The organism is Conexibacter arvalis, assembly GCF_014199525.1.
In the GTDB taxonomy this organism is placed as follows: domain Bacteria; phylum Actinomycetota; class Thermoleophilia; order Solirubrobacterales; family Solirubrobacteraceae; genus Conexibacter; species Conexibacter arvalis.
This window is the reverse complement of the sequence record NZ_JACHNU010000006.1, coordinates 165,746-221,736: the sequence shown is the minus strand read 5'-3', so window position 1 is coordinate 221,736 and position 55,991 is coordinate 165,746. Positions and strand designations below refer to the sequence as shown.

Below are 55,991 nucleotides of genomic sequence, written 5' to 3'. Positions count from 1 at the left end.
CGGATCACATGGCGCTCGGCCAGCCCGCGGGCGCGCGCCGTCTCGACGTGCTCGCCGGCGAGCTGCTCGCGCATCGCCGCGCGCGTCACGCGGGCGACGAACGACGCCGCCCAGATCGTCAGCGCGACCGCCGGCAGCGTCAGGTGCCACAGCCGGTCGAGCAGCCCCGTGCCGGGGCCGTAGACGGGGAACCAGCCGAGCTCGACGGCGAAGTACGACAGCAGCAGCGTCGCGGCGACGAAGGTCGGCGTCGCGACCGCGACGCCGGTCAGGAGCGTCACGAGGCCGTCGACGCGGCCGGGGCGAAGCGCCGCCAGCGCGCCGAGGCCGACCCCGACGAGCAGGATCAGCACGAGCGCGTAGCCGGCGAGCAGCACGGTCGTCGCGGCCGCGTCGCCGATCCGCGTCGAGACCGGCTGCTGGTAGGCGATCGAGACGCCGAAGTCGCCCTGCAGCACGCCGGCGAGCCAGTTGAGGTACTGGAGCGGCACCGGGTCGTCGAGGTGGTAGCGCGCGCGCACGGCCTCGCGCACCGCGTCGGGTACCTGCTGCTGGCCGAACAGCACCGACTCGGGGCTGCCCGGCGCGAGCTGGAGGCTCAAGAAGACGACGACGCTCGAGGCGAGCAGCAGCGCCACGAGGCCCCCGAGATGGCGCGCGAGCGCGAGCGCGCGGGCACGCCCCCGCGACGGGAATCGTCCAAGGTCGACTCCCGGCGGTGACAGGTTTCTCTCCACGTTCACAGTCACTGCTGAACAAGATGACAGAAGTCGTGGATATCAGCAACGAATCCTTGACAACTGTGCGATTCAGGATTAGAACAGCTGTTCAGTACAGTCGATTGGAGACGTGAGGGAAGAGATGCTCGGGTTGTTGAGGACGCGTGGCGGAGCCGGCCGCGCGACGGCGCTCGCCGCCGCGGTGGCGGCGGCGGCGATCGCCGGATGCGGCGGCGGAGGGGAGAGCGGCGGCGGCGCGACCGCCGCGACGACCGCCGGCAACGGCGCCGCCGGCTCCGCCCAGGCGGCGGCGACGCCGCGCGGGACCCGGCCGCTCGACTCGGCGACCTGGTGGGTCTACTACCGGGCGCCGTACACGCTCGACCCGATCAAGCTCGACGACTACCCCGAGGACCAGATCATCGGCAACATGTGCGAGTCGCTGCTGCGCACGACCGCCGACTACAGACTCGAGCCGGGCCTCGCCGCCTCCTGGAGCAACCCCGACCCGCGCACCTGGGTCTACGAGCTGCGCGAGGAGGCGAGGTTCTGGAACGGTAGACCGGTCACGGCCGAGGACGTCGTCTTCAGCCTCGAGCGCAACCTCGACCCGGCGCTCGCCTCCTTCTACCGCACGCCCTACCTCAACGTCGCCTCGATCAGGGCGACCGGTCCGCGCGAGGTGACGATCCGCCTCAAGCGGCCCGACTACACCTTCCACGCGCGACTCGGCTCGCTCGGCGCGGCCGTGATCGAGAAGGCCTTCACCGAGAGAGCCGGCGACCGCTTCGGCACCCCCGACGTCGGCGTGATGTGCTCGGGCCCGTTCCAGCTCGACAGCTGGAACGGCTCGACCGACCTGACGCTGAGAGCCGACCCCGGCTACTGGGACCCCGAGCTGCGGCCGCGGCTGAAGCGGCTGAGATTCGTCTGGCCGCAGGACGCGACGACCGTCAGCCAGGGCTTCGCCGCCGGTTCCTTCGACGGCGGCTTCGGCATCACGCCGTCGCTGATCCCGAGCCTCAGAGCGGCGACCAACGGGACGCTGTCGATCGGCGACGACACGCAGACGCTGCGGACCGCGAACATCGCGGTGCTGAACATGACCGACGGCCCGCTCGCCAGCCGCGAGCGTCGCCAGGCGCTGTCGAAGGCGATCGACCGCGATGGCCTCGTCAGCGCGATCTGGCAGGGCGCGGCGACCCCGCTGTACGCGACCGCGACGCCCGGCTTCTGGGGCTACGCGCGCGACATCTGGGCCGACGCCTACGAGCAGCTGGCGACCGGCCGCGACGTCGAGGGCGCCAGAAGGCTGGCCGAGCAGGCCGGCAGGCAGGAACGCCCGATCGTGCTCGCGACGAGCACCGTCCCGGCGGCGATCGAGGAGGCGTCAGTGATCGCCGAGAGCGCGAAGGAGGCCGGCCTCGACGTCGAGGTCCGCCAGCTGCCCGCCGATCAGTACGGCGAGCTGTTCGGCAACAGGGACGCGCGCAGAGGGATCGACATGCTGATCACCAACAGTTTCGACCACGCCGCCGAGCCGCTGTTGATCTACACGGCGATGGCGACCCCGGGCGGCGTCACCAACTACGGCGGCTACGACAACCCCCAGGTGACGAGACTGCTGGCGAGAGCGCGCGCGACCGCCGACGAGGAGGAGCGGGCCCGGATCGGCGTGGAGGCGCAGCGGCTGATCGCCGAGGACCTGCCGTGGATCCCGCTAGTGACGCCGTCGCCGACGCTCTTCCAGAGCGACCGGATCACCGGCGCGCCGCGAACGCTCGCCTACCTCAACTCGCCGTGGGCGGCCCATCTCGGGGCACCGTGAGATGACGTACGCCTCCATGCGCCCCGACGACGACCGCGACCCGGCCGTGCGCTGGCCAGGCGGCGCGCGCAGCGCGGCCGCGCTGACCTTCGACTTCGACGCTGAGTCGGTCTGGGTCGCGCACGACCCGCTCAACGCCGGGCGCCCGTGCGTCTTGTCGATGGGCGCGTACGGCGCGCGGCGCGGGGTCCCGCTGCTGCTCGAGCTGCTCGCGCGGCACGAGCTGCGCGCGACCTTCTACGTCGTCGGCGAGGTCGCGCTGCACCATCGCGGGCGCGTGGAGGCGATCGCGGCCGACGGCCACGAGCTGGCGGTCCATGGCTGGACGCACGCCGCGCCGGCGAGCATGCGGCCCGACCAGCACGTCGACGACCTCGCCCGCACGCGCGAGCTGCTGGAGCGGATCGGCGGCCGGCCAGTCTCCGGCTACCGCTCGCCGTCGGCCGACTTCGGCGTCGAGCTGGTCCAGCAGCTCGACGCGCTCGGGTTCCGCCACTCCTCCAACCACAGCGACGACGTCCATCCGTACCTCCATCCGGGGACGCAGATCGTCGAGCTGCCGACGTCGTACCTGCTCGACGACGCGGCGCACTGGTGGTTCAGCGCCGCCCATTGGACGAAGAAGATGGCGACCAACGGGGAGGTGCGCGAGATCTGGGACGAGGAGCTCGCCGGCATCCACGAGCTCGGCGGCCTGCTCGTGCCGATGATGCACCCGCAGATCGTCGGGCGCCCTGGTCGGCTGCGCTTCCTCGACGGCTTCCTCGCGCACCTGCGCGCGCACGAGATCTGGATCGCGACGGCCGGCGAGGTCGCGGCGCACGCCGCGGCTGAGCTGGGGGAGGCCGGCGGTGGGGGCTGAGCGCTTCGCCTATCCGATCGTCACAGCGGTCGGCGACCCCCGCGAGCGCGGCCGCCAGTACGGCGCGGCGACGGGGACGCTGATCGAGCGCAACCTGCGCCTGTACGAGGAGCGCTTCCGCTCGCTCGCGGGGCTCGGCTGGCGAGAGGCGCTGCGGAGGGCCGAGGCGGTCGTGCCGACGATCGGCGCCTACGACCGCGACGCGCTGGAGGAGCTGCGCGGGATCGCCGAGGGCGCCGGCCAGCCGCTGGCGGCGGTCGCCGCGCTCAACTGCCGCACGGAGCTGCTCTATCCGGCACCGGCGCACGAGTGCACGACCGTCGGCGTGCTCGCGCAGCGCTCCGCCGAGGGCCACGTGCTGCTCGGCCAGAACTGGGACTGGCTCGACGAGGCGGCGTCCGTCGTGGTGCTCCTGCGCTCGGTCGACGCCGACGGCTTCGAGGTCGTCTCGCTCCACGAGGCCGGCCAGCTCGCCCGCGCAGGATGCAACTCCGCCGGCGTCGGCGCGGTCGGCAACTTCCTCGAGTCCGACCGCGATCGGCGCGCGGGCGGCGTCCCGCTGGCGGTGATCGCACGCCGGATCCTGCACGCGCGCAGCCTCGCCGACGCGGTCGCCGCGATCGCCGGCACCCCGCGCGCGGTCTCGAACAACTACCTGCTCGCCTCGGCCCAGGACGGGCCGGTCGACATCGAGGCGACCCCTCGGGAGGAACACCCGCATGCCCCCTGCAACGGCCTGCTCGTGCACGCCAACCACTTCCACGCCCCGTGCGTGGTCGACACCTACCGCTCGCTGATGCCCGACTCGTTCTACCGCGAGTCGCGGATGCAGATGCAGCTCGGCGCGACCGGTCCGGTCGCCGTCGAGGACCTGATGCGCGCGCTGCGCGACCACGTCGGCCATCCCGACTCCATCTGCAGGCACCTGCGCGACGACGGCCCGCAGCCGCGCAGCCGGACGCTCGCGTCGACGGTGATCGACCTGACCGCGCGCCAGCTGTGGATCGCGGACGGCAACCCCTGCGAGCGGCCCTACCTCGACGTCGCTCTCGACCGGCACCGCGCGGCGGTGTGCGCGCCGTGCTGAGCGGCGCGGCCGTCGCGCCGCCGCGGATCGTCGCGAACGGGGCGGCCGCGGCCGGCGGGCGCGCCCACGGCGAGGCGGCGGCGACCGGGATCGCGCGCCACGTCGAGACGGTGCTCGCACGGCTGGCGCGCGAGGGCGTCGGGCAGGGAGAGGCTGAGCGCCGCGCCCTCGCCTACCGCGACGCGGTCGCCGCGCAGCGGCCGGAGCTGGCGGAGGAGGTCGACGGCGTCGCACGGGGCGCGGGGATCGCACGCGAGCTCGCGTGGGTCCTCCAGCTGCGGGCCGAGCTGGCCGCGCCGACGCCGGAGTGCAGCTCGCTCGCGGCACGGGGCGCCGACGGCGAGCTGATCGTCGCCCAGAACCTCGACCTTCCGCCCGCCTACCGCGAGCTGATGGTGCTGCTGGAGCGGCGCGAGCCGGGACGGCCGGCGCTGCTGACGCTGACGCCGGCCGGGCAGATCGGCCAGTGCGGCATCAACGCGGCCGGCGTCGCCGTCTTCGCCAACTTCATCCACGCGCCCGGCTGGCGGGTCGGGCTGCCCCGCTATCTGTTGTCGCGGGTCGCGCTCGCCGAGCGCGACCGTGCCGGCGCGATCGACGCCGTCGCGGCGACGAGACGCGCCGCGTCGCGCAACCTGCTCGTCGCCGACCCCGGTGGAGCGACGATGGTCGAGACGACGCCGGACGGGCTCGCGCGGGTCGAGTCGGAGGGACGGTTCCTGTGGCACACCAACCACGTCGTCGCGCCCGAGCTGGCCGCGCAGGAACGGGCCGGAACGGCCTGGCTGCGCAACTCGCGGGCACGCTACGCCCGCATCGGCGAGCGGCTCGAGGCGCTGACGCCCACGGAGGTCTCGGTCGAGGCGGTCGCGGAGATCCTGCGTGACCGCACCGGCGCGCCGGACGCCGTCTGCCACCTCCGCGAGGACGACGAGATCGACTACGCGACGGTCGCGAGCGTGATCGCGATCCCGGCCCGCCGCCGGATGTGGGTGGCGTGGGGGCCGCCGTGCGACGTGCCGTACGTGGAGGTGGAGGCTCCGTGAGCGAGATTGCCGACGACGCCGCGGCGCCGCCGCGGCCGCAGGTCTACCCCGTCGAGGGCGGGCCAGGCTACTACCAGCTCGGCCACACGTCGGTCTTCGCCGCGCGTGCCGACCAGCGCATCGCGTGGTGCGCCTACGTGCCGAGCGACTACGAGAGGAGCGACCGCCGGTACGCGCTCGCGGTCGTCGTCCACGGGACCGAGCGCCGCGCGGAGGGCTATCGCGACCGCTTCGCCGAGTTCGGCGAGCGTCACGGCTGCATCGTGCTCGCGCCGCTGTTCCCGGCGGGCATCGAGGAGCCTGGCGAGGTCAACAACTACAAATGGCTCGACTACCGCGGGATCCGCTTCGACGAGCTGCTCCTGGCGCTGGTCGACGAGATCGCGGCGCTCTACCGGGTCGACGCCGACCGCTTCCTGATGCACGGCTTCTCCGGCGGCGGCCATTTCGTCCACCGCTTCCTCTACCTGCACCCCGAGCGGCTGCTCGGCGCTTCGATCGGCGCCCCGGGCGTCGTGACGCTGCTCGACCCGGAGCTCGACTGGTGGGTGGGCGTGCGCGACGTCGACGCGCAGTTCGGCAAGCGGGTCGACTTGGCGCGCATCCGCGAGGTGCCGGTGCAGACGGTGATCGGCGCCGAGGACACCGAGACGTGGGAGATCACGCTGCGCCCCGGCGACGGGCTGTGGATGCCCGGCTCCGAGCGCGCCGGCAGGACCCGCCTCGACCGCATCGCGGCGCTCGGCGCCAGCCTCGAGCGCCACGGCGTGCGGGTCCGCCGCGACGTCGTGCCGGGCGTCGGCCACGACGGCTTCGCGATCCTCGACCCCGTGCGCCGGTTCTTCGCGGACGTGCTCGCAGCGCGGCAGCGCGGAGTCGAGCGCCGGGCGCCAGGTCGCGACGACGCCGTCAGCCGGCGTCGGAGCGCGCCGCCGGCGCGAGGCGGTGGTCGAGGAAGGCCGTGAGGCGGGCGAGGAACTCCCGGCCCGCCGCGCCGTCGAGGTCGAACTGGTACTCGTGGCCGAGCGGGGGCGTGCGGTCGGCGGGGAAGAAGAGCGTCTCGACCTCCGCGCCGGCGTCGCGCAGCCGCGCGGCGAGCAGCTCGGAGTGGGGGCGCAGCGGGTCGGCGTTGCCGACCGTCAGCAGCGCCGGCGGGAACGCGGCCGTGACGTGGTCGGCGACCGACGCGGCCGCGAAGCGCCGGCTCTCGGCGTAACGGCGGTCGCCGAAGTAGGCCCACAGCACCGCGCGCACGAGCCGACGCGCGGTCGCCCCGTCGGCCAGCCCGCCGCCGCTGACGGCGTGCGCGCTCCCGCCGTCGCGGCTCGCGCCGTCGCCGCTCGCGCCGTGTCCACCACCGCCGCCGCTGGCGCTCGCGCCGCCCCCGCCGCCGGCGTCGAGCGCGGCGAGGTCGTAGGGGCCGCAGGCGAGCACGACGGCGCGCAAATCCTCGGGCGCGATCGTCGGCGCGACGCCGACCGCCTCCGCGTAGCCGGGCGTCGTCACGAGCGCGGCCGCCTGCGCGGCGATCTGGGCGCCGGCCGAGTCGCCGGCGAGCGCGAACCGGGAGGGGTCGAGGCCGAGCCGGTCGGCGTGGCGGCGCAGGTGGGCGAGCGCCTCCATCGTCTGCCGCAGCGGGGTCGGGTAGCGCGCCTCGGGGGCGAGCGAGTAGCGCGGCGCGGCGACGGCGCAGCCGCGGCTCGCCAGCAGCGCGCACCAGCCGGCCAGCTCCGCCTTGGAGCCGCCGACCCAGCCGCCGCCGTGGATCCAGACGACCGTCGGCAGCGGCCCCTCCGCGCCGGCGGGGCGGTGGAGGTCGAGCACCGCGTCGGGCCCGTCGCCGTAGCGCTCGTCGCGCACCGTCTCGACCCCGTCCGGCGCGTGCCGCGCGAGCGCCGCCGCCGTCCGCGCGCCGCCTGCGGCGAAGACGCGCCGCACGAGCAGCGCTCCCGGCCGCGGGCTGAGGAGCAGCGTCGCCCGCAGCGCCAGGTCGGCGCCGGCGACGGCGAGACGCGTCCGCAGCCGGCCGTGCTCGGGGATCAGCGGCGGCGCGTCGAGGTCGGCGGTCGGTTCCACGGCGTCGCAGCGTACCCGCGCCGCGGCGCGCCCGGCGTCCGCGACGGCGGGCGGCGCGCGGGGCGCAGGCGGCGCCCCCGCCGCGAACGAGCCGACGAGGACGGCGCGACGGCCCCGGAACGCAAACCGGCCGGGCTCTCGCGAGCCCGGCCGGTTCGATGCTGCGATCGTCCTCGGGTCGGCGGCGCTACCCGGTGACGCCTCCTGCCGGGCTGACGGCGCCGCCGATGACGCGGACGGCGCGCTTGGCCCGTCTGGTGTTCGCGTCACGGGCGGTCGCCGTGGCGCGGTTGACGCGCTTGCCGCCCGAGCCGTTGAGCGCCCGCACGGTGATGCGGTACGCCTTGCTCTGGCGCGGCTTGAGTGTCTTGGCCGTCCAGCAGTAGCGGCCCTTGCTGAGCTTCGCCTTCGGCGTCGCCTTCACGAACGCCAGCCCGGCCGGCAGGCGATCGCACGTGCGCACGTTGCGCAGCGTCGCTCTGCGGCTCGGGTTGCGGACCTTGATCGTGAAGGTCGCGCGCTGGCCGGCCCGCAACACTCTGCGGTTGACCGTCTTGGTGAGCCCGAGCGTGACTCTTCTGACGACGACTCTCGCCGCGTCTCTGTCGTTTCTCGGGTTCGGGTCTCTCGGCGGGTTGGGCTCCTCCGGCGTCGGCGGCACCTCGACGATGCCGACGTTCACCGTTCTGCCCGTTCTGACCGCGCGGACGGTGATCGTGACCGGGACCGCCTGACCCTCGGCCAGTGCGCCCAGCTCGCATCTGACCGTCGCGCGGCTGGTCGCGCACGTGCCGACCGGCGTTCTCGTCGAGACGACCGCCAGCTGCGCGGGCACTCGGTCTCGCACGACGACGTCTCTCGCCACGCCCGGGCCGTTGTTTCTCGCCGTCAGCGTGTACGTGAACGTCTGGCCGAGCTGGACCGTCGCGGCCGACGCTCTCTTCACGATCGAGAGGTCGGGCTCAGGGACTCTGACCTCCTCGGGATCCTCGTTGTCGCTCGGGTCTCTGTCACCCGGCGATCTGATCACCGCGGTGTTGACGATCGTGCCCGATCTGTGCACGACCGCGGTCACGGTGACCGTCTCGACCTGACCCGGCCGCAGCGTGCCGAGCTCGCAGCGGAGCGCGTTGCCGGCCGTCGTGCAGGTGCCCTGGCTGGTCGTCGCGCCCGTCAGCTCGAGCTGTCTGGGCAGGGTGTCGGTGACGACCACGTCGGTCGCCCACGACGGCCCGTCGTTTCTGGCTGTCAGCGTGTACGTGATCGTGTCGCCGATCTTCGCGGTCGGCGACGAGACGGCCTTTCTGATCGAGACGTTGAACCAGAAGAAGCCGAAGTCGTGCGTGTGGTCGTTGTGGCCGGCCGCGCCCGTTCTGAGCGGGTCGATCACGTAGCGGCCCGACACGACGCCGTTGGAGTCGCGCAGCGCGTCGCTGGTGTGGTCGGCGGTCGGCGTCCAGCCCTCGAGCGCCGGCTGGTCGAGCGGGATCCGCACCGTGTAGTCGGTGTGCGGCTGGATCGCGCCCGGCACGTTGGACTCGTCGAACCAGTACTGGCCGCTGGCGTCGGTTCTCGTCGTCGCGATCACGTTGCCGGCAGCGTCCAGCAGCTCGACCACGACGTCGGCGACGGGCGTCTCGTCGGGATCCTGCACGCCGTCGCGATTGGCGTCGAACCAGACGTAGTTGCCGATCTCGATCGGTGCCGCGTCGCAGAGCGCCTCGAGGTCGCCGAGGCCGTTGGACTTGCCGAAGGTCGCAGTCGCTGGGCTGGTGCCGTCCTGGGTGTAGAGGTTGTAGCCCTTGTCGCGCGAGCCGTCGCTGTTGCTGAGGTACAGCACGCCGGCGGACGAGTTCGGGCCCTCGGCCGTCGGGCAGGTGTTGGTCGCCATGCCCGCCGGGCAGACGTTCGCCGCGTCCTGTGCCGTCTGGCGCAGCGAGACCGCGCCCGGGATCTGGAGCAGGCCGCCGACGCCGGTGTAGTCGTGCGCGCCCTGCGGCGGCACGACCGGGTTGTGGTTGTAGTCCTGGTCCCAGTAGAAGAGGCCGTCGCCGGGGCCGACGTCGGCGATGCCGCGCCAGCCGCCGGCGGTCACGTCGCCGCAGACGCCGTTGCTCTCCAGCGCGAAGCCGCCGCCGCTGGCGCAGGCGCGCAGCGCGTAGCCGGACTGGACGCCGTTCTCGGCCGTGCTGCCGTCAGGCGACAGTGAGTTCGCCCCGATCTGATCGGGCCAGCGGTCGCGGAAGCCGAGCACGAGATCGTCGCCGACGATGGCGATGTCGGAGAGCATCGGCTGGGCGTAGCTCGGCGTCGCCGTGAACGTTCTCGTCCACGGATGCCAGGTCGCGCTCGCGACGCCGCACGCGGGGTCGGGGAACGGTCTCGCGGCCGAGCGCCAGGTGCAGAGCCGGTCGGCCGGCAGCGGCACGTCGAGGACCGGCGCGGAGCTGAACGTCCCGGTCGCCGGATCGAACGCGTAGACGTAGATCGACAGGTCGGCGCTCGCCGCTCTCGGCGCCGGATCGCCTCTGCTCGCCTCCGAGCAGACGCCGCCGACGTAGAGGACGTTGCCGGGCTTGTCGAAGCCGAGGCCCATCGGGCGAGCGTCGCCGGGCACCGCGCACGGGCTCGGGATCGCGAACGTTCTCGCGCCCGTCGGCGTGGAGCCGTCGGCCGGGATCGGGACCTGGATCAGCTCGCGGCTGCCGAGGCCGACCGTGAAGAGCGCCGAGCCGTCGCCGTTGGCGACGAGGTTGCCGAGGCCGGTGGTGCCGACCGCGTCGAAGGAGTCGCTGTCGCGGACCCAGCCGTTCGTCCCGCGCGTCGCGCTCCCGGCCGGTCTGCTCGGGAGGGAGTTGACGTCGAAGAAGAGCGTGGCGTTCGGGGTGCCCGCGTTGGCCTGGCCGACATCGGTGCGGTAGATCGCGCCGGCGCCGCCCGGGCCCCAGTCGGCGTGGCGCTTCGTGTACGCCGAGGAGTAGGCGAAGCCGCTGCCCTGCACGTTGGCGACGCCGAAGACCGAGCCGATCTGCGCGTAGGTCGCGCCCGCGACCTCGCCGGGCAGTCTGCCCTGCGAGCCGCCGCCGACCGGCGGTTCGTTGTCGGCGGTCGCGTCGGCGACCAGTCGCAACGCGGTGTCGCCGGCGTGATCGCCGTCGCGCGCGCCGAACTGCATGCAGGCGACCGCCAGCTGCGGATTGTCCTGGCAGAAGTTGGCCGGCTGCAGCACGCCGACGTCGATCCCGGTCGCGTCGCCGCCGGAGAGGTCGACGAACTGGACGGTCGTGCCCGATCTCGCGCCATGGCGCGCCGGCTGATAGCCGGCCGGCAGGCCGGTGAACTCGAGCCGGACGCGCGCGGCCGGATCGGGGACGTTGAGGCTGTAGCTGCCGTCGGCGGCCGTCGTGCTGCTGGCCAGCACGGCGCCGCCGGGGCCGTAGGCGGTGACGGCGATCCCGCCGACACCGGCGTCGAAGACCGGTGCGCTGTCGCGCACGCCGTTGTCGTTGAAGTCCTCGAACGCCGTGCCGCTGACCGTCGCCGCCCCGGCGACGCCCGGCAGCACCAGCACGGCCGCCGCGGCGGCCAGGGGCACGAGCGTGCGCCGCCGTGCGCGCAGCACGGCATCGGCGCCGTCGCGCATCCGCGAGCGGGCGGTCCGTCGCCTATCCGTCGATGGGCGCATGGGCCCCCTTCCGTTGCCGGCGGCCGCCATCGCAGGCGTGCCGCGTGATCGTGCCTGACTGCACCCTTGGTCTCCCTCTGGTCAGGGACTGTCGATGCGGATCAGGTATCGGCACAACGACGACGAGCGCAACGGGTCGGGACGACAATCACCCGAAGGTCGCCCCTCGGAGGTCGCAGCCGAATCCCGGTCGCACAGCATTGACCAGGGTTTCGACGGGCGATGCTGCACGGCTCGCCGCTCGGAGGGGGGCGCGGGGTACCGAACCCGCGACGTGCCCGCGAGATGACCTTCCCGCTCCTCACCCAGGCCAAGCTGCGGGTGCCGCGCCCGCACCGCCGGACGATCGCGCGGCGCCGCGTGACGAGATCGCTGGACGCCGGCGGCGGCCGGCCGTTGACGGTCGTCTGCGCGCCGGCCGGCTGCGGGAAGACGACCGCGCTCGCGCAGTGGGTCGAGTCGGCGGACCAGCCGACGGCGTGGCTGTCGCTCGACGCCGGCGACGACGACCCGCGACGGCTGCTCGCGCACCTCGCGGCGGCGCTCGGCACGGTCGAGACGGAGGCGGCGGTCGAGGCGCAGCGCGCGCTGCGCGACGACGCCGACCCGTTCGAGGAGGTGCTGCCGCGTCTGCTCGACGGGCTGGAGGCGGCCGCGTCGGCCGACGGCTTCGCGCTCGTCCTCGACGACCTGCAGCACGTGCGCGCGCCGGCCTGCCATCGCCTCCTGGAGGCGCTGATCGACGCGCTCCCGCCCGGCGCGCGCGTCGTCGTCGCGACGCGGTCGGCGCCGCCGCTGCGGCTTGCGCGGCGGCGGGCGGCGGGGACGGTGACCGAGGTCGGGCCGCGGACGCTCGCCTTCCGGCCGGCGGAGAGCGAGCGGCTGCTGAACGGCGCGCTCAGGCTCGCGCTGAGCCGCGAGCAGCTCGCGGCCGTCGAGGAGCGCGTCGGCGGCTGGCCGGCCGGCCTGGCGCTGGTCGCCGACTCGCTGCCGCCAGAGCCCGACGACGCGCGCTTCCGGCAGGCGCTCGCGCGCTCCCGCGCCGACGTCGACGCGTATCTCGGCGAGGAGCTGCTCGACCAGCTCGACCCGGAGCTGCGCACCTTCCTGCGTCGCACCTCGATCCTCGCGCGGCTCGACGCGTCGCTCTGCGCCGCCGTGCTCGACGCCCCCGCCGCGGGCGAGCTGCTCGAGCGTGCGCGCCGCTCCAACCTGGTCGCGAGCAACCCCGAGCCCGACGCCGACCACGACGGCGCCGGCGGGTCGCTCCGCTGCGACCGGCTGCTCGCGCAGCTGCTGCGGCGGGAGCTGCACGCGCGGGAGCCGCAGCTCGTCGGCGCGCTGCACCTGCGCGCGTCGCGCTGGCTGGATGCGAGCGGCCGCGTCGAGGAGGCGATCGCCCATGCCGGCGCCGCCGGCGACGGCCGTGCCGCCGCGGCCCTCGTCCACCGCCACGGCGAGACGCTCATGCGCGCGCGCCGCTACGCGACGGTGCGGCGGCTGATCGACGCGATCCCGCCGGAGCGGGGCGAGTTCGGCCCCTACTGCCGGGCGCTCGGGCTGCTCGCCGGCGGCCTCGACGGCGCCCTCTCGCCGGCGGAGCTGGACGCCGGCTTCCGCGCGCTGCGCGACCGCTCAGACGCGCCCGGCGTCGAGGCGCTGGTCGAGCGCTGCCTCACGCTGCCGTTCTTCGGCCGCGTCGCCGAGTCGGTGCAGCGCGGGCGAGCGCTGTTCGCGCGCGTCCGCGAACAGCCGCTGCCCGCGCGCGCGGCGATCGCGGCGAACCTCGGCATGGCGCTCTGGTTCGCCGGTGAGAGCGGCGCGGCGCGGTCGCTGCTGGAGGCCCATCTCGACGCGACGGCCGGCCGCCACCGGGGGTGGGCGCTGGCGACGCTCGCACTCGTCGCCGTCGACGACCGCAGGGAGGAGCGGGCGCTCGCCCACGCCGGCGCGGCGCTCGCCCACGTCCGCGGCGAGGCGCCGGCGCTCGACCACGCCTACGTCCACCAGGCGGTCGCCGCCGTCGCGCGCGCCGCGGGCCTGCGCGCCGACGCCGAGCGCGAGCTCGCACGGGCCGCGCGGCTGACGCGCCGGGTCCCCGGCTCGCTCCACGACGCCCTGACGCTGCTGCTGCGCGCCGAGCTGGAGCTCGACCGCGGGGAGCGCTGCGCCGCGCGCGAGAGCGCCGCCGCCGCCCGCGCGATCGTCGACGACCACCTCGACGCCGGCATCGTCGAGCCGCGGCTCGCGGCCGTAGAGGCGGCGCTGGCGCGCGACGGCGACGAGCTGCTCGGGACCAGCCCGACGAGAGCCGAGCGGCGGGTGCTCGCGCTGCTGCCCAGCGAGCTGAGTCGCCGCCAGATCGCCGCCGCCCTCTACCTCTCCTCCGACACGGTCGGAACGCACCTGCGGCGCATCTACCGCCGGCTCGGCGTCGGCTCGCGCGCGGAGGCGGTCGCGGTCGCGCGCGCCCGCGGCCTGCTCGACCCGGTGCGCGGCGAGATCGCCGACCGGCCCACCGCCGTCGAGGGCGCCGCGCCGGGCGCGAATTCACCCAGGTGAAAACGTGAATCGGAGTCGCTGTCCGACTGTCGTGTCCGGTACCGTCCCGCGACAGCGGGAGGGCCCTTCCGTGGCGGCGTCGGCAGGGAATCCGCATCCGTCACGGGCAGCGCGCTCGACAAGACGAAGGGACGGGACGCGCATGGCGGATGGGGGCGCGCCCGGCGGCGCCGCGGCGCGGTCGGGCGGAGGCCCGGAGGGGACGGGCAGCGGGCTGCCGCATGTCGTGCATGCGGCCGACGCCCGGCTCGAGAGCCCCTCCGGCGCGGCGGCCGCCGTCGCGCTCGACGCGGTCGCGCGGCAGCTGGGCCCCGAGGCGGCGACCTTCTTCACCACCGGCGCGGCCGGCGAGCTGCGGCGTTCGATCGTCTGGATGCCGGTCTCACCGCCGACCGCGGTGGCGGCGGTCGCCCGCTGGAAGCATGCGCTGCGCGATCTCGACCCGCTCGCCCCGGCGGCGCTGTCCGCGAGCGGCCGGGGAACCGCGACCCTCGACGACGTCGGCGGGCTCCCGCTCGCCGTCGCGCGCCGGCCCGAGCTCGCCGCCGCCTACCGGCGGATCGGGGTCGTCAACGACGCCCGTCTGCTGGTGCGCGCCGAGGGCAGGCTGGTCGGCGGCATCACGCTGTGGCGGTCGCTGCGGAGCCGCGGCTGGACGCCGCGCCAGCTGGCCGTGCTCGACGCGCTCCAGCCGCTGGTCGAGCATGCCTACGTCGAGGCGACGAGCGACGTCCTCGGCGAGAACCGGCTCGTGGCGGCGCTGACCGCCCGCGAGCGCGAGGTCGCGCGCATGATCGCCGACGGCGCGACGAACGCCGAGATCGCCCGTGCGCTGCACGTCGGGATCGAGACGGTGAAGTCGCACACCCGCAAGATCCTGCTCAAGCTCGGTGCGCGGACGCGGCGGGACGTGACGCGGCGCCTCGCGCCCGCCGCCCAGCCGCCGTGGCAGACCCCGCAGGAGGACGCCGCGACCGCCGAGCGGCTGCTCGAAGCGCTGCTGCGGTGGTCGCGCGAGCGGATCGACGGCGTCGTCGGCGGCTACGCCGCCCTCTCGGGCCGGGGCGCCGTCGTGCGCGGCGAGGTCGCGTTCGCGGACGCCTCCGCCGGCGGACCGGCCGGCGAGCGTGCGCGCATGCTCCACGCGGCGCTGTTCGCGCCGGAGTTCGTCCGCGATCTCGCGCGCCAGCCGCAGACGTGGGACGTGGCGACGGCGGAGGCCGTCCATCCCCGTGCCGACCGGATCGACGGCCTCGCCGCCGGCGCGGGGTGGTCGGCGCCGCTCGTCCTCGTCGTGCGCGTGCACGGACGGGCCGCCGGGCTCGTGTGGATCGCGCGAGCACGCCGCTCCGACTGCCTGCGGGAGCGCGCGGTCGCCGAGCTGCTCGGGCTGCAGCCGCTGGTCGAGGCGGCGGCCGAGCCGCTGCTGCTGCGCGCCCATGCCCGCCCGCCGGCGCCTCCGGCCGGCGTCCCGCGCGCAGGCCTGACGGTGCGCGAGTGGGAGGTCGCGCGCCGCTCCGCCGACGGGGCGACCAACGCGGAGATCGCCGCCGCGCTCGGGATCGCGGAGGCGACGGTCAAGGCGCACATGACGCGCGTGATGGTCAAGTGCGGCGTGCGGTCGCGCGCGCAGCTGATCGCGCTCATGCATCGGCGCGCGACGGCCGTCCGGCGTGCCGCGAGGGGCGGGCCTCCCTCGAAGGTCGCAGCCGTTTCGCGGTCCTTTGGAAGATGAGGTCCGGCCAGGTACCGTCGCGTCGGATGGCCCCGGCAGGGACGAAGGAAGGCGCGTGCGCGCGCCGCGCGTGAGTCGGCGCGAGGCGCTGGCGGGCGTCGCCGTCGGCGCGCTCGCGGGCGGCGGGGCGATCCACTTCGCCGGCGGCGCGCGGTCGGAGGCGCGGCCGCCGGCGCGACCGTTCGACGGCGCGCGGCAGGCGGGGATCGCGACGCCGCCGCAGGCCCACCTGACGCTCGCCGCCTTCGACCTCCACACGCCCGACCGCGCCGACGTCCCGCGGCTGCTGCGCGACTGGACGGCGCTGATCGTCGCGCTGTGCGGGGGCGCGCGCGACGGCGCGGCCGACGCCGGCGTCGGCGCGGCGTCGACCGGGCACGACACCGGCGAGCGGGCCGGCCTCGACGGCGCCGGCCTCACGATCACCGTCGGCTTCGGCGCCTCGCTGTTCGACGATCGCTACGGCTTCGCCCAGCGCCGCCCGGCCGGGCTCGCGACGCCGCTGCCGGGCGAGGCGGCGCTCGACCGGGCTCGCGGCGGCGGCGACCTGCTGCTGCAGGTGCGCGGGGAGGACCGCCAGGTCGTCTTCCACGCCGTCCACCAGCTGACGAACGCCGCGCTCGGGATCGCCCGGCGCCGGTGGACCCAGCACGGCTTCCTCTCGCGGCCAGCCGCCGGCGGCACGCCGCGCAACCTCTTCGGCTTCAAGGACGGGACCGTCAACCCGGCGCCCGACGACGCCGCCGCGCTTGTGCGGCACGTGTGGCTGCCGGCCGGCGGGCCGCTCGCCGGCGGCACCTACCTCGTCTACCGCCGCGTGCGGATGCGGATGCAGGCGTGGGACCGCAGCCCGCTCGACGTCCAGGAGCGGGCGATCGGCCGCCGCAAGGCGAGCGGCGGGCCGCTGACCGGAGGCGGGGAGACGACGCCGCTGGCGCTCGCCGCGGCGCCGCCGCGCTCGCACGTCCGGCTCGCCCATCCCGACGCCAACGACGGCGCGCGGATCCTGCGCCGCGCCTACAACTACGACGACGGCGCGACCGCGGACGGCGAGCAGGACGCCGGCATGGCGTTCGTCTGCTTCGCGGCCGACCCGGCCCGCCAGGTCGCGCCGATGCTCGCGCGGATGCTGCGCGACGACGAGCTGCACCGCTACCTCGTCCACACCGCCGGCGGCATCTACGCGGTCCCGCCGGCGCCCGGACGGGGCGAGCACATCGGAGAGGAGCTCCTGAGTTGACCCGAATCGGCCCGTTGATCGCGCTGATCGCCGCCCTCGTCGTCGCCGGATGCGGAAGCGGCGACGGCGACGACGCCGGCACGACCGCCGCCCCGACCGCCGCGGCGCCGCCGCCGGCGACCGAGCGCGCGACCGCGGCGAGCGGCCGCGTCCTCAACGTCCCGTCGAGCTACGCGACGATCCAGGCGGCCGTCGACGCGAGCCGGCCCGGCGACCTCGTGCTGATCGCGCCCGGCGTCTACCACGAGGCGGTCGAGGTCGACGAGGAGCATCCCGACGTGGTGATCCGCGGCGCCGACCGCAACAAGGTGATCCTCGACGGCAGACACGAGCTGGCCGACGGGATCAAGGTCTCCGCCGGCGGCGTCGCGGTCGAGAACCTGACCGTCCGCAACTACCAGGTCAACGGCGTCGTCTGGTTCACCGACGGCGCCTACGCCGCCGAGGGCCGCTACACGCAGGGGTGGCGCGGGTCGTACCTGACCGCCTACGACAACGGGCTCTACGGCGTCTACGCCTTCGGGGTCCAGCACGGGCGCTTCGACCACGTCTACGCCTCCGGCCATCCCGACAGCGGCATCTACCTCGGCCGCTGCAAGCCGTGCAACGCGCTCGTGACCGACAGCGTCACCGAGCTCAACCACGTCGGCCTGGAGTTCACCAACGCCGGCGGCGACGTCGTCGTGCGCGACAACCTCACGCGCCGCAACCGCGTCGGCATCCAGGTCAACTCGCTGACGAAGGAGCGCGCCGCGCCGCAGGTGGAGATGACGATCGAGGACAACGACGTGTTCGACAACCAGGACAAGGGCGCGCCGCGCGGCTCGCAGGGCTTCGGCGCCGGCATCGTGATCAACGGCGGGCGCGAGAACGTCGTGCGCGGCAACCGCGTCCGCGGCCATCGGGCCGTCGGGATCGTCGTGCTTGACAGCGACACGTACACCGCGGAGGGCAACCGGATCGAGGACAACCGCCTCGCCGGCAACCGCCTCGACCTGGCGCTGCAGACGAACGGGACGACCGGCGGCAACTGCTTCTCCGGCAACCGGCCGCGCACCAGCTCGCCGGCGGGCCTCGAACGGGCGACGCGCTGCGGCGAGGCGGAGGCGATCGGCGTCGGCAGGCTGCCGCGGATCGCGGTGCCGCCGCAGGTCGACTACCGCACCGTGCCGGCGCCGCCGGCGCAGCCGAACATGCCGAGAGCCCGCACCGCGCCGGCCGCGCCGGCGGTCGGGCGCCCGGAGGCCGGCAGATGAGCGTCGCGGCGCGACGTGCCCCCGCCGCGCTCGCGGCGCTCATCTGCTGCGCGCTCCTCGCCGCCGGCTGCGGCGGCTCCTCCGGCGACGGTGACGGGGCTCGCACGGGGGAGGGCGTCGCGACGACGGCCACCTTGGCGGCCTCCGGCAGACCGGTGACCGACGAGCAGGCGCTCGTGCTCGCGCGCGTGCTCCAGCAGAACTGGCAGCGGGGCGGCGCGACGATCGCCGGCTCGATCCCCGTCCACGGCGCGACCGTCGTCGTCGAGGGGCGCGTCGACTTCAGAGACGGTCGCGGCGAGATGACGCTGCGCGACCCGCAGGGCCAGGAGCGCCGCTACGCGTGGACGCGCGAATCGGTCCGCGCGCAGGCGGAGCCGGGATCCCGCAGCTACGTCGCGCAGGCGCCCGACCCCGACGGCGACCCGGTCCACGCGGCGATCCGCTTCATCAACCTGCTGTCGGCGGAGACGATCGACAACACGACCAACATCAAGGACCAGGACGCCCGGCTCCTGCGCCACGAGACGCTCGACGACAGAGCGGTCGACGTCTACCGCTACGGCGCCGACGGCAACACGACCTGGTGGGTCGACGCCGACGACGGCCTGCTCGCGCAGGTCGAGGCCGTCTTCCCCGACGACAGCGTCCTGACGATCGGCCTGACCGACCACGGCCCGGTGCGCATCAGGCTGCCGCGCGCGAGCGGATAGCGGCGCAGGGCACGCCCGGCCCCCGCGCGCCCGGGACCGCCCCGCGCGCCCGCGCCCGTGCGCCCGTATCGCGCGCCCGCGCCCGCCCGCCCCGCGCCCTGAACTCCGGCGCGCCGCACATGCCCGCTCCTGCAGGCCGATCCACGGTCCAGCGGGGATCATTCCCCCCGCGGAGGTGAGCGCGACGCGAACATGGGCGTATGCAAACTTCTGCGTTCATGAGAGACGTGCGCGACGCGGGCGCGATGGTCGCCGTCGTCGGCCGGTACTACCTGTCGATCTCGTGGCGGGTGCGCCGCCAGCTGCGCCGCTGGCATGCACGGGCCGAGCGGATCGCCGACCCCGCGTTGCGAGCGACGGCGGTCGAGAAGCTGCGCGACGAGCAGTTGCACGCGCACGCGGCGGCCGTCTTCGCGGTCACCGCGCCGCGCCGGCACGTCGCGCCGCTCGTCGAGCTGGCCGTCGCCTTCGCGGTGATGTTCGACTACCTCGACGCGGTCTCCGAGGAGCCGGCCGACGACCAGCTCGCCAACGGGCTGCAGCTGTTCCGGGCGCTGCAGGTCGCGCTCGACCCGGCGCTCGCGCCCGAGCCCTACTACGCGGCCCATCCCGTCGGCGCCGGTGAGGGCGACGGCGGCTACCTCGACGACCTCGCCGCCGCCTGTCGCGCCGCGCTCGCGCGGCTCCCCAGCGCCGACGTCGTGCGGCCGCTGGCGGTGGCGGCCGCGGCGCGCTGCGGCGGCGCCCAGTCGCGCACGCACGCGGTCGCCTCGCGCGGCCCGGGCCAGCTGCGCGAATGGGCGGCGACGCTCCTCCCCGACGACCGCGGCTACGCGTGGTGGGAGCTGACCGCCGGGGCCGCCGCCTCGCTGTCGGTCCACGCGCTGTTCGCGGCCGCCGCCGACCCGCGCGTGACGACGGCGGAGGCGCGCCGGCTCGACGCCGCCTACTTCCCGTCGATCTGCGCGCTCGCGACGCTGCTCGACAGCCTGATCGACTACGACGCCGACCGCCGCACCGGCGCGCACAGCTACGTCGGCTACTACGACTCCGCCGGCACCGCCGCCGAGCGGCTCGCGGCGATTGCGGCCGACGGCGTCGCCGCGACGGCCGGGCTCCGCCACCGCCGCCGCCATCGCGTGATCGCGATCGGCGTCGCCGGCTTCTACCTGTCCGCCGCCGGCGCGCACGGCGCCTATGCGCGACCCGCGGCCCGGCAGGTCGTCGCGGCGCTGAACCCGCTCGTGCTGCGGCCGATCCTCGCGCTCGCGGCGGCGAAGCGGCGCGTCAATTCACCGCGGTGATCGCCGGCGACCGGCGGGCTGCGAGCCGGAGCGACCGGTAACGTTTCGCGCGATGAGGTCACGGACGATCTCCCTGCTGTTGACGATCTTCGCCGTCGCCGCGGCCGCGGTCGCCGCCGCGCCGGCGGCGGCCGTCGCCGCTGCCGCGCCGCCGACGCCGCGCGAGCCGATCACGCCGCCGCTCGCGGCCGCCGCGTCGGTCGACGACGGCGAGGACACGGAGGCGGACGACGAGGGCGAGGCCGTCGATGAGGAGCCGCCGCTGCGCGTCTCGCCGCCGTCGCGGGCGCGAGGGGCGACGGTCGCGCGGATCGTCGCGCCGGCCTTCGCCCGCGCGGCGCTCGACAAGCCTCGCAAGGGCCGGCGCGTCGGCACCGCGACCGCGTGGTCGGGGCAGTCGCAGATCCTGCTCGTGCTCGACGCCGCCGTCCGCGACGGCGTCGAGTGGGTCAAGGTGCTGCTGCCGGTGCGGCCCAACGGCACGACCGGCTGGATACCGCGCGACCACGTGACGATCGGCTACTCGCCCTACTGGGTCGAGATCGGTGTCCGCTCCCGCACCGTCACGGTCTTCCGCAACGGCCGGCGGGTGCTGCGCACGCGCGCCGTCGTCGGGAGACAGCGGACGCCGACGCCGCTGGGCCTCGCGGCGATCTACGAGCGCAACCGCCAGCCGAACCCGCGCGCCTTCCTCGGCCCATGGGCGCTGTCGCTGACGAGCCTCTCCAACGTGCTGTTCAGCTACGGCGGCGGGCCGGGACGGGTCGCGATCCACGGCCGCGCCGGCGACAGCTTCAAGGACCCGCTCGGCAGCGCCCGCTCGCACGGCTGCATCCGCATCGACAACCGTCCGGTCAACTGGATGGCGCGCAACGTCCCGCCCGGCACGCCGGTCATGACGACCAAGCGCTGAGCGGAGCCGCCGCCGTCACGTCCCCGTCTCGAGCCCGACCTGGGGCGGCGTGCGGGAGACGAGCCAGCCCGGGACCGAGGTCAGCGCGAGCGCGACCAGCAGCACCAGCAGGCAGGTCGCGACCGTCTGCGGCAGCGCGAGCGCGAACGGCGCCGGGTAGCCGGTCGTGTCCTGCAGGAAGCGGTTGGCGAGCAGGTGGCCGTAGGCGCCCAGCAGCGCGCCGGCGAGGCAGCCGGTGCCAAGGATCAGGGTCGCCTCGTAGAGCAGGATCCGGCGCAGCTTCGCCGGCCGGTAGCCCTGGATCCGGCGGCGGCTGAAGGTGACGCGGCGCTGGAAGATCCCCGCGCCCATCGCGGCGGCCATCGCGAGCGCGGCGGCGATCAGCGCGAGCGTCGAGATGTCGGTCAGCCGCTCCAGCCCCTGCCGCGCCAGCGCCTGGAACTGCGCCTCGCGCTCGGCCGTCGTCTGGACCCGCAGCGCCGGCTGCGCCAGCGCCCGCTCCAGCGCCCCTCTCGTCGTCGCGACGTCGGCGCCGGTTCTCAGGTCGACCTCGAACGCGGTCGGGTCGTCGCTGCGCCAGGCGCGGCGGTAGTCGGCGGCGCGCATCACGATCGCGCCCGGCCCCCAGCCAAGGTTCGTCACGATCGCCGCGACGCGGAACCGTCTCGGCCCCGACGGCGTCGGCAGCGCCACGGCGTCGCCGAGGCCGGCGCCAAGGCTGTCCGCGATCGCCTTCGACAGCGCGACCGCGCCGCCGGCGCGCAGCTGCCCGTTCGCGCGCTCGAGGTCGCCCTCCAGCAGCTGGCTGCGCGGGATCAGCGAGCGGTCCTCGGCGGGGCGGCCGATCACCCACGCGCGGCGGTCGTCGAGGTCGAGCATCCCGCCGTGGTAGGGGCGCACGGCGGCGACGCCCGGCACCGCCCGCGCCCGCCGCAGCGCGGCGCCGCCGTCGAACGCCTGCGTCGTGAGGCTGTTCTCGTCGCCGCCGGTCGTGACCCACAGGTCGGCGCCGTCGAGGTAGTCGGCGAAGTTGCGGTCGAGGCCGGTGACGAGGTTGCTGTGGGCGCCTTCGATCGCGACGCTGCCGAAGATCGCGACGGCACCGGTCGCCGCCAGCGCGAGCGAGCGGATCGTGGTCGCGCGCAGCTCGCGGACGGCGACCAGCAGCATGTTCCCGCGCCCGCCCGGTCCGTCGCGCTGCATGCGGCGGGCGGCGACGTCGCCGAGCCGCAGCGCGAGCGCGAGCGCGGCCGGCACCGCGAGCACGGTCGCGGCCGCGAGCGCCCCGGCGCCGATGAGCGTCAGCCCGGGAACGAGCAGCGCGAGCAGCGTCCCGACCGCGACGAGCGCGGCGGCGACGAACGCGAGCGTGCGCTGCGCGCGCGGGCCGAGCGCCTGCCCCTGCTCGCCGCGCTCGGAGGCGGCGACGTCGATCGGCCGGCCGCGGCGCAGGTCGGCGAGCGGCTGCGCGGCCGCGAGGCAGGTGGCGACGACGCCGCCGGCGAAGGCGGCGGCGACGACGCCGGCCGGCACGATCGTGCGGATGCCGATCGGGAAGGCGAAGGTCAGGTAGCTGGGCGTGTCGCTCAGCACCGTGCGAGCGAGCAGATAGCCGCCGGCGAGCCCGGCGAGCGAGGCGACGGCGCCGAGCGCGACCGCCTGGAAGCCAAGGATCTGGACGATCCGCGCACGGCGGTAGCCGAGCTTGCGCAGGGTGGCGACGAAGCGGCGCCGCTCCGGCACGGTCAGCAGCATCGCGTTGAAGGCGAACAGCAGCCCGACGAAGGCGCCGATCGCGGCGAACAGGCCGGTCGCCTGGTCGATCGGCCCCGTCGCCTGCTCGAGCAGCCGCGTCTCGTCGTCGACGCCGCCGACGTAGAGGCGGCCGTCGGCGACCGCCTCCAGGCCGGCGCGGACCTGCTGCTCGCGGCCCGGCAGCGGCTCGACCAGCACGCGCGTGACGCGGCCCTCCAGCCCCGTCAGGCGCTGGGCGTAGGGGAGGGAGGCGACGACGAGGATCGAGTCGGCGAGCGGGCCGATCATCGCCGGCCCGACGACCGCCGTCGCGATCGTCGCCGTCCGCCGGCCGCGCACGTCGACCGCGATCCGCGGCAGCGGCGTCCCGTCGGCCGCGGCCGGGATCGCCAGCTCGTCGGCGATCCGCCGCGGCAGGATCAGGCCCGGCTGCAGGACGAGCCCGCCGAGCTGGTAGTTGCGGGCGGCGACGCCGCCGAAGCGGGGGAGGCGGTCGTCGACGCCGATCAGCTGGACCGCCGCGCGCCGGCCGCCGTGCGCGACGGTCGCGCGCTGCTCCAGCAGCGGCGCCGCCTCTCTGACGCCGGGCAGCGCGCGGACCCGCTCGACCGTCGCTTGGTCGAAGCCGCTGCCGCCGCGGGCGGCGAGCTGGATGCTGGCGTTGCCGGTGATCCCCTCGACGACCTCGCGCGCCGAGCCGGTGATGCTGCTGTTGGAGACGAGCACCGCGAAGACGAGCGCGACGCCGATCGCGATGCCGGCGCCCGCGAGCAGCTCCTGCGGCCACTGGCGGCGCAGCCGGCGGAGGTAGAACTGGACGAGGCGGCCGGCGCCGCGGGGGAGCGTGCCGAGGCGCATCAGGAGGCGGCGTCGAGCGCCCGCCGGGCGGGGAGGGGCGGTTCCGGGGCCTCGGACAGCAGCATGCCGTCGCGGAGCGTGTGGACGCGGTCGGCGATCTCGGCCGCCTGCGGGTCGTGGGTGACCAGCAGGACGGCCGCGCCGCGCTCGCGGGCGATCGCGCGCAGCAGCTCGAGCACGTCGCGACCGCGTCTGCTGTCGAGGCTGCCGGTCGGCTCGTCGGCGAGGATCAGCCGCGGCTCGTTCGCCAGCGCGGTCGCGATCGCGACCCGCTGCCGCTCGCCGCCGGAGAGGTGCTCGGGGACCTCGTCGAGCTTGTGGCCGAGGCCGACCCGCTCGAGCCAGCGGGCCGCCTGCTTGCGCGCCTGCTTCCACGGCACCGGGTCGGCGACGAGCTTCAGCGCGGCGTTCTCCTGCGCGGAGACGCCTCGCCACAGCTCGATCTCCTGGAAGACGAAGCCGACGTCGAGGCGGCGGTAGTCGTCGGCCTCGTCGCCGCCGAAGGCGCCGACGTCGCGGCCGTCGAAGCGGACGCTGCCGGCGTCGGGCGTAAGCAGCGCCGCGGCGAGCTGCAGCAGCGTCGTCTTGCCCGAGCCGCTCGGCCCGTAGAGCGCGACCATCTCGCCGCCGGCGACCGTCAGCGTCACGTCGTCGACGGCGCGCACGACCTCGCCGCCGGAGCGGTAGTGCTTGACGACGCGGTCGAGCTCGAGCATCAGCGCGCCTCCCGCGCACGCAGCGGCACGACGCGGCCGTCGGCCGGCTCCGGCGCGCCCGCGGACGGGTCGCCGGCCGGACCGTCGGCGGCGCCGCGCAGGAGGCCGCCGCTGAGCGACAGCGCGCGGTCGACGCCGGCGAGCGCAGCGGCGTCGTCGGCGGTCATCAGCACCGCGACGCCCTCCTCGCGCGCGAGCGCATGGAGCACGCTCAGCAGCGGCCGCTCCTGCGTCGCGCGCACGCCGGTCGTCGGCTCGTCGACGACCAGCAGCCGCGGCCGCGTGACGATCGCCCGCGCGATCGCGACGCGCGTCGTCTCGGCGGCGTCCAGCTCGTCGGGCTCGAGCTCGGCGAGACCGGCGGCGCCGACGCGCTCGAGCCGGTCGATCGCGGTGCGCTCCGCGGCGCGGTTGGAGACGTCGCCGCTCAGCAGCGGCGCCGCGACGTGCTCGACGACGGTCGCCGCCATCACCGGGTCGAACGCCCTGTCGCACCAGCCGATCCCGCCGCGGAGGCCGAGCATCGGCCGCCGCGCGAGGTCGACGCCGTCGAAGCGGACGGCGCCCTCGCTCGGCCGCACGATCCCGGCGGCGAGGAGCGTCAGCGTCGAGCGGCCGGAGTGGCGCGTCCCCCAGACGCCGACGAGCTCGCCGGCGCCGAGCGCGAGCGAGAGGTCGCGCAGCGCGACCCGCTCGTGCCGGCCGCGGGCGCCGCGCGGGTACCGCTGCGTGACGCCGTCGAGCTCGAGCAGCGCGGCCATCAGCCGTCGCCGAGCTTGTCGCGGGTCCGCGCGATCCAGCGCAGCTCGGCCTGCGCGAAGTCGGTCCGCTCGTCGGCGACCAGCTCGTCCATCACGTTCCCGACCTCGAGCGGCGTCCCCTGCATCAGGCGCAGGATCACCTGCTCGTAGCGGTCGATCAGCGCGAGCGCCGTCGCGCGGTCGTTCGGTTGCGTCGAGGCGAGCCGGATCAGCGTCTCCTGGCGCGACAGCTTCGAGGGCTCGATCGGCTCGGTCAGCCAGCCGCGGTAGGCGCGCGCCCCGGCCGCCGTCGCGCGGTAGCCGTCGGTGATCGCGCCGCGCGCGTCCTCGTCGGCGAGCTCGTCGAACAGCTCGCGCGGGACGCGCTCGAGCAGCCCGTCCCTGACGAGCCGCATCAACGCGTCGTAGATGTGCTGGCGGCCGGATCCGAGCAGCCCGCGGTAGCGCGCCTCGAAGCGGCGGCAGACGCTCGCGCCGACGCTCGGCCGCTCGATCACGAGGCTCAGCACCGCGCCGCTCACATTCGACCTCACCGACCTCCCACCCCCATTGGCGCGCTCCCGGATCCCTCCTGCCCAGCGGCAGCGACCGCCCCAGAAACGGTCGCGTTCCGTTCACACTATTGCGAACGTCATCCCCGCTGCAAGGGGGATGGTCCGGGACGGACTACCGCACGGTCTACCATTATCGGGAAGATTGCGCCAGCATGCCCGCGGTGAGCGATGAAGAGACGTACGAGATCGGCGCGACCGCGCGGTGGGTGGAGGTCGCCGAGCGGCTCCGCGGCACCGAGGTCGCGCTGCTGCACGCGCTGGCGCTGGTGCGCGGCGTCGACCCCGAGCTGAGCGCGACCTCGGCGCTGGTGCTGTCGGAGGAGCAGGTCGCCGAGCTGCTGGAGGCGGTCGAGGAGCTCGGCGACCGCGTCGAGCAGCTGCGCACCCGCGCCGAGGGGCTGCCGCGCGGCGAGGTCGAGCTGCGCCTGCGGACGCTGCAGCTGGAGGCCGAGGCGGCGCTGTCGGCCGGTGTCGCCGACGTCGAGCTGGCCGAGCTCTACGCGCGCTGCCTGCCGGTCGCTGCCGGCTTCCCGGCGCTCGCCGCGGCGCTGCGCTGCACCGACTGCCACGAGGCGTGGGGCGCGACGCCGGTCGGCCGCGTGATCGGCAGCTTCCGCGACGCCGACGGCCAGCTCGTCCGCCACGTCACCGAGCAGGCGACCCTGTCGCCGCAGGCGCGCTGGGACTGCTGCGATCGCGAGCGGATCGGACGGCTCGCGGTCGCGCTCGAGCGCCACGTCGCGCCCGAGCGCTGCAGGTAGCGGGCGCGCGGCGCCGGCACCGGCCGGCCGCGCCGCCCGCCCGCCCGCCGCGTCGCGCTCAGCCGATCTCGCCGTCGAAGTAGCGCTGGAGCGTCGGCCCGACGAGCGCGACGACGCGCTCCGGCGGGGCGGAGGCGAGCGGCTCGACTCTCAGCACGTAGCGCGACAGCAGCAGCCCGAGCACCTGCGAGGCGACGGCGGTCGCGCGCAGCTCCGCGTCGGGGTCGTCGAGCGCGCGCGCGAGCCGGGCGACGATCTGCTGCTGGAGGAAGCCGCGCAGCAGCTCGAACTGCGGCGCGGCCGAGCGCAGGACGTCGGCGAGCGGGCCGCCGCTCGCCGGCTCGTCCCAGACGGCGATCAGCCGCGTGACGAGCCGCTCGCCGAGCCCGTCCGTGCCGTCGGCGAGCAGCCCGTCGATCACGTCGGCGGGGTTGACGGGCAGCTGCAGCGAGGCGACGAACAGGTCGGCCTTCGAGCCGAAGTAGTACGAGACGAGCGCCACGTCGACGCCGGCCGCAGCCGCGATCGCCCGCATCGTCGCCCCGTCGAGGCCCCGCGCCGCGAACTGCTCCCGTGCCGCCGCCAGGATCGCCTCCCGCGCCCCGTCCCCGCGCGGCCCCCGCCGCCGCGCCCCCGCACGCGCCGCGCCGGCGCCGGTTGGCGCCGGTCTGCTCGTCCGCGTCGGTCTGCTCGCCGGCGCCGGTCTGCTCGTCCGCGTTGGTCTGCTCGCCGGCGTCTGCGTGCCCGTCCGCGTCGGTCTGCTCGCCGGCGCCGGTCTGCTCTCCGACCGTCTTTTCATCGCCCGTTGAAATCTACACCACGACCTGCCACCGTGAGATTTCAACACCCGTTGAAACTCAAGCGTCCCGCCACCCCGAGCCGGACCTCTGTCATCCACCTGTCGCTCAGCGACAGCTCGATGACAGAGGTCCCGAGTCGAGGGGGTCGAGGCGGTGGAAGGAGCGCAGCGATGGCTGGTCAGCGCCGTTCGATCCTCGTGATGATGTGCTTCGCGCTCGCGACCGTCGTGAGCGCCGTCTCCTCGCTCAACGTCGCGCTGCCCGACATGGCGCGCGACACGGGCGCGACGCCGACGCAGCTGCAATGGGTCGTCGACGCCTACGCGCTCGTCTTCGCCGGGCTGCTGCTGCCGGCCGGCGCGATCGGCGACCGCTTCGGCCGCCGCCGGACGCTGCTCGCCGGCCTCGCGATCTTCGGCGCCGGCGCCGCCGTCGCGACGACGTTGTCGGATCCCGGCGCGCTGATCGCGGTCCGCGCCGCGATGGGCCTCGGCGCGGCGCTGATCATGCCGGCGACGCTGTCGATCGTCACCGCGACCTTCCCGGCCGGCGAGCGCGACCGCGCCGTCGGCGCGTGGGCCGGTGTCGCCGGCGGCAGCGCGCTGCTCGGGCTGCTCGTCTCCGGCGCGCTGCTGGAGGTCGCCGCCTGGTCGTCGGTCTTCGCGCTGTCGGTCGTGCTCGCGGCGGTCGCGATCGTCGGCACGGTGCGAGTCGTGCCGGCGCGGGAACGGCACGAGCGCAAGCCGCTCGACCCGCTCGGCGGCGCGCTCTCGGCGCTCGCGCTGACCGCGCTCGTGTGGGCGTTCATCGAGGGTCCGCAGCGCGGCTGGGGCGACGGGCTCGTCGTCGGCGGCTTCGCCGCGGCGCTGGCGCTCGGCGCCGCCTTCGTCGTCTGGGAGCTGCGCCGGGCGCAGCCGATGCTCGACCCGCGGCTGTTCCTGCTGCGCGGCTTCGGCGCCGGTTCGCTGTCGGTCTTCGTGCAGTTCTTCGCCGCGTTCGGCCTGATCTTCGTGCTGCTGCAGTTCCTCCAGCTCGTGCTCGGCTGGTCGCCGCTGGAGGCCGGCGCGGCGCTCGCGCCGATGGCGCTCGTGATGGTCGCCGTCGCGCCGCGCGTGCCGCGGCTGGTCGAGCGGGTCGGCGTGCGGCCGGTCGGGCCGGTCGGCCTCGCCCTGATGGCGGTCGGCCTCGTCGTGCTGTCGACGATGGACGCCGGCTCCTCGTACTGGCACCTGCTCGCGGGCGGGCTGACGCTCGGGCTCGGGATGGCGCTCGCGACGACCCCGGCGACGACCGCGATCGTCTCGTCGCTGCCCGACGCCGAGCAGGGGGTCGCCTCGGCCGTCAACGACGCTGCGCGCGAGGTCGGCGGCGCGCTCGGCATCGCCGTGCTCGGCAGCGTCCTCGCCGATCGCGTCGGCGAGATCGGGCCCGGCATGGACGCGACCGCCTTCGTCGACGGCTTCGGCGCCGCGCTGCTGGTCGGTGCCGCCGTGCTCGCCGTCGGCGCCGTGGTCGTCGCGCTCCGCGCGCCGAGCGCTGCCGCCGTCCGGGCCCCGGCCGTCGCGCGCCGGGGAGGGGCGACCGGCGGCGCCTGACCGCGCGCCTCGGCGCCTCGCGTCGGCGCGCCGGGTTGCTCGGAGGCGAGCCGGTCTTCGCCCGAGCAGCCCGCGCCCGCCCGTCGCGGGCGCCCGGCGAGCGTCAGCACTCTGACGGTCGCACTTCAATCGAGAGCGTCAACTCTGGTCAGCTATTGGCGACTGCGATCCGGAAGGAGATCACGGTGAGCAGGAGTGCAAACGGCAGAGGGGTGAGCCGTTGGCGGGAAGAGGTCGCGGCGATGCTGGGCCGGCCGACGGTGATCGCGCTCGACGGGGCATTCGACCGCCCCGCCCGCGACGCGCTGCGCGACTGGCTGGCCGAGCGGCCGGCCGGCGATCGCTGCGGCGTCGTGCTCGACCTGCGCGGCGCGGGGCGGCTCGACGCGCCGCAGCGCCGGCTGCTGCTGTCGACGCTCGTCTGGCCGTACACGGTCGCGCCGGTCGTCGTGATGGTCCGGGAGCCCAAGGAGCTGCGCGGCGCGATCCGCGCCGACGAGCGCCTGCGGCACGTCGAGGCGGTCGACTCCTACGTCGACGCGTCGATCGCGCTGCGCGCCTGGCGCGGCGGCGAGCCCGAGGGCGAGCGGGTCGACGCCGGCGCCCGTCACCGGCAGGTGATCGAGCGCTCGCTGCTCGCTGCCGAGCGCGCCGCCGTCGCCGGCGACCTCGACGACGCGCTCGGCTGGCTGGAGCTGGCGCGGGCGCTCGACGGCGGACTGCCGGCGACGTGGGAGCTGCGGCGCCGCCAGTGGGCCGGCGAGATCGGCCCGGCCGCCGCCCCCGCGTCGCGGCCGCCCCAGCCGATCGCGTGAGGCGGGCGGCGCGCGGCGCGCCGCCCGCCTCGCACCACGCCCGCCGCGCCGCGCGCGTGCTGCCGCGCGAGCCGCCCTTGCTCGCACTCGCGCCGTCCGCTCGTCCGCTCGTCGCTCGTCCGCTCGTCGCTCGTCCGCTCGTCGCTCGTCCGCTCTCCGCTCGTCCGCTCGTCCGCTCGTCCGCTCGTCGCTCGCCCGCTCGTCGCTCGCCCGCTCTCCGCTCGCCCGCTCGCCGCCGCGGCTCCCGGGCCCGCCGGTGGGCGTGGCGTGTGCAAGACTCGCCGCCCCGTGAGCGATCCGCTGCCTTTCGACCCGATCGAGGAAGCCGGCCGGCAGTGGCGCGAGCATTGGGGCGGCGGGCCGGCGACGCCGATGATGGCCGTCACCTCGCTGATGCGCGTCCAGCAGCTGCTGCTCGGGCGGCTGAACGAGCTGCTCGCGCCGTTCGAGCTGTCGTTCTCGCGCTACGAGGCGCTGATGCTGTTGTACCTGAGCAGAACCGGCTCGCTGCCGCTCGGCAAGATCGGCGCGCGGCTGCAGGTCCACCCGACGAGCGTCACCAACCTCGTCGACGGCCTCGAGAGACGCGGCTACGTCACACGCGCGCGGCACCCGCGCGACCGCCGCACGACGCTCGCGACGATCACCGACGCCGGCCGCGACGCCGCCGCGCGCGCCACCGCCGTCCTCAACGACGCCCGCTTCGGCCTCGACCCACTCGGTCAGGACGAGCTGAGAGCCGTCACCGCGACGCTGCGCCAGCTGCGCGCCGGCGCCGGCGACTTCGCGCCGTAGCGACCCGCGCCCGCTGCCGCGCCGCCGCCGGCGCTCGCGCCGCCCGCGCCCGCGCCGCGCCGCCGCCCGCGCCCGCGCCGCCGCCGGCCCCGCGCCGCGCCGCCGTCGGCCCCCGCACCGCCCGCACCACACCCCGCCCACCCGCGCATTGGCTTTCTGCGTGTACTCACCACGCGCAGAAAGCCAATGCGCCGCCGGCGGGCGGGCGCCAAGGGCGCCGGGCGGCCGCTCGCGCGACGAGGATTTTGGCAAGCCAAAACTTAATGCTATGTTCCTCGCCGATGAGACTTGGCGCGATTCGAACAACTTTCATGGCATTGCTGAGCAGCGCGGCGCTGATCGGCGTCGCCGGCTGCGCGGGGGAGAGCTACACGAGCACGGCCGCGACCGTCCCCGCCGACGAGAAGGTGGCGGTGACGGCGACGACCAACTTCATCGCCGACACCGTCCGGGAGATCGGCGGCGAGCGGGTCGAGGTGACCGGGCTGATGGGCGCCGGCGTCGACCCGCACCTGTACAAGGCGAGCGCCGGAGACGTCGAGGACCTGCGCGACGCCGACGTGATCTTCTACGGCGGCCTCCACCTCGAGGGCAAGATGGGCGAGCTGCTGGAGAAGCTCGCCGAGCGGCAGACGACGCAGGCGGTCACCGCCGACATCCCCGCGTCGAAGCTGCTCGATCCGCCCGCCGGCCTCTCCGCCGACCACGATCCGCACGTCTGGTTCGACGTGACCAACTGGAAGATCGTCGCCAGAACGATCGCCGACACGCTCAGCGAGAAGGACCCGGCCCACGCCGCCGGCTACCGCGACCGGCTCGCCGCCTACGAGCGCGAGCTCGACGCGCTCGACCGCTACGTGCGCGACCGCATCGCCGAGATCCCGCAGCGACGGCGGGTCCTCGTCACCTCGCACGACGCCTTCCAGTACCTCGGCAGACGGTACGGGATCGAGGTCGCCGGCATCCAGGGGATCTCGACCGCCGCCGAGGCGACGACCGCCGACGTCCAACGGGTCGCCGAGCTGATCGCCGAGCGCGGCGTCAAGGCCGTCTTCATCGAGTCGAGCGTCCCCCGCCAGACGATCGACGCCGTGCTCGCCGCCGCCAGCAGGAAGGGCGCCGAGGCGAGGGTCGGCGGCGAGCTGTTCACCGACGCCGCCGGCGAGGAGGGGACGCCCGAGGGGACCTACGTCGGGATGGTGAGAGCGAACGCCGACACGATCGCGGAGGGCTTGCGATGAGCGCGCACCAGGACGGAGGGCCGCCGACCGCCGGCCGCGGCGCTGGCGACCGGGCGCCCGCGCTGGAGATCCGCCGCATGACCGTCTCCTACGGCGCCCGGCCGGTGCTGTGGGACGTCGACGCGAGCTTCCCGGCCGGCAGGCTGTCGGCGATCGTCGGGCCCAACGGCGCCGGCAAGTCGACGCTGCTGAAGGCCGCCCTCGGCCTGATCCCCGCCGACGCCGGCCAGACGCTTGTCGAGGGCAGGCCGGTCGGCGCCGCGCGCGACCGCGTCGCCTACGTCCCGCAGCGCGACGCGGTCGACTGGGACTTCCCGATCACCGTCCGCGAGGTCGTCGAGATGGGCCGCTACGCGCCGACCGGCTGGTTCCGGCGGGTGCCGCGCAGGGACGCGGCGCTCGTCGACGACTGCCTCGAGCGGGTCGGCATGGGCGACTTCCGCGGCCGCCAGATCGGCCAGCTCTCCGGCGGTCAGCGCCAGCGCGTCTTCATCGCGCGGGCGCTCGCCCAGCAGGCGCCGCTGCTGCTGATGGACGAGCCGTTCTCGGGGGTCGACGCGCGCACCGAGGCGAGCATCCTCGAGCTGCTGGCGGCGCTGCGCGACGAGGGCCGCTCGATCGTCGTCGTCCACCACGACCTCGGCACCGTCCGCGGCGCCTTCGACCACGCGCTGCTGCTGAACGTGCGCGCGGTCGCGGAGGGGCCGGTCGCGGAGGTCGTCACGAGGGAGACGCTCGCGCGCGCCTACGGCGCCGGCGCCGACGCGGTCGGGCGGGACGCCGGGGAGGCGCTCTCGTGGGCTGGCTGATCGACCTCCTGCCGCTCAACTACAGCGACGCGGTCGTCGCGATCGGCGCGGCGCTGCTGGGGATCGCCGCCGGCGCGCTCGGCGTCTTCGCGGTCCTGCGCCAGCGCAGCCTCGTCGGCGACGCGCTCGCGCACGCGGCGCTGCCGGGCGTCTGCGTCGCATTCCTGGCGACCGGCGCCAAGGACGCGACGACGCTGCTCGTCGGCGCCGCGCTGGCCGGGCTGGTCGGCGCGCTGCTGATGGTCGGGATCGAGCGCACGAGCCGCGTCCGCCCGGACGCGGCGATCGGCGTCGTGCTGTCGAGCTTCTTCTCGCTCGGGATCGTGCTGCTGACCCACATCGCCTCGACCAACGACGCCAACCAGGCCGGCCTCGACACCTATCTGTTCGGGCAGGCGGCGGGGTTGCTGGAGCGCGACCTCGACGTGATGGCGGTGCTGGCCGTCGTCGCGCTGGCCGTCGTCGCGCTCGCCTTCCGGCCGCTCAAGACGACGCTGTTCGACCCCGCGTTCGCCGGCGCCGTCGGCCTGCCGGTGCGGCTGCTGGAGATCTTCATGACGATGCTGCTCGTCGTCGCGGTCGTGATCGGGCTGCGGACGGTCGGGGCGATCCTGATGGTGGCGATGCTCGTCGTCCCGGCGGTCGCCGCGCGCCAGCTCTGCAACCGGCTGTCGCTGCTGATCCCGCTCGCCGCGCTGATCGGCGCGGCGGTCGGCGTGGCCGGCGCGCTGATCGCCGCGCGCGCCGAGGTCCCGACCGGGCCGGTGATCGTGCTGGTCGGCTTCGCGGTCGTGCTGGCGACGGTCCTGCTGGCGCCCGGGCGCGGGGTGCTGTGGCGCGGCCGCAAGCTCGCCCGCGACCGCCGTCGCGCGCTGGTGGAGGGCGTGCTCGTCGACCTGGAGACGACGATCCACGCCGGCCCGCCGCCGACCCCGCGCGAGCTGGCGCTCGCCAGCGGGCGGCCGCGTCGGCAGGTCGCGCGGGCGCTGTCGGCGCTCGACCGCGCCGGCATGCTGGCGCGCGACGGCGAGCGGATCCATCTGACCGAGTCGGGCGCGGCCGCGGCGCACGCGGTGCTGGAGCGGCGCGACCTGTGGAGCGCGTGGCTGGAGCACGGCTGGAAGCTGCGTCTGCCCGACGCGCGCGAGCCCGATCCGACCGACCTGCGCGCCAGCCTCGGCGACGACTGCGCCGACGAGCTGCGGCGCCTGGCGCTGGCGGGCGACGGCGGCGGGGCGGCCGGAGACGCGGGGCAGGGGGCGCGATGAGCGACGACCTCACGATCATCCTCACCGCCGGCCTCGTCGCGACCGCGGCCGGGCTGCTGGGCCCGTTCCTGGTGCTGCGCCGCGTCGCGCTGATGAGCGACGCCGTCAGCCACGCGGTGCTGCCCGGCATCGTCGCGGTCTACCTGCTGTTCGAGACGCGCGCGCCGCTGCCGGTGATCGTCGGCGCGGCCGTCTTCGCCGTCGTCTGCGTGATCGGGATCGACCTGCTCAGATCGACGCGCCTGGTCGCCAGCGACGCGGCGATCGCGCTCGTCTTCCCGGCGCTGTTCGCGCTCGGCGTGCTGGGCGTGACCGAGTTCGCCTCCGGCGCCCATCTCGACCTCGACGCGACGATCTACGGCGAGATCGCCTTCGCGCCGTTCGACGTGTGGGCGTTCGGGTCGGTCGAGGTGGCGCGCTCGATCGTGCTGCTCGGCGCGGTCGTGCTCGCCAACGCGACGCTCGTGGCGCTGCTGTGGAAGGAGCTGAAGGCGACGACCTTCGACCCGGAGTTCTCGCGCACGATCGGGATCTCCCCGACGCTGCTGTCGCGGCTGCTGCTGATCGCGGTCGCGGTGACGGCGGTGACGGCGTTCGAGTCGGTCGGCGCGATCCTCGTCGTGACGATGCTGATCGTCCCGGCGGCGGCCGCCTACCTGCTGTGTGACCGCCTGCTGGCGATGATCGCCGTCACGCTCGGGATCGGCTGGCTGAGCGCCGTCCTCGGCCACACGGTCGCGCTGCGCGCCGACGCCTCGATCGCCGGCTCGATGGGCCTCGTCGCCGCCTGCTGCTTCGTGCTCGCGCTCGTGCTGTCGCCGAAGTACGGCCTGCTCGCCCGCGCCCTCCAGCGCCGTCGCCGGCGCCGGGAGGTCCGCGCGGCGCTGGCCGAGGCGCACGCGGCGCGCTGACGGGCGGCCCCGCTTCAACGGCGGCGGCCGCTCCCGTCCGCCTGGAAGGCGTCGCGCCCGGCGGCGAGGCGATGGGGCTCCAGCGCGTCGCGCTGTCTGCCGGCGCGCGCGACGAGCCCCGCGAAGTCGACGTCGGGCAGCCGCTGGCCCAGCCCGGCGGCGTCGCGGAGGTTCTCCCAGAGGACCTTCTTGCCCTCGATGCCCATCACGAGCACGTCGAGCTCGACGAAGCGGCTCAGCGGGGAGCGCGAGCGCAGGCGGCCGTTGAGCTTCAGCCGCCCGACCCGCTCCGCCGCGATCGCCAGCGCGGGCTTGACGCGCCCCGGTCGCAGCCCGAGCCTCCGCATGATCCGCTCGAACGTCTCGACGTCCTCGGCGATCTCGGTCGCGACCTGCGCGAGCGCCGCACCGGCCGGCGTGCCGCGCTCGGCGCCCGCGGCCCGGCGGGCCAGCTCCCGCCACAGCACGCCGGCGGCGAGCTGGTCGTCGAGATAGATCGCGAGCAGGTCGGCCATGGCGCTCACCTGCCCCCGTCGGCGGCGAGCGCCCCACGCCGCGTCACCGAGGAGACCGCGCAGGTCCGGACGCCGACCGCCCGCGTCTCGGCGACGCGCACCCGATGACGACCGTCGCGGGCCTGGAGACGAACACGCTCGTCGACGGCTTCTTCCACGTCGCGACATGGCTGCTCGTCGTTGCCGGCACGACGCTCGCGGTGCGCGCCTGGCAGCAGGGCCGGCTCGCACCGCCGTGGCGCGTGCACGTCGGCCTGCTGCTGGCCGGCTGGGGCGCCTTCAACCTCGTCGAGGGCCTGATCGACCACCAGCTGCTCGGCATCCACCACGTCCGCGACGACCTCGGCGGCCCGCTCGGCTGGGATCTCGCCTTCCTCGCCTCCGGCGTCGTCCTGCTCGCCGGCGGGCTCGCGCTCGCGCGCGGCGGCGCTGCGCCCGCCGGTCGGCCCGCGCCGGGCTCGGTCGGCGATTGAGCGTCCGCGACGCGGGCAGATGGGCGGGATGCGACGACCGATCCCAAGCCGTGTCCACGCGCTGCTCGACTATCCGGCCGGGGCGCTCCTGGTCGTCGCGCCGTTCCTGTTCGGGGCGAGCGACGCCGGTGGCGCCGCCGTCGCCGTCCCGGTCGTGATCGGCGCGCTGATCCTGCTCCAGAGCACGATCACCGACTACGAGTACAGCGTCGAGAACGCGCTGCCGCTGCCGGCCCACCTCGCCGCCGACGTCGTCGGGGGCGTCGTGCTGGCGGCCTCGCCGTGGCTGTTCGGCTTCGCCGACGAGGGCCTCGGCGCGTGGCTGCCGTACCTGCTCGCCGGCCTCGGCTTGCTCGCCGCGGGCCTGCTGACGCAGCAGACGCGCGGCGCCGGCGCCGTCGTCACGCGCGACGTCCGCCACGGCGAGCCGCGCACGGGCTGACCCGGCGACCGGCGCACGCGCCGCACGCGCGGCCGGCCGCACCGCGGCGGTTGCGTCCCGCGCGACCGGGTACCCCTCGCGTATGGACTTCTGGGATCTCACAACGGTGGACGTGCAACCGCACCAGCCGGTCGTGCTGCATTCCGACGACGGCGCGGCGCGCGTCGTCGCGATCTCGCTGCCGGCCGGCGAGGAGTTGCAGGACCACGAGGTGCACGAGCACGCGTGGCTGCACGTCCATCGCGGCGCGGTCGAGGTCGACGCCGAGGACGGGAGCAGCCGCCGCGCCGGTGCCGGCGCGCTGGTCCACTGGCGGCCGGGCGAGCGCCATGCCGTGCGCGCGGTCGACGACGCGCTGCTGGTGCTGCTGCTCGCGCCGTGGCCCGGTCCCGGCCACCCCAACCTGCGCGCGGGCGGCGCGACGAGCGCCGGGCCGTTCCGCGACAGCGCCGTCACCGCCGGGGAGGGCGACGGAGACCCCGCGATCCCGGTCGGCCAGGCCGAGCCGGAGCTGCGCGACCGCGCCCCGGGCGCTCCCCCGACCGCCCCGCTCGACCCGCCGTCGGCCGGGTGAGCGACCACGAGTCGCTCTGGCTCGCGACCGGCGAGCCGACCGTCCATCGGCCGCTCGCGGGCGACCTGAGCGTCGACGTCGCCGTGATCGGCGGCGGCATCTCAGGCGTCACGACGGCGCTGCTGTGCAAGCGCGACGGCGCCCGCGTCGCGGTGTTGGAGCGCGGGACCGTCGCCGGCGGCGCGACCGGCTTCACGACCGCGAAGGCGACCGCGCTGCAGGGGACGAAGCTCACCCGACGTCAAGAGAGTCCACGGCGGCGACGCGGTCGCCGGCTACGCGCGCGCCTCGCTGGAGGCGCTCGACTGGATCGAGGCGACCGTGCGCGACTGCGCGATCGACTGCGCCTGGCGGCGGATCGCCGACGCGACGTACGCCTTCGACGGGGCGCAGGCGGAGCAGGTCGCGAGCGTGGAGGAGGCGGCGCGCGCGGCCGGCCTGCCCGCACGCGCGACCACCGACCTGCCGCTGCCGTTCGCGGTCGAGGCCGCCGTCACGCTGGAGGGACAGGGGCAGTTCGATCCGGTCCGCTACGTGCGCGGGCTGGCGGCATTGATCCCGGGCGACGACTGCCACGTCTTCGAGCGCACCGCCGTCGCTGGGGTCGAGGAGGGGCCGCCGTGCGTCGTCACGACCGACGACGGCCGCACGATCACGGCCGGCGCGGTCGTCGTCTGCACCAACTACCCGCTGCTCGACCGCGGCCTCTTCTTCGCGCGGATGGAGGCGGTCCGCTCCTACCTCGTCGCCGCGCGCGTGCGCGGCGAGCTGCCCAAGGTGACCGCGATCAGCGCCGGCGAGCCGACCCGCTCGGTGCGGCCGTACCGCGACCCGGCCGGCGACCCGTGGGTGCTGGTCGGCGGCGAGGGCCACCTGGTCGGCTCCGACGACGCCGCCCCGGCGCGCTACGAGGCGCTCGAGCGGTTCGCGCGCGAGCACCTCGACGTGATCGACGTCCCCCATCGCTGGTCGACGCAGGACGGGATGCCGCTCGACAACCTCCCGTACGCCGGCCGCTACCACCCCCGCGCGAGACGGCTGTACGTGAACTGCGGCCATCAGAAGTGGGGGATGACGAACGCGACGATCGGCGCGCGCGTCGTCGCCGACCTGCTCGCCGGGCGCGACAACCCGTACGCGGAGCTGCTCGACCCCAACCGCGTCAGCGTGCGGTCGGCGCCGCAGGTCGCCAGAGCGCAGCTGTGGGTCGGTGCCCACCTGATCGGCGACCGGCTGACCTCGGCCGACGCCGCCTCGGCGGAGGAGGTGCCGGCCGGCGAGGCGCGCGTCGTCCGCGACGGGCTCGCGAAGGTGGGCGTCCACCGCGACGACGCCGGCGCGCTCCACGCCGTCTCGCTGCGCTGCACCCACCTTGGCTGCCTCGTCCACTGGAACGGCGCCGAGCGCAGCTGGGACTGCCCCTGCCACGGCTCCCGCTTCGGCATCGACGGCGACGTGCTCGCCGGCCCGGCGACGAGACCGCTGGAGCGACGCGAGCCGCCGCGGTAGGCGGGGCGCCGCCCGGCCGCCCGCGCACGCCCCGCCCACCGCGCGCGCCGCCGGCCGCCGGCACGACGCGTCCGCGCACTCCGGCCGCGGCCGCCGCTCGGAGCGCCCGATTGCGAAGCCGTCGCGCGGGGAAGCTGGCGCGCATGCCCAACGCCTACCACCCGCCCGGCGACAAGCGCCCGCTCGTCGCGTACGCGACGCTGACCGGCGCCTTCGGCGCGAGCGTCGGCGCCGCCGCCCTCGCCAACCGCCGCGCCGGCCGCAGCCTGCCGGAGCGGATCGGGGTCGGCGACCTGCTGCTGCTCGGCGTCGCGACCCACAAGCTGTCGCGCCTGATCGCGCGCGACAAGGTGACGAGCTTCGCGCGTGCGCCGTTCACCCGCTTCCAGGAGCCCGCAGGTCACGGCGAGGTCGAGGAGCAGCCGCGCGGCAGCGGCCTGCGGCTTGCGATCGGGGAGCTGCTCGTCTGTCCGTACTGCCTCGCGCAGTGGATCGCGGCCGGCCTCGTCGCCGGCTACGTCGCCGCGCCGCGCCAGACGCGCGCCGTCGCGACCGTCTACGCCGCCGAGACGATCTCCGACTTCCTCCAGGCCGGCTACCGCGCCGCCGTCGACCGCGCCTGAACGCGCCGGCGGCGCCGCCGGCGGGACACGCGCGCCGGCGGACGCGCATGCGCGCCGGCGGCCCCGGCTGTCTGCCCGTCGGCCGCCGACCGCGCCTGAGCGCTGGCGGCGCGGCTATCTGCGCGTCACCGTCGAGCGACCCTGCGCACGGTGGCGCGCGATCGCGCGGCGGACGTAGTCGACGGTGTCGCCGCGGCGACGCGTGCCGGTCTTGGTGGCGACGCGAGCGCGCCGCTCGACCGCGAGGCGCTCCAGCTCGGTGAGGACTCGATTGTGTGTGCTCGGCATTCGATGGCGTCCGGTCGGTGCAGTGCTTTCCTGATTGACACGTACCCTCGCCCGCACCCGCTTCATGCGCGTCGGCGGAGGGCGCCGGGGACCCTCGGAACGCACCGCTTCAAGCCCCGTCTGACGACCCGCCGCGCCTCGTCGCGCAGCCGCTCGGCATCACGACGCGCGAGCACTCCCATCGTGCCGCGCCGCCGCTCTGCGCACCCCACCCTCGCCACCGCTGCGCACTCGCTCCGGCGCTCGCGCACGTCCCGCGTTCGCGTCGGGCAACAGCCGTGGCAGATCAGCCGACGGGACGCGCTCGCGTATCAGGCAGAGGACGTCCTACCGCGTTCCTCTGGCATACGGACTCTTACGTAGTTGCGGGTGGTCGTACGACCTCCTGACGCACTACCATCCGACTCATGTCTGCCCCACCCGTCCGCCTGGAGGAGTTGATTCTCTATGTCAGCAGACGGATGGCTGCCGATCGCCATGTGGGCGCCGGCCGGATCAAGCTTGCCAAGCTGCTGTGGCGGATCGACTTCACGGCGTACTGGAAGCTCGGTCGCCCTGTCTCCGAGGCGACCTACACGGCGGACAGACTCGGGCCCGTGCCAGCGCAGGAGATGATGGCTACGCGCGATCTCGAAGCCGCGGGGCGTTTCGAGTGGGAGAACGACTGGGCGCGACGTAGAGCGCCGATCGCGCGTGACGAGCCGCGGATGGAGATGTTCACGGTCGAGGAGCGGGCGCTCATCGATGACGTGATCGAGCGTCACCGGAACGAGAACGCTGCGCAGATGGTCGAAGATGCGCACTTGTTTCCCGGCTGGGTTCATGCCTGGCGGGATGGCCAGGGGCGTGGTGTCGAGATCCCGTACGAGTCGGTCTTTTGGGACAGACGAACTGAGCCGACCGCAGCTGAGCTGCGGCACGCCCGGCGGTTGGCCGACGAGTTCGCGCACCTGCTGTAGCGCGGCGTGCATCGAACCATCGTCGAGGAGGCGCGGTTCCGTGAGGAACTGGCGGCGATCGAGCCGGACGTGCGTCGGAGCGACGACGCGCTTCGGTACGTCTACGAACTGCTCGCTCGTGATGCCACGGTGGGCATGACGACATTCTCGCCTGAGATTCGCGTCGCGCCGATAGTCCTGCCGGACGCTGCGGGCCGGCGCCGAGACATAAGTCTCTTCTACATCGTGCGAGACACAACGGTCCATCTCGTCTCGGCGAAGCTGGACTGACAGCGGCGCGTCGTCAAGGCCCGAAGGCCCGCGGATCCAAACGAAGGACCCCCTCCGCTTCGCTGCTACCGTGTAGGAGTAGAAGCGGAGGAATCCCTCCGTTACAGAGTCAGAACAAATCTGCGAGGCGAAAGCGGTGTTCCACAACATCCTCGTCGGCATCGACGGCACTCCCGCGAGCGAATGCGCGCTGCGGCGTGCGGTCGAGATCGCGCTCGACGCCCGCGCCCGCCTGACGATCCTCACGGCGGTCGGCCGTCTGCCGGCGTTCTCGGCCGCGTCGGGCGACGCCACGCTCGTCGCCCAGCTCACGAACGACCTGCGCAGCGAGGCGCTCGAGCGCCTCGACGAGGCGGTCGCCGGCGTCCCCGCCGAGATCCCCGTCACGAAGCTCGTCTCCTTCCAGCCGGTCCGCGAGGCGCTGCTGCGCCGCGTCGCGACCGGCTGTCACGACCTGCTCGTCGTCGGCACCCGCGGGCTCACCGGCCTGCGCGGCCTCTTCGCCGGCAGCGTCAGCCGCCATCTCGTGCAGCACTGCGACGTGCCGGTGCTGGTCGTCCATGCGGAGCGGCCGACCGGCGTGCGCGACCGCTCGCCCTCGCGACGAACGGCCGGGGTCGCCCGGCCAGGGGAGCTGTACGCATGAGCGCACACGAAGGCCCGGCCCCGATGACCCACCGCGAGGTGCTCGAGGCGCTGTCGGGCCTGATGCTCGGGATGCTCGTCGCGATCCTGTCGAGCACCGTCGTCTCGACGTCGCTGCCGCGGATCATCAGCGACCTCGGCGGCGGCCAGTCGTCGTTCACGTGGGTCGTGACCGCGACGCTCCTGGCGATGACCGTCACGACCCCGATCTGGGGCAAGCTCGCCGACCTCTTCGACCGCAAGCTGCTGGTCCAGACGTCGCTGGCGATCTTCACGATCGGCTCGATGCTCGCCGGCCTGTCGCAGTCGACCGGCTGGCTGATCGGCTGCCGCGTCCTGCAGGGCATCGGCGCCGGCGGCCTCACCGCGCTCGTCCAGGTCGTGCTGAGCGACCTGATCTCGCCCCGCGAGCGCGGCAGATACATGGGCTACCTCGGCGCCGTGATGGCGGTCGGGACCGTCGGCGGACCGCTCGTCGGCGGCCTCCTCACCGACAGCGTGGGATGGCGCTGGAATTTCTTCGTCGGCGTTCCTGTCGCGCTCGCGGCGCTGGTCGTGCTGCAGCGGACGCTCCACCTGCCGGCGCGCTCGAAGCGCAAGGTCCACATCGACGTGCCGGGCGCCGTGCTGCTCTCGGCCGGCGTCTCGCTGCTGCTGATCTGGGTCTCGCTCGCAGGCCAGCAGTACGACTGGCTCTCGACGCAGACGGCGCTGATGGTCCCGGGCGCGCTGATCCTGGTCGCGCTCGCGATCTGGGTCGAGAGCCGGGCGCCGGAGCCGCTCGTGCCGCTGAGCCTCTTCCGCGACCGCACCGTCGTGCTCGCCGTGCTCGGCTCGGTCGCCGTCGGCGTGGCGATGTTCGGCACCTCGGTCTTCCTCAGCCAGTACCTCCAGATCGCGCGCGGCGAGAGCCCGACCGCGTCCGGCCTGCTGACGCTGCCGATGGTGCTCGGCGTGATGATCTCCTCGACGCTGATCGGCCAGCTCGTCGCGAAGACCGGCCGCTACAAGAAGTGGATGCTGACCGGCTCGGTGCTGCTCACCGCCGGCATGGCGCTGATGGGGACGATCGACGAGAAGACGTCGTTCGTCGAGCTCGGCGCCTTCATGGCGGTCCTCGGCGCGGGCGTCGGCATGATGATGCAGAACCTCGTGCTGGTCGTGCAGAACTCGGTCGCCGTCACGGTGACCGGCGCGGCGACCGCGCTCGTCGCCTTCTTCCGCAGCCTCGCCGGCGCGACCGGCGTCGCCGCCCTTGGCGCCGTGCTCGCCTCCCGCACCTCGTCGGAGATCGCCTCGGGCCTGTCCGCCGCCGGCGTCGACCCGAGCGCGATCGACTCGGGCGGCGCGCTGCCGCGGATCAGCGAGCTGCCGCCGCCGATCCAGGGGATCGTCGAGCACGCCTACGGCGTCGGCGTCGCCGAGATCTTCCTCGTCGCCGCGCCGTTCGGCCTGCTGGCACTGCTCGTCATCGCGCTGATGAGAGAGAGACCGCTCGGCGAGCGGTCGGGCATCGAGCTGGCCGAGGAGGCCGGCGAGGTCGCCCCGCCCGCGAGGGCCGCGGAGCCGGCGCGGGCCTGACGCGCGGCGCCCGGCAGCCGGTCGCGCCCGCCGCAACGGGCACGGCCGCGCGCCCGGCAGCCGGCCGCGCCCGCCGCAACGGGCACGGCCGCGCGTCCGGCAGCCTACGCCGCCTCGGTCGCCGCGACGGCCGGCCGCGGAGCGCGCAGCGGCCGAACGCCGCCGAGGCGGCGGACGAGCGCGAGCAGCGGCAGGCAGCCGAGCAGCATCCCGGCGCCGACGAACGCGTACGTCGCCGACGGGCCGAGCGGCGCGACGACGAAGCCGGCGAGGACCACGCCGCCGCCGAACGCGACGTTGCGGCAGGCGTCCATCGCGCCGATCACGCGGGCGCGCTGGTCGTCGGGCGTGCGGCGCATCACGAGCGACTGCGCCGCGACGCCCATGAAGCCGCCGCCGAGGTAGGCGAGGAGCGTCGGCGCGAGCGTCCCGGCAAGCGCGACCGAGCCGATCCCGAGCGCCATCAGGGAGCGGCCGGCGAGCACGCCGGTCGCCTCGTTGCCGGCGTGCAGCACGCGGCCGGCATGCCACGAGCCGGCGACCATCCCGAGCGCCCAGCAGGCGGTCAGCGCGCCGAGCGCGAGCGCGCCGCCGCCGAGCTCGAAGACGAGCGGCACCTCGGCGGTCATCGAGAAGGCGGTCGCGAAGGTCCCGACGCAGGCGGCGAGCAGGACCGGCCGGATGCCCGGATCGCGCAGCACCAGCAGCATCCCGCCGCCCGTCGACGCGCGCGCGGCCGGCGCGGCGGCCTCCGCCGCCCCGAGCGCGCCGCGCGCCCGCCCGCGTGCGGGTGCCGCGGCCGACACCGCGCCCGCACGTCGCTCGCGCCCGCCGAACGGCAGCGCGATCGAGGCGATCAGCAGCGCCGAGGCGATCGAGGTGAGCGCGTCGAAGAGGAAGACGGCGCCAGGCCCCGCGACCGCTATCAGCGCGCCGCCGCCGATGCGGCCGGCCATCTTCCCGAGGTTGGCGCTGGAGGCGATCAGGCCGTTGGCCCACGACAGCCGCTCGGGGCCGGCGACGTGGGCGATCGAGGCGCCGGCGGCGGGCCCGAAGGCCGAGCCGAGCGCCGAGGCGAGCAGGCCGATCGCGAGGATCGCGATCGGCGCGTGGACGATCGCGAGCGTGGCGAACAGGGCGCCGGAGCCGAGCTCGCAGGCGATCATCAGCGGGCGCCGCGGCAGACGGTCGCCGAGCCAGCCGCCGATCGGCGCCAGCACGCTGCCGGCGCCGATCGTCAGCAGCAGCGACAGCGACAGCCACGTCGTCGAGCGGGTCTGGGCGTAGAGGGCGAAGCCGATCGCGACGCCGCTGGCGTCGGTCCCGGTCATCGACAGGAGGCGCGCGGCGGCGAGCCGGCGCACGGCGGGGCGAGCCGCGACGGCACGGCTCGGCAGCGAGGGGAGCAACGGTGTTCCTTGTGGTTCGAGAACGCCCGTCTGGTTCGGGCGCGGGTGCTTCGGCGGGTCGGACGAGGCGCGCGACGGAAGGCCGCGCGCAACCGGCACGCCCGGCGATCGGCGGCGTCGCGGTTGCGATCACGGGCCGCCGGTCGGCATGCCGACTGGTACGATCGGCGTCAATCCTAACAAGGATAATCCGAGATCGGAGTATCAATTATGTCGGTGCGCCTGGGACCTGGTTTCGCCGCCGTCGCTCCGGCCGAGCACGCGCTCCCGGCCGAGGTCGTCCTCAACGTCCTGCGCACCGCGAGGCTCCTGACCGAGCGGCTCGATCCGACCCTCCGCTCGCACGGGCTGACGCCGTCGACCTTCGCCGCGCTGCTCGTCCTCTTCGACCAGACCGCGCCGCTGTCGCCGAAGGAGATCGGCCGCCGGATGCGCGTCCCCGCGCAGACGCTGACGAGCGTGATCGACGGCCTCGAGCGGCGCGGCCTCGTCGTCCGCGCGCCGAACCCGCGCGACCGCCGCAGCGTGCTCGTCGCGCTCGCCGAGCCGGGGAGAACGCTGCTGCTGCAGGCGGTCGCGGCCGTCGTGCCGGCCGAGGTCGAGCTGCTGCGCGAGGTCGCCCGCGACGACCAGGAGCGGCTGATCGCCCTGCTCGGGCTCGTGCAGGCGGCCTGCGGCGACCGCGAGCAGGTCGACCTGACCGGCGGCGGCGACGGCGCCGCCCCGGCGCGCTGACGCGCCCTCGCGACCGGCGCCCGGCGCGCTGACGCGCCTCGTCGGCGCGCGAATGGCCCCGCGGGCGCCGGGTAGCTGCCGGCTGCATCCGCACAGTCGCGACCGCAAGGAGACGAGCGCATGCGAGTACCACGCACACGGGGCGCAGTCAGCGGGATGGTGATCGCCCTGCTGGGCCTGTGGGGCGCGCTGATCCCGTTCATCGGCCCGTCGTTCGACTACGCGATCGGCTCGACCGACGCATGGGACTGGAGCGCCGGCCGCTTCTGGCTGTCGGTCCTGCCGGGGATCGTCGCGATCGTCGGCGGCCTGCTGCTGATGACGAGCGCCCGCCGCCCGACCGCCTCGCTCGGCGCGATGATGGGCGTCGCCGCAGGCGCCTGGTTCATCGTCGGCCCGACCGTCAGCCGCTGGTGGAACGACGGCGTCAGCCAGGCCGGCGCGCCGCACGGCTCGACGACCACGCAGATCCTCGCCGAGCTGGGGTGGTTCCTCGCGCTCGGCGCGCTGATCCTCTACTTCGCCGCCGCGGCGCTGGGCCGGCTCTCGGTCCGCAGCGTCCGCGACGTCGAGCTGGCCGAGGAGGCGACCGCCGCCGAGACGACCACCGCCGGCGCGCCCGCGACCGGCGCCTCCGCCACCGGCGCGCCCGCCGCCGGCGCGACGGCGCCGGCCGGCACGACCGCCGGCCCGCCGGCGGCACGCGCGCGCGGCCGCGGCCCGCGGCGCGGCTTCCGCCGCCGCAGCTCGGCCTGAGGCCGCTCCCCGCGCGCCGGCCGAGCCGCCCGCTCGACCGGCGCCGGGGTCGCCCTGCCGGAACCCCGGCCGCGAGCGGCCGGGACCGGCTCTCCGCAAGCTCGCCCGATCAGCCGACGCCGGTCGCCGTCGCCGGCTTCACGTTCTGGTTGAAGCGGAAGAAGTTGTCGGGGTCGTAGGCGCCCTTGATCCGCGCCAGTCTCGCGTAGCTGTCGCCGAAGGCCGCGCGGACGCGGTCGCGGCCCTCGTCGCCGATGAAGTTGAGGTAGACGCCGCCGCTGGAGAACGGCTTCATCTGCGCCGACATCCCGCGCGCCCAGCCGATCACGGTCGCGTCGTCGCCGGCCTCCTCCCACAGCGCGAAGGGATGGGTCACCCACGTCGCCTGACGCTGGGCCATCGGCGTCTGCGCGCCGCCGGCGCGGGCGATCGCGCCGCCCCACGGGAAGAGGATCGACTGCGTCGCCGACGGCACCGGCATGCGCTCGGAGCCGGCGACGAACGCCGACACCGCCTCGTCGGGGAGCGCGTCGAGGTAGTCGGCCGTCCACCAGTTCCGCAGGCCCGGCGGATCGTCGATCAGCTGCTGGAACTCGACGTAGGGCATCTCGCCGACGAGGTCGACGTCGGGCCCGAGCATGCGGAACGCCTCGGCGTAGGCCTCGCCCTCGCGCCGGTCGGAGCCGGCCCACATGAACGCCAGCCCGCAGCAGAGGCGCCCCTGCAACTCGGCCGGCACGAACTCCTCGGGCGGACCGGTCAGGTAGACCGCGCCGAGCGCGAGGTCCTCGGGCGCGCCGCCCTCGATCGTCGCGCGCATCAGCTCGATCACGTCCCGGCCGCGCTCGCCGGCCCACAGCATCAGCCCGGCGAGGACGTTCGGCCCGAGCGGGTGGAGGTCGAACTCGAAGGCGGTCGCGACGCCGAAGTTGCCGCCGCCGCCGTGAAGCGCCCAGAAGAGATCGGCGCGCTCCTCGGCGCTCGCGCGCACGTGCTCGCCGTCGGCGGTGACGAGCTCGACCGCGCGCAGGTTGTCGCAGGTGAGCCCGTGCTTGCGCTCCAGCCAGCCCGAGCCGCCGCCGAGCGTCAGCCCCGCGACGCCGGTGGTCGAGACGCGCCCGCCGGTCGTCGCCAGTCCGTGCTCCTGCGTCGCGCGGTCGAACTCGGCCCAGGTCGCGCCGGCGCCGCAGCGCGCGGTCCGCGCGTCTGGGTCGACCGCGACGCCCTTCATCGCGCGCACGTCGATCACGAGCCCGCCGTCGACCGTCGAGGAGCCGGCGACCGAATGGCCGCCGCTGCGGACCGCCGTCGGCAGCCCCGACTCGCGCCCGTAGGCGATCGCCGCGCGGACGTCGTCGACGCCCGCGCACTGGACGATCGCGGCCGGCCGCGCCGTGATCATCGCGTTGAAGAGGGTGCGGGCGTCGTCGTAGCCCGCGTTGCCGGGCAGCAGGACCCGTCCCGCGATGGCGCCGCGCAACTCGCGCAGCGCGCTGTCGCCGACCGTGCCGGTCATCACGGCTCTCCCTTCCGATCGATTAAGAGAGCGGCTGGCCCGACACGGTAGAGGCGGCTCGCGGTGGGATGCAAGCCTGCCGGCCCGGCGGTGCGCCAGGAAGCGGCGCATCGCGGGATGAGTCCGGTATGCATCGCGCCGACGGCGTGTGCGACGACCGGCGCGCGCGGTGTGCCGCGCGACCGGCGGGTGCGCGGCGCCGCGCCCGTCGGCTGACCTGGCGCGCTGACCGCTGCCGTCTCGATCCCTACACTGCTCGGAGCGCACGGGCGTTCCACGGGGGTGCGTCGGCGCTGCATCGCAGGCGACGAACGGACGAGCGGGTGGACTGGTACCTCGATGGCAGCACGCCGGAGGCGGTCACGGATCTCCGGCACGAGATCGTCGGCTACCTGCGCCGTCACGCCGATCCGGGAAGCGATCTGCCCGGCGCCGAGCTGGCCGTCTCGGAGCTGCTGTCGAACGTCGTCCAGCATGCGCCGGGCCCGGCGTGGGCGCAGATCGACTGGTCGGGCGAGCGGGCGGTGCTCGCCGTCCACGACCTCGGCCGCGGCTTCGACCCCGTCGCCGAGCTGCCGGAGGACCTGCTCCAGCCCGGCGGCGGCCGCGGGCTGTTCGTCGCCTCCAACGTCTCCGGCTGGATGACGGTCGCCGCGAAGCGGGCCGGCGGCTCCCGCGTCACCGTCGAGCTGCCCGTCGCGCGCGTGCCCGAGCGCGACCTCGACCCGCCGCGCCAGCGCGCCGGGGCGCTGCCCTCGCCCGGGCAGGCGGAGGCCGACGGCTCGTTCGGCAAGGAGGCGTTCCTGCTCGCGCTCGTCGTCCAGCTGGCGGCGGCGGTCGAGCGCAACGAGGGGCCCGACGCGGCCGAGGCGGCGGTCGCCCAGGTCGGCGCCGACGTCGGCGGGCGGATCGAGGAGGAGTACCGTCGCGCGCGCGGGATCGTCGGCGAGCTGCCGCCGACGCAGATCGCCGACCTCTACGTGCGGCTGAAGGCGGCGATCGACGGCGACTTCTACGTCGTCGACGTCGACGAGGACCGGATCGTGCTCGGCAACCGCGCCTGCCCGTTCGGCGACGTCGTGCGGCGCGCGCCGGGGCTCTGCCGCATGACCTCGAGCGTCTTCGGCGGCATCGCGGCCCGCAACACCGGCGGCGCGACGGTCGTGTTGGAGGAGCGGATCGCGCTCGGCGATCCCGAGTGCCGCGTCGTCGTCTGGCTGCGCGGCGACAGGCGCGGCCAATGGCGCTTCGCGCACGAGTACGGCGCGGGCGCCGGCGTGATCGCGGCCGACGGCGCATAGCGCCGGCGCGCGCCTCACCCCGTCTGACGCGGCCGAAGCGGTCCGCAGCGGGAGCGGCGCAGCGGCTGTCGGGACCCCGATTCGGCTCGCCGCCTCCGACCTGGCAAGCTTCAAGCGGATGGAGGCGAGGATCTCGAACGAGTTCGCCCAGGGCTTCACCTGGGTCGTCGAGGAGCGGATGGAGCGCGCGTCGCACGCGCTCGTCGACCAGGGCCGCGTCTGGCTGATCGACCCGGTCGCGTGGGAGCCTGCGCTGGAGCGCGCCGCCGCGCTCGGCGAGCCGGCCGGCGTCATCCAGCTGCTCGACCGCCACAACCGCGACAGCGCTGCGCTCGCCAGACGCCTCGGGGTGCCGCTGACGCGGCTGCCGGAGGCGCTCGTCGGCGCGCCGTTCCAGCCGCACCGGCTGATCGACCGGCCGTGGTGGCGCGAGGTCGTGCTGTGGTGGCCGGGGCAGAAGCTGCTCGTCGTGCCCGAGGCGGTCGGGACCGCGGGCTCCTTCGCGCTCGGCCGCCCGCTCGGCGTCCACCCGATGCTGCGGCTGACGCCGCCCTACAGCCTCCGCGCCTACGACCCCGACAGCATCCTCGTCGGCCACGGCCCGAGCCTCCACAGGGCCGCCTCCGCCGCGCTCGAGGTCGCCCTCCACCACGCGCGCAGCGACATCGTCAGAGGCGTGGCGATGCTGCCGCAGCTGCTGAAGCGCGGCGGCTGAGCGCCGCGAGCGCGACGGTCTCGGCGGCGCGGCCGCCGGAACCGCCCCATCTCGTAAACGGGCACGTATACGCTCACGTGCAGCAGGGGGGCCGGCGAGCGGAGATGATCTTTCGCCATCCGGCCAATGACGCTTGACGGGCCATGGGACAATCTTGGTCCAGCCAACTGATCGTAGTTCAGTCAACTGAACCCGGAGAAGAGATGACACAGAGGAAGATGTGGCGCCTTTTGACCGTCGCGATCGCCTTCGTCGTGCTCGGCGTGACCGTGGCGGCCTGTGGCAGCAGCGACTCCGGGGGGACCGCCGACACCGTCAGAACGACGAGCGGCGGCGAGCTGGCGGAGATGACGAAGGCGACGCTCGTGCTCGACTTCGTCCCCAACGCCGTCCACGCCGGCATCTACCGCGCGATCGCGGCCGGCTACTACAGAGACCGCAACATCGACCTCGAGGTGATCCAGCCGACCTCGACGGCCGACACGCTGCGGCTCATCAACGCGGACAAGGCCGACTTCGGCCTCGCCGACGGGCTCGACGTCGCCAACCAGATCGGCGAGGGCCTCGACATCGAGGCGTTCATGGCGATCGTCCAGCGCCCGCTCGGCGGCGTCATCACGCTGGAGAGCGAGGGGATCGCCTCCGGCAGACAGCTGGAGGGCAAGACGGTCGGCGTCACCGGCGTCCCGTCCGACAACGCGATCCTCGACACGGTCGTCAGAAACGACGGCGGCGACCCGTCGAAGGTCAAGGTCGTGACGATCGGCTTCAACGGCGTCCAGAACCTCCAGAGCGGCAAGATCGCCGGCTTCACCGGCTTCTGGCCGGCCGACGGCGTCCAGCTCGACGTCGACGGCCACAGAACCCACAGCTTCAAGCTCGACGAGAACGGCGGGCCGGTCTACCCGGGCCTCGTCGCCTTCTCGACGACCGAGCACATCGACCAGGACCCGGCGCTGATCAGAGCGTTCGCGGAGGCGACGGTCGAGGGCTACGAGGACGCGATCAGCGATCCCGCGCAGGCGCTCGCCGACCTGCTCGCCCAGAACAAGTCGCTGAGAGAGAGACTGACGAGAGCGCAGCTCGACGCCTACGGCCCGCTGTTCCAGGGCGACGCCGCCCGCTTCGGCGAGATCGACGCCGCCAACGTCGAGGCGCTGTCGGAGTGGATGGTCGAGAACAGACTCGCGAGCGAGCCGTTCACACCGGAGCGCTACGGCGGCAACGACCACCTGCCGGCGGCGAGCGGCTCATGACCGCGCCGCAGGAGGCCCCCGCCAAGCTCGTCGTCGAGGACGTCGGCAAGCGCTTCGCCGGCGACGGCGGCGAGACGGTCGTCGCGCTGGAGGGGGCCGATCTGCGGATCGCGCCGGGCGAGTTCGTCTCGATCGTCGGCCCCAGCGGCTGCGGCAAGTCGACGCTCTTCAACATCGTCGCCGGCCTGACGCGGCCCACCCGGGGGCGCGTCCTGCTCGACGGCGAGGAGCACGCCTCGCTGCTGGGGCGCGTCGGCTACATGCCGCAGAAGGATCTGCTGATGCCGTGGCGCTCGGTGCTCGACAACGTCACGCTCGGGCTGGAGATGGGCGGCGTCTCGCGCCGCGACGCGCGCGAGCTGGCGCGCGCCGAGCTGGGCCGTTTCGGGCTGCGCGGCTTCGAGCGACGGTGGCCGCGCGACCTCTCGGGCGGCATGCGGCAGCGCGCCGCGCTGCTGCGCACCTTCCTCGCCGGCCGCGAGCTGATGCTGCTCGACGAGCCGTTCGGCGCGCTCGACGCGCTCACGCGCCAGACGATGCAGGAGTGGCTGCTCGACGTCTGGGCGGCCGACCGCAAGACGATCCTCTTCATCACCCACGACGTCGAGGAGGCCGTCTACCTCTCCGACCGGGTCTACGTGATGTCGGGCCGGCCCGGCCGCGTGCAGCTGTGCGTCGAGATCGACCTGCCGCGGCCGCGCAGGTTCGAGATCCACGGCTCGCCCGCGTTCGTCGCGCTCAAGCAGCGGCTGCTGGCGCCGCTGCACGAGGCGTCGCGCCGGCAGCTCGAGGAGGTCGTCGCCTGATGTCGGCGGTGCAGACCGCGGCCTCCGCGCGCGGCGAGGCCGAGAGCCGCCGCGGCTCCGGCGCCCGGCTGCGCCGCGCCGCCGGGCACGTCCTGCCGCCGCTGCTGTTCCTGGCGCTCGTGCTCGTGCTGTGGCAGGCCGGCGTGCGGATCAGCGGCACCGAGGAGTCGACGCTGCCGGCGCCGACCGACGTCTTCAGCGCGATGTGGGAGAACCGCACGCTGCTGGCCGACAACGCGTGGGTGACGATCCAGGAGATCCTGATCGGCTACACGGCCGCGATCGTGCTGGGCGTCGGCCTCGCCGTCGTGCTCGCCAGCTCGCTGCTGGCCGAGCGGGCGATGTACCCGTGGCTGGTCGTCTCGCAGATGGTCCCGATCCCGGCGATCGCGCCGATCCTCGTGATCTGGACCGGGTTCGACCTGCGCCCGAAGGTGATCGTGATCGCCCTCGTCAGCTTCTTCCCGATCGCCGTCAACACGCTCGACGGGCTGAAGTCGACCGAGCCGGAGCTGCTCAACCTGCTGAAGACGCTCGGCGCCGGGCGCTGGAAGCGGTTTCGGACCGCGCAGCTGCCGAGCGCGCTGCCGTTCCTCTTCTCGGGCCTGAAGATCGGCGCGGCGCTGTCGGTGATCGGCGCCGTCTTCGCCGAGTGGGTCGGGGCCGACGCCGGGCTCGGCTACCTGATCCTGACGCTCAACAACCAGGTCGCGACGGCGGAGATGTTCGCGACGATCATCGTCCTCGCCGTCATCGGCATCGCGCTGTTCGGGCTGGTCCGGCTCGCCGAGCGGTTGATGCTGCCGTGGTACCACGCGGGCCGCAAGGAGGAGCGGGCGTGAACGGAGCGCCGTCGACCGTCGTCCGCGGGGCGTGGGTGCTGGCGATGGACCCGGCCCGCGAGCTGATCCGCGACGGCGCCGTCGCCTTCGCCGCCGACGGGGCGATCGCCGCCGTCGGCCCGTGGGCGGAGCTGCGGGAGCGCTTCCCGGAGGCGGAGGTCGTCGGCGACGGCCATGGGATCGTCCTGCCGGGCTTCGTCAACTGCCACACCCACCTGACCGAAGGCCTCGTGACGGGGATGGGGGAGACCGCGTCCCTGTGGGAGTGGTTCGAGCGGGTGGTCGAGCCGGCCGGCCGCGTCACGACGCGCGAGGACGTGCGGATCGGGACGAAGCTGAAGGGCGCCGAGATGCTGCTGTCCGGCATCACGACCGTCAACGACATGTCCTGCCACCGCAACCTCGGCTCGCTCGCCTCGCTCGGCGCCGCCGACGGCCTCGCCGAGATGGGCCTGCGCGGGATCGTCTCCTTCGGCGCCGAGAACCTCTACGAGGGTGCGCCGCCGGAGGATGCGTTCGTCGCCGAGCACGAGGCGCTCGCCGACCGCCTCGCCGCCGAGCCGCTGCTCGGCTTCCGGCTCGGGATCGGGACGATCCTCGGCGTCAGCGACGAGCTGATGGCGCGCAGCGTCGCGGCGTGCGCGCGGCACGGCTGGGCGGTCCACACCCACCTCGCCGAGGTGCGCGAGGAGGTGACCGAGTCGCGCAGCCGGCACGCCGGCCGCACGACCGTCGAGCACGCCGCCCACGTCGGCCTGCTCGACCACGAGCTGATCGCCGGCCACTGCATCTGGTGCGGCGAGCGCGACCTGTCGCTGCTGGCCGCGCGGGACGTGGCGGTCGCCCACAGCCCGGTCGCGAACATGATCCTCGCCTCCGGCGTCTGCCCGGTGCCGCGGCTGCGGCGGGAGGGGGTCCGGGTCGGGATCGGCACCGACGGCGCCGCCTCCAACGACAACCAGGACATGTTCGGCGCGATCAAGGCGGCGGCGCTGCTGCAGAAGGTCCATCACCTGCGCGCCGACGCGATCACGGCGGTCGACGTGCTCCGGATGGCGACGTTGGAGGGCGCGAGGGCGCTGCGGCTCGACGACCGCGTCGGCTCGCTGGAGGCGGGCAAGCGCGCCGACGTCGTGCTGCTCGACGGCAACACGCCCGAGCTGGCGGCGATCCACGACCCGTGGCAGCAGGTCGTCTACTGCGCCACGTCGCGCTGCGTCAGCCACGTCTGGGTCGACGGCGCCGCGCGCGTCGCCGACGGCAGGCTGGTCGGGCACGAGCTGCGCGAGATCGCGGTCGAGGCCCGCGCGCAGGCGGTCGACCTCGCGCGACGGGCCGACCTGTCGGCCGAGTCGGTGCTGTGCGGGGGCGAGGGGAGGGCCTTCCCGCCCTCCGCGCACGCGCGCGTGGAGAACGACGGCGCGTCGGCGCTCGTCGTCTGACCGGCGCCCTGTCCCGGCGACGGATCGCCGTCGCACCTCGAAGTGCGCCGTTGCGCGGCGATGGTACGATCGGTCACAAAATCGGGACACCGTGTCTCACTTTGAGGTCGCAACGCTGGGAGACGACTTGGACGCGAAGAAGGAAGCTTCAGGGAGTGCCGGACCGCCGAGCGCGGACCGCGGGACGACGGCTCTCGTGATCGCCGGCGTCAGCCTGCTCACGATCGTCTGCGCCGCGGTCATCGCGTTCGTGATCGTGGGCAACGCCGACAGCGAGGCCCACGAGATCAAGAGCGCGAGAGGCACCGTCACGCTGACGAAGGCCGAGGCGCGCGGTCGCGAGGTGTTCGGCGAGAACTGCGCCAACTGCCACACGCTCGCGTCGGCGAACGCCGTGGGCCAGATCGGGCCGAATCTCGACGAGCTCAAGCCCGACGCGGCGCTCGTCAGACATGCCGTCGAGTTCGGCCGCTCCAACGGCCGCGGCGAGATGCCCGGCAGGCTGCTCTCGGGCGTCGAGCTCGAGGAGGTCGCCGCCTACGTCGCCGCCGCCGGCGGCCACGGCGCCTCCTAGCGCTCCGCCGCACGGCGGACGTCCTTTCGCGAACGGGCGGCGCACCTGCGGGTGCGCCGCCCGTCGTCGTTCTCGGGGCCGTCCGGCGGCCGGCCGGCGTCCCCGGCCCGGCCGCCCCGGCGCGTGTCCGCTCGCCCGCTCGCGGGGCTTGCATCTGTCTGCCCTCGATGCGAACATGCGTTCGTGTCGATGGTCGTCTGCGTCCTGATCCCCCGCTTCCAGCTGACCGTCGCGGTCGGTGACCGCGAGGAGCTGCTCGGCTCCCCGGCCGCGCTCGCGCCCGAGCCCGGGCGGGAGGCGCGGATCGGGGAGGTCTCGCTCGCCGCCGAGGCGTTCGGCGTGCGCGCCGGGATGCCGCTGGGGGAGGCGCTCTCGCGCTGTCCCCAGCTGACGCTCGTGCCGCCCGACCCGGCCGGCGTCGCCGACGCCTGGGAGCGGCTGCTGGTGCGGCTGGAGTCGATCGGCGCGGCGGTCGCGCCGGAGCGGCCGGGGCTGGCGAGCTTCGCCGCGCAGGGGCTCGTGCGGCTGCACGGCGGGACGCTGGAGCGGGTGCTGGCGGCGGCGCGGACGGCGCTGCGCCATCCGGCCCGGATCGGCGCCGGGCCGTCGCGCTTCTGCGCGCTGGCCGCGGCGACGCGCGCGCGGGCGCGCAGGCCGCAGATCGTGCTCGGGGACGAGCGTGCAGCGCGCGACTACCTCGCGCCGCTGCCGGTCGCGCTGCTGCGCGGGCGCGACGAGACGGCCGCGCTGCCGGAGGCGCTCGCCCGGCTGGGGGTCGAGACGCTCGGGGAGCTGGCGGCGCTGCCGCGGTCCGACGTCGCCGACCGCTTCGGCGCGCCCGGGCTGCTCGCCCGGGAGCTGGCGCAGGGGCGCGACGGGTCGCTGCGGCCGCGGGAGGCGCCGGAGCGGCTGGAGGAGGAGCTGGAGCTGCCGGAGGCGCTCTCGGGCGCCCAGCTCGACCGGGCGCTCGGCCTGCTGGTCGACCGGCTGCTGGCCCGGCACGAGCGGCGCGGGCGGACGCTGCGGGCGGTCGTGCTGGCGGCGACGCTCGTCGAGGGCGGGACCTGGCGCGAGCAGGTCCCCTTCCGCGAGGCGCTGTCGGACCCGACGCGGATGCGGCTCGCGCTGGCGCCGCGCCTGGCGCTGCTGCCGGCGCCGGCCGAGCGGCTGCGGCTCGCCGTGGTCCGCTTCGGCCCGGCGGCCAGCGACCAGCGCTCGCTGCTCGACGAGGCGGCGGCCGAGCGCCGTGAGCGGCTGCGCGAGGGCGTGCGCCAGGCGCGCGCCGCCGCGGGGCCCGACGCGGCGCTGCGGGTCCTCGCCGTCGATCCCGACTCGCGCGTGCCCGAGCGGCGCGCGGTGCTGACGCCGTTCGAATGAGCGTCCCGCGTCTTCACGGCCGCGCCGGAGGCGGCGCCGGCAGGTCCACGGGCGGAGGCGCGAGTGGTCGCTCGGCGAGAGCGGGCGGCGGTGCGGGCGCGGTGAGGGGCCGCTCGGCGGGCGGGGGCGCTGGCCTGACCTCCGCCGCCGTCCGCCGCCACCGGCTCGCCGCGCCGCGCCGCGCGCGTGTGCGCGCCGACGAGCGCGACGGCCGACCGCTGCTGGTCGACGGCCGCGAGGTCGACGCCGTGCGCGAATCGTGGCTGGTCGAGGACCGCTGGTGGAGCGAGCGCCCGCTGCGCCGCCGCTACTGGGAGGTCGTCACCACCTGCGGCCGCAACGTCGTCGTCTTCCACGATCTGCGCGAGGGCGGCTGGTTCCGCCAGCGGTGAGCGCGCGTCTGTCGGACGAGGCGTCGGAGTCGCGCTCCCCGAGCCCCGCCCGTCATTCGATCCGCCCCATATGCGAACATATGTTCGTGCCCTACGTCGAGCTCCACGCCCACTCAGCCTTCTCGTTCCTGGACGGCGCATCGCTGCCGGACGAGCTGGTCGCGGCCGCGCTGGAGCAGGGGCACGAGGCGCTCGCGCTGACCGACCACGACAACGTCTGCGGGGCGATGGAGTTCGCCAGCTCGGCGCAGGCGCTCGGTCTGCGGGCGATCCACGGCGCCGAGCTGACGCTCGACGACGGCCGCCATCTCACGCTGCTCGTCGAG

At 75.1% G+C, this 55,991-nt stretch carries 53 protein-coding genes and 1 pseudogene (2 of these 54 running past the window's edge); 42 read left to right on the top strand and 12 right to left on the bottom strand.

Annotation, left to right across the window (positions count from 1 at the left end; translation table 11 throughout):
* Positions 1–749, bottom strand: the 5' portion of a protein-coding gene (locus tag BDZ31_RS19105; RefSeq protein WP_343075634.1) for an ABC transporter permease. It extends 277 nt beyond the left edge of the window; only the first 749 of its 1,026 coding nucleotides appear in the window; the start codon lies at positions 747–749; the stop codon falls past the left edge of the window.
* Positions 750–861: 112 nt separating this feature from the next.
* On the opposite strand from BDZ31_RS19105, the gene BDZ31_RS19100 reads away from it, so the two are divergent.
* The 5 genes from BDZ31_RS19100 to BDZ31_RS19080 are packed head-to-tail and all read left to right on the top strand — an operon-like array spanning position 862 to position 6,507.
* Positions 862–2,547: an ABC transporter substrate-binding protein gene (locus BDZ31_RS19100; RefSeq protein ID WP_183344082.1), complete on the top strand. Its 1,686-nt coding sequence runs from the start codon at positions 862–864 to the stop codon at positions 2,545–2,547.
* Between the two features lies 1 nt (position 2,548).
* Positions 2,549–3,409 (top strand): polysaccharide deacetylase family protein, encoded by an 861-nt coding sequence (locus BDZ31_RS19095; RefSeq protein ID WP_183344080.1) that lies wholly within the window; start codon positions 2,549–2,551, stop codon positions 3,407–3,409.
* Positions 3,399–4,496 (top strand): C45 family autoproteolytic acyltransferase/hydrolase, encoded by a 1,098-nt coding sequence (locus tag BDZ31_RS19090; protein ID WP_183344078.1) that lies wholly within the window; start codon positions 3,399–3,401, stop codon positions 4,494–4,496. Before BDZ31_RS19095 ends, BDZ31_RS19090 begins: the two co-directional genes overlap by 11 nt.
* Positions 4,481–5,542, top strand: a complete 1,062-nt coding sequence (locus BDZ31_RS19085; RefSeq protein ID WP_183344076.1) for a C45 family autoproteolytic acyltransferase/hydrolase — start codon at positions 4,481–4,483, stop codon at positions 5,540–5,542. Before BDZ31_RS19090 ends, BDZ31_RS19085 begins: the two co-directional genes overlap by 16 nt.
* Positions 5,539–6,507, top strand: a complete 969-nt coding sequence (locus BDZ31_RS19080; protein WP_221243180.1) for a hypothetical protein — start codon at positions 5,539–5,541, stop codon at positions 6,505–6,507. The genes BDZ31_RS19085 and BDZ31_RS19080 overlap by 4 nt, the downstream gene beginning before the upstream one ends.
* Here BDZ31_RS19080 and BDZ31_RS19075 read toward each other — a convergent pair.
* Positions 6,452–7,618: an alpha/beta hydrolase fold domain-containing protein gene (locus BDZ31_RS19075; protein WP_183344074.1), complete on the bottom strand. Its 1,167-nt coding sequence runs from the start codon at positions 7,616–7,618 to the stop codon at positions 6,452–6,454. The genes BDZ31_RS19080 and BDZ31_RS19075 overlap by 56 nt on opposite strands.
* A gap of 187 nt (positions 7,619–7,805) precedes the next feature.
* On the bottom strand, positions 7,806–11,303 hold the full coding sequence (locus tag BDZ31_RS19070) for an SdrD B-like domain-containing protein (RefSeq protein ID WP_246345500.1): 3,498 nt from the start codon (positions 11,301–11,303) through the stop codon (positions 7,806–7,808).
* 285 nt (positions 11,304–11,588) lie between these two features.
* On the opposite strand from BDZ31_RS19070, the gene BDZ31_RS19065 reads away from it, so the two are divergent.
* From BDZ31_RS19065 to BDZ31_RS19035, 7 genes are all read left to right on the top strand, one after another.
* Positions 11,589–13,865: a helix-turn-helix transcriptional regulator gene (locus BDZ31_RS19065; RefSeq protein ID WP_183344072.1), complete on the top strand. Its 2,277-nt coding sequence runs from the start codon at positions 11,589–11,591 to the stop codon at positions 13,863–13,865.
* Between the two features lie 142 nt (positions 13,866–14,007).
* Positions 14,008–15,600: a helix-turn-helix domain-containing protein gene (locus tag BDZ31_RS25125; RefSeq protein ID WP_183344070.1), complete on the top strand. Its 1,593-nt coding sequence runs from the start codon at positions 14,008–14,010 to the stop codon at positions 15,598–15,600.
* 55 nt (positions 15,601–15,655) lie between these two features.
* Positions 15,656–16,840, top strand: coding sequence for a Dyp-type peroxidase (locus BDZ31_RS19055; RefSeq protein ID WP_183344068.1), 1,185 nt, complete (start codon positions 15,656–15,658; stop codon positions 16,838–16,840).
* Entirely contained in the window at positions 16,837–18,096 is a 1,260-nt protein-coding gene (locus tag BDZ31_RS19050; protein ID WP_183344066.1) for a right-handed parallel beta-helix repeat-containing protein, read from the top strand. Before BDZ31_RS19055 ends, BDZ31_RS19050 begins: the two co-directional genes overlap by 4 nt.
* Positions 18,093–18,809, top strand: a complete 717-nt coding sequence (locus BDZ31_RS19045) for a hypothetical protein (RefSeq protein WP_183344064.1) — start codon at positions 18,093–18,095, stop codon at positions 18,807–18,809. The genes BDZ31_RS19050 and BDZ31_RS19045 overlap by 4 nt, the downstream gene beginning before the upstream one ends.
* Before the next feature lie 218 nt (positions 18,810–19,027).
* Positions 19,028–20,113 carry a DUF2600 family protein gene (locus BDZ31_RS19040; protein WP_221243179.1) on the top strand — a complete coding sequence of 362 codons (1,086 nt, stop codon included), beginning with the start codon at positions 19,028–19,030 and terminating at the stop codon, positions 20,111–20,113.
* 52 nt (positions 20,114–20,165) lie between these two features.
* The gene (locus tag BDZ31_RS19035; protein ID WP_246345496.1) at positions 20,166–21,026 is read left to right on the top strand and encodes a L,D-transpeptidase; all 861 of its coding nucleotides are present in this window, start codon (positions 20,166–20,168) and stop codon (positions 21,024–21,026) included.
* A 15-nt stretch (positions 21,027–21,041) separates the two neighbouring features.
* Here the strand turns inward: BDZ31_RS19035 and BDZ31_RS19030 are convergent, their stop codons facing one another.
* The 4 genes from BDZ31_RS19030 to BDZ31_RS19015 are packed head-to-tail and all read right to left on the bottom strand — an operon-like array spanning position 21,042 to position 25,649.
* Positions 21,042–23,639: an ABC transporter permease gene (locus BDZ31_RS19030; RefSeq protein WP_183344060.1), complete on the bottom strand. Its 2,598-nt coding sequence runs from the start codon at positions 23,637–23,639 to the stop codon at positions 21,042–21,044.
* Positions 23,639–24,355: an ABC transporter ATP-binding protein gene (locus BDZ31_RS19025; protein ID WP_183344058.1), complete on the bottom strand. Its 717-nt coding sequence runs from the start codon at positions 24,353–24,355 to the stop codon at positions 23,639–23,641. The genes BDZ31_RS19030 and BDZ31_RS19025 overlap by 1 nt, the downstream gene beginning before the upstream one ends.
* Complete coding sequence (locus tag BDZ31_RS19020; protein ID WP_183344056.1) at positions 24,355–25,116, bottom strand: ATP-binding cassette domain-containing protein; 762 nt, start codon at positions 25,114–25,116, stop codon at positions 24,355–24,357. The genes BDZ31_RS19025 and BDZ31_RS19020 overlap by 1 nt, the downstream gene beginning before the upstream one ends.
* A complete protein-coding gene (locus BDZ31_RS19015; protein WP_183344054.1) occupies positions 25,116–25,649 on the bottom strand; it encodes a helix-turn-helix transcriptional regulator in 534 nt (177 codons plus the stop codon). The genes BDZ31_RS19020 and BDZ31_RS19015 overlap by 1 nt, the downstream gene beginning before the upstream one ends.
* A 182-nt stretch (positions 25,650–25,831) precedes the next feature.
* Between BDZ31_RS19015 and BDZ31_RS19010 the strand changes: the two genes are divergently transcribed.
* Complete coding sequence (locus BDZ31_RS19010; protein WP_183344052.1) at positions 25,832–26,431, top strand: hypothetical protein; 600 nt, start codon at positions 25,832–25,834, stop codon at positions 26,429–26,431.
* A gap of 58 nt (positions 26,432–26,489) precedes the next feature.
* Here the strand turns inward: BDZ31_RS19010 and BDZ31_RS19005 are convergent, their stop codons facing one another.
* On the bottom strand, positions 26,490–27,230 hold the full coding sequence (locus BDZ31_RS19005; protein ID WP_183344050.1) for a TetR/AcrR family transcriptional regulator: 741 nt from the start codon (positions 27,228–27,230) through the stop codon (positions 26,490–26,492).
* A gap of 171 nt (positions 27,231–27,401) precedes the next feature.
* Between BDZ31_RS19005 and BDZ31_RS19000 the strand changes: the two genes are divergently transcribed.
* The 7 genes from BDZ31_RS19000 to BDZ31_RS18970 all read left to right on the top strand — a co-directional run bounded on the left by BDZ31_RS19000 (position 27,402) and on the right by BDZ31_RS18970 (position 34,665).
* Positions 27,402–28,826 carry an MFS transporter gene (locus BDZ31_RS19000; RefSeq protein WP_183344048.1) on the top strand — a complete coding sequence of 475 codons (1,425 nt, stop codon included), beginning with the start codon at positions 27,402–27,404 and terminating at the stop codon, positions 28,824–28,826.
* 185 nt (positions 28,827–29,011) lie between these two features.
* Positions 29,012–29,641 (top strand): hypothetical protein, encoded by a 630-nt coding sequence (locus BDZ31_RS18995; RefSeq protein ID WP_183344046.1) that lies wholly within the window; start codon positions 29,012–29,014, stop codon positions 29,639–29,641.
* Positions 29,642–29,929: 288 nt separating this feature from the next.
* The gene (locus BDZ31_RS18990) at positions 29,930–30,436 is read left to right on the top strand and encodes a MarR family transcriptional regulator (RefSeq protein ID WP_343075633.1); all 507 of its coding nucleotides are present in this window, start codon (positions 29,930–29,932) and stop codon (positions 30,434–30,436) included.
* Between the two features lie 311 nt (positions 30,437–30,747).
* A complete protein-coding gene (locus BDZ31_RS18985; protein WP_246345494.1) occupies positions 30,748–31,677 on the top strand; it encodes a metal ABC transporter solute-binding protein, Zn/Mn family in 930 nt (309 codons plus the stop codon).
* Entirely contained in the window at positions 31,674–32,486 is an 813-nt protein-coding gene (locus BDZ31_RS18980) for a metal ABC transporter ATP-binding protein (protein WP_183344041.1), read from the top strand. Before BDZ31_RS18985 ends, BDZ31_RS18980 begins: the two co-directional genes overlap by 4 nt.
* Positions 32,474–33,754 (top strand): iron chelate uptake ABC transporter family permease subunit, encoded by a 1,281-nt coding sequence (locus tag BDZ31_RS18975; protein WP_221243178.1) that lies wholly within the window; start codon positions 32,474–32,476, stop codon positions 33,752–33,754. Before BDZ31_RS18980 ends, BDZ31_RS18975 begins: the two co-directional genes overlap by 13 nt.
* Positions 33,751–34,665 (top strand): metal ABC transporter permease, encoded by a 915-nt coding sequence (locus BDZ31_RS18970; protein ID WP_183344039.1) that lies wholly within the window; start codon positions 33,751–33,753, stop codon positions 34,663–34,665. The genes BDZ31_RS18975 and BDZ31_RS18970 overlap by 4 nt, the downstream gene beginning before the upstream one ends.
* A gap of 14 nt (positions 34,666–34,679) precedes the next feature.
* On the opposite strand, the gene BDZ31_RS18965 is transcribed toward BDZ31_RS18970, so the two are convergent.
* Positions 34,680–35,180 carry a hypothetical protein gene (locus BDZ31_RS18965; protein WP_183344037.1) on the bottom strand — a complete coding sequence of 167 codons (501 nt, stop codon included), beginning with the start codon at positions 35,178–35,180 and terminating at the stop codon, positions 34,680–34,682.
* 104 nt (positions 35,181–35,284) lie between these two features.
* Between BDZ31_RS18965 and BDZ31_RS18960 the strand changes: the two genes are divergently transcribed.
* The 6 genes and pseudogenes from BDZ31_RS18960 to BDZ31_RS18940 all read left to right on the top strand — a co-directional run bounded on the left by BDZ31_RS18960 (position 35,285) and on the right by BDZ31_RS18940 (position 38,801).
* Positions 35,285–35,653, top strand: a complete 369-nt coding sequence (locus tag BDZ31_RS18960; RefSeq protein WP_183344035.1) for a DUF2243 domain-containing protein — start codon at positions 35,285–35,287, stop codon at positions 35,651–35,653.
* Between the two features lie 28 nt (positions 35,654–35,681).
* Entirely contained in the window at positions 35,682–36,095 is a 414-nt protein-coding gene (locus tag BDZ31_RS18955) for an SPW repeat domain-containing protein (RefSeq protein WP_183344033.1), read from the top strand.
* Positions 36,096–36,201: 106 nt separating this feature from the next.
* Positions 36,202–36,669 (top strand): cupin domain-containing protein, encoded by a 468-nt coding sequence (locus tag BDZ31_RS18950; protein WP_183344031.1) that lies wholly within the window; start codon positions 36,202–36,204, stop codon positions 36,667–36,669.
* Positions 36,666–36,809, top strand: a pseudogene (locus BDZ31_RS26265) (hypothetical protein); the annotation flags it as partial. The gene BDZ31_RS18950 and the pseudogene BDZ31_RS26265, both read left to right, overlap by 4 nt.
* Positions 36,810–36,960: 151 nt before the next feature.
* Positions 36,961–38,178 (top strand): FAD-dependent oxidoreductase, encoded by a 1,218-nt coding sequence (locus BDZ31_RS26260; RefSeq protein ID WP_246345554.1) that lies wholly within the window; start codon positions 36,961–36,963, stop codon positions 38,176–38,178.
* A gap of 143 nt (positions 38,179–38,321) precedes the next feature.
* Positions 38,322–38,801, top strand: a complete 480-nt coding sequence (locus BDZ31_RS18940) for a DUF1360 domain-containing protein (protein ID WP_183344264.1) — start codon at positions 38,322–38,324, stop codon at positions 38,799–38,801.
* A 114-nt stretch (positions 38,802–38,915) separates the two neighbouring features.
* Here the strand turns inward: BDZ31_RS18940 and BDZ31_RS18935 are convergent, their stop codons facing one another.
* Positions 38,916–39,089 (bottom strand): hypothetical protein, encoded by a 174-nt coding sequence (locus tag BDZ31_RS18935; RefSeq protein ID WP_183344027.1) that lies wholly within the window; start codon positions 39,087–39,089, stop codon positions 38,916–38,918.
* 407 nt (positions 39,090–39,496) lie between these two features.
* Here BDZ31_RS18935 and BDZ31_RS18930 point away from each other — a divergent pair, with 407 nt between their 5' ends.
* The 4 genes from BDZ31_RS18930 to BDZ31_RS18915 all read left to right on the top strand — a co-directional run bounded on the left by BDZ31_RS18930 (position 39,497) and on the right by BDZ31_RS18915 (position 42,544).
* Positions 39,497–40,048: a type II toxin-antitoxin system antitoxin SocA domain-containing protein gene (locus BDZ31_RS18930; protein ID WP_183344025.1), complete on the top strand. Its 552-nt coding sequence runs from the start codon at positions 39,497–39,499 to the stop codon at positions 40,046–40,048.
* Between the two features lie 6 nt (positions 40,049–40,054).
* Positions 40,055–40,318, top strand: coding sequence for a hypothetical protein (locus tag BDZ31_RS18925; protein WP_183344023.1), 264 nt, complete (start codon positions 40,055–40,057; stop codon positions 40,316–40,318).
* 136 nt (positions 40,319–40,454) lie between these two features.
* Positions 40,455–40,964: a universal stress protein gene (locus BDZ31_RS18920; protein ID WP_183344021.1), complete on the top strand. Its 510-nt coding sequence runs from the start codon at positions 40,455–40,457 to the stop codon at positions 40,962–40,964.
* On the top strand, positions 40,961–42,544 hold the full coding sequence (locus tag BDZ31_RS18915) for an MDR family MFS transporter (RefSeq protein ID WP_221243177.1): 1,584 nt from the start codon (positions 40,961–40,963) through the stop codon (positions 42,542–42,544). Before BDZ31_RS18920 ends, BDZ31_RS18915 begins: the two co-directional genes overlap by 4 nt.
* A 104-nt stretch (positions 42,545–42,648) precedes the next feature.
* Here the strand turns inward: BDZ31_RS18915 and BDZ31_RS18910 are convergent, their stop codons facing one another.
* Complete coding sequence (locus BDZ31_RS18910; RefSeq protein WP_183344020.1) at positions 42,649–43,953, bottom strand: MFS transporter; 1,305 nt, start codon at positions 43,951–43,953, stop codon at positions 42,649–42,651.
* 216 nt (positions 43,954–44,169) lie between these two features.
* On the opposite strand from BDZ31_RS18910, the gene BDZ31_RS18905 reads away from it, so the two are divergent.
* Positions 44,170–44,688 carry a MarR family transcriptional regulator gene (locus BDZ31_RS18905; RefSeq protein ID WP_221243176.1) on the top strand — a complete coding sequence of 173 codons (519 nt, stop codon included), beginning with the start codon at positions 44,170–44,172 and terminating at the stop codon, positions 44,686–44,688.
* 120 nt (positions 44,689–44,808) lie between these two features.
* Positions 44,809–45,444: a hypothetical protein gene (locus BDZ31_RS18900; protein ID WP_183344016.1), complete on the top strand. Its 636-nt coding sequence runs from the start codon at positions 44,809–44,811 to the stop codon at positions 45,442–45,444.
* A 109-nt stretch (positions 45,445–45,553) separates the two neighbouring features.
* Here the strand turns inward: BDZ31_RS18900 and BDZ31_RS18895 are convergent, their stop codons facing one another.
* Entirely contained in the window at positions 45,554–46,960 is a 1,407-nt protein-coding gene (locus BDZ31_RS18895; RefSeq protein WP_183344015.1) for an FAD-binding oxidoreductase, read from the bottom strand.
* A 323-nt stretch (positions 46,961–47,283) separates the two neighbouring features.
* Between BDZ31_RS18895 and BDZ31_RS18890 the strand changes: the two genes are divergently transcribed.
* From BDZ31_RS18890 to BDZ31_RS18845, 10 genes are all read left to right on the top strand, one after another.
* Positions 47,284–48,261 (top strand): methanogen output domain 1-containing protein, encoded by a 978-nt coding sequence (locus tag BDZ31_RS18890; protein ID WP_183344013.1) that lies wholly within the window; start codon positions 47,284–47,286, stop codon positions 48,259–48,261.
* A 118-nt stretch (positions 48,262–48,379) separates the two neighbouring features.
* A complete protein-coding gene (locus tag BDZ31_RS18885) occupies positions 48,380–48,976 on the top strand; it encodes a hypothetical protein (protein WP_183344011.1) in 597 nt (198 codons plus the stop codon).
* 203 nt (positions 48,977–49,179) lie between these two features.
* Entirely contained in the window at positions 49,180–50,232 is a 1,053-nt protein-coding gene (locus tag BDZ31_RS18880) for an ABC transporter substrate-binding protein (protein ID WP_183344009.1), read from the top strand.
* Entirely contained in the window at positions 50,229–51,038 is an 810-nt protein-coding gene (locus BDZ31_RS18875) for an ABC transporter ATP-binding protein (protein WP_183344008.1), read from the top strand. Before BDZ31_RS18880 ends, BDZ31_RS18875 begins: the two co-directional genes overlap by 4 nt.
* Positions 51,038–51,880, top strand: coding sequence for an ABC transporter permease (locus tag BDZ31_RS18870; protein ID WP_183344006.1), 843 nt, complete (start codon positions 51,038–51,040; stop codon positions 51,878–51,880). The genes BDZ31_RS18875 and BDZ31_RS18870 overlap by 1 nt, the downstream gene beginning before the upstream one ends.
* Positions 51,877–53,322 carry an amidohydrolase family protein gene (locus BDZ31_RS18865; RefSeq protein ID WP_221243175.1) on the top strand — a complete coding sequence of 482 codons (1,446 nt, stop codon included), beginning with the start codon at positions 51,877–51,879 and terminating at the stop codon, positions 53,320–53,322. Before BDZ31_RS18870 ends, BDZ31_RS18865 begins: the two co-directional genes overlap by 4 nt.
* Positions 53,323–53,518: 196 nt before the next feature.
* Entirely contained in the window at positions 53,519–53,896 is a 378-nt protein-coding gene (locus BDZ31_RS18860) for a c-type cytochrome (RefSeq protein WP_221243174.1), read from the top strand.
* Positions 53,897–54,085: 189 nt separating this feature from the next.
* The gene (locus tag BDZ31_RS18855; protein WP_246345546.1) at positions 54,086–55,273 is read left to right on the top strand and encodes a Y-family DNA polymerase; all 1,188 of its coding nucleotides are present in this window, start codon (positions 54,086–54,088) and stop codon (positions 55,271–55,273) included.
* Between the two features lie 101 nt (positions 55,274–55,374).
* Positions 55,375–55,665, top strand: coding sequence for a hypothetical protein (locus tag BDZ31_RS18850; protein ID WP_183344002.1), 291 nt, complete (start codon positions 55,375–55,377; stop codon positions 55,663–55,665).
* An 80-nt stretch (positions 55,666–55,745) separates the two neighbouring features.
* Positions 55,746–55,991: the beginning of a DNA polymerase III subunit alpha gene (locus tag BDZ31_RS18845; RefSeq protein WP_183344000.1), read on the top strand. Its footprint extends 3,723 nt past the window's final position; the window shows 246 of its 3,969 coding nt (coding positions 1–246); the start codon lies at positions 55,746–55,748; its stop codon lies beyond the right edge, outside the window.

What these genes read in the sequence shown, in the direction of transcription:
- BDZ31_RS19100 (WP_183344082.1), top strand. Translation starts at nt 862, where the DNA reads ATGCTCGGGTTGTTGAGGACGCGTGGCGGAGCCGGCCGCGCGACGGCG.
- BDZ31_RS19095 (WP_183344080.1), top strand. Translation starts at nt 2,549, where the DNA reads ATGACGTACGCCTCCATGCGCCCCGACGACGACCGCGACCCGGCCGTG.
- BDZ31_RS19070 (WP_246345500.1), bottom strand. Translation starts at nt 11,303, where the DNA reads ATGCGCCCATCGACGGATAGGCGACGGACCGCCCGCTCGCGGATGCGC.
- BDZ31_RS19065 (WP_183344072.1), top strand. Translation starts at nt 11,589, where the DNA reads ATGACCTTCCCGCTCCTCACCCAGGCCAAGCTGCGGGTGCCGCGCCCG.
- BDZ31_RS25125 (WP_183344070.1), top strand. Translation starts at nt 14,008, where the DNA reads ATGGCGGATGGGGGCGCGCCCGGCGGCGCCGCGGCGCGGTCGGGCGGA.
- BDZ31_RS19045 (WP_183344064.1), top strand. Translation starts at nt 18,093, where the DNA reads ATGAGCGTCGCGGCGCGACGTGCCCCCGCCGCGCTCGCGGCGCTCATC.
- BDZ31_RS19040 (WP_221243179.1), top strand. Translation starts at nt 19,028, where the DNA reads ATGAGAGACGTGCGCGACGCGGGCGCGATGGTCGCCGTCGTCGGCCGG.
- BDZ31_RS19035 (WP_246345496.1), top strand. Translation starts at nt 20,166, where the DNA reads ATGAGGTCACGGACGATCTCCCTGCTGTTGACGATCTTCGCCGTCGCC.
- BDZ31_RS19030 (WP_183344060.1), bottom strand. Translation starts at nt 23,639, where the DNA reads ATGCGCCTCGGCACGCTCCCCCGCGGCGCCGGCCGCCTCGTCCAGTTC.
- BDZ31_RS19025 (WP_183344058.1), bottom strand. Translation starts at nt 24,355, where the DNA reads ATGCTCGAGCTCGACCGCGTCGTCAAGCACTACCGCTCCGGCGGCGAG.
- BDZ31_RS19020 (WP_183344056.1), bottom strand. Translation starts at nt 25,116, where the DNA reads ATGGCCGCGCTGCTCGAGCTCGACGGCGTCACGCAGCGGTACCCGCGC.
- BDZ31_RS19005 (WP_183344050.1), bottom strand. Translation starts at nt 27,230, where the DNA reads ATGAAAAGACGGTCGGAGAGCAGACCGGCGCCGGCGAGCAGACCGACG.
- BDZ31_RS19000 (WP_183344048.1), top strand. Translation starts at nt 27,402, where the DNA reads ATGGCTGGTCAGCGCCGTTCGATCCTCGTGATGATGTGCTTCGCGCTC.
- BDZ31_RS18985 (WP_246345494.1), top strand. Translation starts at nt 30,748, where the DNA reads ATGGCATTGCTGAGCAGCGCGGCGCTGATCGGCGTCGCCGGCTGCGCG.
- BDZ31_RS18980 (WP_183344041.1), top strand. Translation starts at nt 31,674, where the DNA reads ATGAGCGCGCACCAGGACGGAGGGCCGCCGACCGCCGGCCGCGGCGCT.
- BDZ31_RS18970 (WP_183344039.1), top strand. Translation starts at nt 33,751, where the DNA reads ATGAGCGACGACCTCACGATCATCCTCACCGCCGGCCTCGTCGCGACC.
- BDZ31_RS18965 (WP_183344037.1), bottom strand. Translation starts at nt 35,180, where the DNA reads ATGGCCGACCTGCTCGCGATCTATCTCGACGACCAGCTCGCCGCCGGC.
- BDZ31_RS18960 (WP_183344035.1), top strand. Translation starts at nt 35,285, where the DNA reads ATGACGACCGTCGCGGGCCTGGAGACGAACACGCTCGTCGACGGCTTC.
- BDZ31_RS18955 (WP_183344033.1), top strand. Translation starts at nt 35,682, where the DNA reads ATGCGACGACCGATCCCAAGCCGTGTCCACGCGCTGCTCGACTATCCG.
- BDZ31_RS18940 (WP_183344264.1), top strand. Translation starts at nt 38,322, where the DNA reads ATGCCCAACGCCTACCACCCGCCCGGCGACAAGCGCCCGCTCGTCGCG.
- BDZ31_RS18935 (WP_183344027.1), bottom strand. Translation starts at nt 39,089, where the DNA reads ATGCCGAGCACACACAATCGAGTCCTCACCGAGCTGGAGCGCCTCGCG.
- BDZ31_RS18930 (WP_183344025.1), top strand. Translation starts at nt 39,497, where the DNA reads ATGTCTGCCCCACCCGTCCGCCTGGAGGAGTTGATTCTCTATGTCAGC.
- BDZ31_RS18915 (WP_221243177.1), top strand. Translation starts at nt 40,961, where the DNA reads ATGAGCGCACACGAAGGCCCGGCCCCGATGACCCACCGCGAGGTGCTC.
- BDZ31_RS18900 (WP_183344016.1), top strand. Translation starts at nt 44,809, where the DNA reads ATGCGAGTACCACGCACACGGGGCGCAGTCAGCGGGATGGTGATCGCC.
- BDZ31_RS18895 (WP_183344015.1), bottom strand. Translation starts at nt 46,960, where the DNA reads ATGACCGGCACGGTCGGCGACAGCGCGCTGCGCGAGTTGCGCGGCGCC.
- BDZ31_RS18885 (WP_183344011.1), top strand. Translation starts at nt 48,380, where the DNA reads ATGGAGGCGAGGATCTCGAACGAGTTCGCCCAGGGCTTCACCTGGGTC.
- BDZ31_RS18880 (WP_183344009.1), top strand. Translation starts at nt 49,180, where the DNA reads ATGACACAGAGGAAGATGTGGCGCCTTTTGACCGTCGCGATCGCCTTC.
- BDZ31_RS18875 (WP_183344008.1), top strand. Translation starts at nt 50,229, where the DNA reads ATGACCGCGCCGCAGGAGGCCCCCGCCAAGCTCGTCGTCGAGGACGTC.
- BDZ31_RS18870 (WP_183344006.1), top strand. Translation starts at nt 51,038, where the DNA reads ATGTCGGCGGTGCAGACCGCGGCCTCCGCGCGCGGCGAGGCCGAGAGC.
- BDZ31_RS18855 (WP_246345546.1), top strand. Translation starts at nt 54,086, where the DNA reads ATGGTCGTCTGCGTCCTGATCCCCCGCTTCCAGCTGACCGTCGCGGTC.